The sequence below is a fragment of the Halomonas sp. M1 genome (assembly GCF_029581375.1).
Lineage (GTDB): Bacteria > Pseudomonadota > Gammaproteobacteria > Pseudomonadales > Halomonadaceae > Vreelandella.
Map to the genome: position 1 here is coordinate 3,622,026 of NZ_CP121119.1, position 57,671 is coordinate 3,679,696.

General features: G+C 54.0%; 50 protein-coding genes (2 of these 50 cut by a window edge). 41 read left to right on the forward strand and 9 right to left on the reverse strand.

The annotated features are described in order from the left end of the window. Positions 1-2,962, forward strand: partial view of an Ig-like domain-containing protein gene (locus P8S54_RS16605; RefSeq protein ID WP_281442616.1) — the 3' end only. It extends 5,039 nt beyond the left edge of the window; 2,962 of the gene's 8,001 nt are visible here — the last part of the coding sequence; its start codon lies off the left edge, out of view; the stop codon is at positions 2,960-2,962. A gap of 101 nt (positions 2,963-3,063) precedes the next feature. Next, positions 3,064-3,387 (forward strand): tryptophan synthase subunit beta like protein, encoded by a 324-nt coding sequence (locus tag P8S54_RS16610; RefSeq protein WP_281442617.1) that lies wholly within the window; start codon positions 3,064-3,066, stop codon positions 3,385-3,387. A gap of 54 nt (positions 3,388-3,441) precedes the next feature. Here the strand turns inward: P8S54_RS16610 and P8S54_RS16615 are convergent, their stop codons facing one another. From P8S54_RS16615 to P8S54_RS16625, 3 genes are all read right to left on the reverse strand, one after another. After that, on the reverse strand, positions 3,442-5,358 hold the full coding sequence (locus P8S54_RS16615; RefSeq protein WP_281442618.1) for an EAL domain-containing protein: 1,917 nt from the start codon (positions 5,356-5,358) through the stop codon (positions 3,442-3,444). 14 nt (positions 5,359-5,372) lie between these two features. Continuing rightward, positions 5,373-6,086, reverse strand: a complete 714-nt coding sequence (locus tag P8S54_RS16620) for a transglutaminase-like cysteine peptidase (protein ID WP_281442619.1) — start codon at positions 6,084-6,086, stop codon at positions 5,373-5,375. 105 nt (positions 6,087-6,191) lie between these two features. Further along, on the reverse strand, positions 6,192-7,028 hold the full coding sequence (locus P8S54_RS16625) for an arylesterase (RefSeq protein ID WP_348651271.1): 837 nt from the start codon (positions 7,026-7,028) through the stop codon (positions 6,192-6,194). Here P8S54_RS16625 and P8S54_RS16630 point away from each other — a divergent pair. The 3 genes from P8S54_RS16630 (at position 7,027) to glyA (ending at position 11,844) form a co-directional block, all read left to right on the forward strand. After that, positions 7,027-7,839 carry an ABC transporter ATP-binding protein gene (locus tag P8S54_RS16630; RefSeq protein ID WP_281442620.1) on the forward strand — a complete coding sequence of 271 codons (813 nt, stop codon included), beginning with the start codon at positions 7,027-7,029 and terminating at the stop codon, positions 7,837-7,839. The genes P8S54_RS16625 and P8S54_RS16630 overlap by 2 nt on opposite strands. Beyond that, on the forward strand, positions 7,832-10,396 hold the full coding sequence (locus tag P8S54_RS16635) for an FtsX-like permease family protein (protein WP_281442621.1): 2,565 nt from the start codon (positions 7,832-7,834) through the stop codon (positions 10,394-10,396). The genes P8S54_RS16630 and P8S54_RS16635 overlap by 8 nt, the downstream gene beginning before the upstream one ends. A gap of 182 nt (positions 10,397-10,578) precedes the next feature. Then, on the forward strand, positions 10,579-11,844 hold the full coding sequence (gene glyA / locus P8S54_RS16640; RefSeq protein ID WP_281442622.1) for a serine hydroxymethyltransferase: 1,266 nt from the start codon (positions 10,579-10,581) through the stop codon (positions 11,842-11,844). Positions 11,845-11,962: 118 nt separating this feature from the next. On the opposite strand, the gene P8S54_RS16645 is transcribed toward glyA, so the two are convergent. Beyond that, entirely contained in the window at positions 11,963-12,601 is a 639-nt protein-coding gene (locus P8S54_RS16645) for a FlgO family outer membrane protein (protein WP_281442623.1), read from the reverse strand. A gap of 4 nt (positions 12,602-12,605) precedes the next feature. Next, positions 12,606-13,343 (reverse strand): hypothetical protein, encoded by a 738-nt coding sequence (locus tag P8S54_RS16650; protein ID WP_281442624.1) that lies wholly within the window; start codon positions 13,341-13,343, stop codon positions 12,606-12,608. Between the two features lie 103 nt (positions 13,344-13,446). Between P8S54_RS16650 and P8S54_RS16655 the strand changes: the two genes are divergently transcribed. The 11 genes from P8S54_RS16655 (at position 13,447) to P8S54_RS16705 (ending at position 23,476) form a co-directional block, all read left to right on the forward strand. Then, positions 13,447-14,460, forward strand: coding sequence for an OmpA family protein (locus P8S54_RS16655; protein WP_281442625.1), 1,014 nt, complete (start codon positions 13,447-13,449; stop codon positions 14,458-14,460). Between the two features lie 514 nt (positions 14,461-14,974). Next, complete coding sequence (locus P8S54_RS16660) at positions 14,975-15,919, forward strand: HAD-IIB family hydrolase (RefSeq protein WP_281442626.1); 945 nt, start codon at positions 14,975-14,977, stop codon at positions 15,917-15,919. Positions 15,920-15,968: 49 nt separating this feature from the next. Then, positions 15,969-17,189: a glycosyl transferase gene (locus P8S54_RS16665; RefSeq protein ID WP_009098713.1), complete on the forward strand. Its 1,221-nt coding sequence runs from the start codon at positions 15,969-15,971 to the stop codon at positions 17,187-17,189. Positions 17,190-17,409: 220 nt separating this feature from the next. Next, entirely contained in the window at positions 17,410-18,276 is an 867-nt protein-coding gene (locus tag P8S54_RS16670) for an MBL fold metallo-hydrolase (RefSeq protein WP_281442627.1), read from the forward strand. Between the two features lie 30 nt (positions 18,277-18,306). Then, the gene (locus P8S54_RS16675) at positions 18,307-18,498 is read left to right on the forward strand and encodes a DUF2892 domain-containing protein (protein WP_281442628.1); all 192 of its coding nucleotides are present in this window, start codon (positions 18,307-18,309) and stop codon (positions 18,496-18,498) included. Positions 18,499-18,563: 65 nt separating this feature from the next. After that, complete coding sequence (locus P8S54_RS16680) at positions 18,564-19,025, forward strand: YeeE/YedE family protein (RefSeq protein WP_281442629.1); 462 nt, start codon at positions 18,564-18,566, stop codon at positions 19,023-19,025. Then, positions 19,022-19,450 carry a DUF6691 family protein gene (locus P8S54_RS16685; RefSeq protein WP_281442630.1) on the forward strand — a complete coding sequence of 143 codons (429 nt, stop codon included), beginning with the start codon at positions 19,022-19,024 and terminating at the stop codon, positions 19,448-19,450. Before P8S54_RS16680 ends, P8S54_RS16685 begins: the two co-directional genes overlap by 4 nt. Positions 19,451-19,662: 212 nt before the next feature. After that, positions 19,663-20,364: a response regulator transcription factor gene (locus tag P8S54_RS16690; RefSeq protein ID WP_009098705.1), complete on the forward strand. Its 702-nt coding sequence runs from the start codon at positions 19,663-19,665 to the stop codon at positions 20,362-20,364. Continuing rightward, positions 20,361-21,701 carry an ATP-binding protein gene (locus P8S54_RS16695; RefSeq protein ID WP_281442631.1) on the forward strand — a complete coding sequence of 447 codons (1,341 nt, stop codon included), beginning with the start codon at positions 20,361-20,363 and terminating at the stop codon, positions 21,699-21,701. Before P8S54_RS16690 ends, P8S54_RS16695 begins: the two co-directional genes overlap by 4 nt. Positions 21,702-21,737: 36 nt before the next feature. After that, positions 21,738-22,424: a c-type cytochrome gene (locus P8S54_RS16700; RefSeq protein WP_281442632.1), complete on the forward strand. Its 687-nt coding sequence runs from the start codon at positions 21,738-21,740 to the stop codon at positions 22,422-22,424. Continuing rightward, on the forward strand, positions 22,421-23,476 hold the full coding sequence (locus P8S54_RS16705; protein ID WP_281442633.1) for a c-type cytochrome: 1,056 nt from the start codon (positions 22,421-22,423) through the stop codon (positions 23,474-23,476). The genes P8S54_RS16700 and P8S54_RS16705 overlap by 4 nt, the downstream gene beginning before the upstream one ends. Before the next feature lie 95 nt (positions 23,477-23,571). Here P8S54_RS16705 and dsbG read toward each other — a convergent pair whose 3' ends face one another. The 3 genes from dsbG to P8S54_RS16720 form a co-directional block, all read right to left on the reverse strand. Continuing rightward, positions 23,572-24,312: a thiol:disulfide interchange protein DsbG gene (gene dsbG, locus P8S54_RS16710; RefSeq protein ID WP_105208940.1), complete on the reverse strand. Its 741-nt coding sequence runs from the start codon at positions 24,310-24,312 to the stop codon at positions 23,572-23,574. Positions 24,313-24,411: 99 nt separating this feature from the next. Then, the gene (locus P8S54_RS16715; RefSeq protein ID WP_281442634.1) at positions 24,412-25,227 is read right to left on the reverse strand and encodes a TlpA family protein disulfide reductase; all 816 of its coding nucleotides are present in this window, start codon (positions 25,225-25,227) and stop codon (positions 24,412-24,414) included. Between the two features lie 153 nt (positions 25,228-25,380). Next, positions 25,381-27,144: a sugar phosphorylase gene (locus P8S54_RS16720; protein ID WP_281442635.1), complete on the reverse strand. Its 1,764-nt coding sequence runs from the start codon at positions 27,142-27,144 to the stop codon at positions 25,381-25,383. 155 nt (positions 27,145-27,299) lie between these two features. Between P8S54_RS16720 and nrdR the strand changes: the two genes are divergently transcribed. The 13 genes from nrdR to P8S54_RS16785 all read left to right on the forward strand — a co-directional run bounded on the left by nrdR (position 27,300) and on the right by P8S54_RS16785 (position 44,573). Then, positions 27,300-27,800 (forward strand): transcriptional regulator NrdR, encoded by a 501-nt coding sequence (nrdR, locus tag P8S54_RS16725; RefSeq protein WP_281442636.1) that lies wholly within the window; start codon positions 27,300-27,302, stop codon positions 27,798-27,800. Continuing rightward, positions 27,800-28,969: a bifunctional diaminohydroxyphosphoribosylaminopyrimidine deaminase/5-amino-6-(5-phosphoribosylamino)uracil reductase RibD gene (gene ribD / locus P8S54_RS16730; protein ID WP_281442637.1), complete on the forward strand. Its 1,170-nt coding sequence runs from the start codon at positions 27,800-27,802 to the stop codon at positions 28,967-28,969. The genes nrdR and ribD overlap by 1 nt, the downstream gene beginning before the upstream one ends. A gap of 73 nt (positions 28,970-29,042) precedes the next feature. Next, positions 29,043-30,209 carry a bifunctional 3,4-dihydroxy-2-butanone-4-phosphate synthase/GTP cyclohydrolase II gene (gene ribBA / locus P8S54_RS16735; protein ID WP_281442638.1) on the forward strand — a complete coding sequence of 389 codons (1,167 nt, stop codon included), beginning with the start codon at positions 29,043-29,045 and terminating at the stop codon, positions 30,207-30,209. A gap of 4 nt (positions 30,210-30,213) precedes the next feature. Next, positions 30,214-30,702: a 6,7-dimethyl-8-ribityllumazine synthase gene (gene ribE / locus P8S54_RS16740; protein ID WP_009098693.1), complete on the forward strand. Its 489-nt coding sequence runs from the start codon at positions 30,214-30,216 to the stop codon at positions 30,700-30,702. Next, complete coding sequence (gene nusB / locus P8S54_RS16745; protein WP_263068120.1) at positions 30,699-31,202, forward strand: transcription antitermination factor NusB; 504 nt, start codon at positions 30,699-30,701, stop codon at positions 31,200-31,202. The genes ribE and nusB overlap by 4 nt, the downstream gene beginning before the upstream one ends. A gap of 34 nt (positions 31,203-31,236) precedes the next feature. Further along, a complete protein-coding gene (thiL, locus tag P8S54_RS16750) occupies positions 31,237-32,214 on the forward strand; it encodes a thiamine-phosphate kinase (protein WP_281442639.1) in 978 nt (325 codons plus the stop codon). Next, on the forward strand, positions 32,211-32,684 hold the full coding sequence (locus P8S54_RS16755) for a phosphatidylglycerophosphatase A (RefSeq protein WP_281442640.1): 474 nt from the start codon (positions 32,211-32,213) through the stop codon (positions 32,682-32,684). The genes thiL and P8S54_RS16755 overlap by 4 nt, the downstream gene beginning before the upstream one ends. Before the next feature lie 131 nt (positions 32,685-32,815). Continuing rightward, positions 32,816-34,069 carry a DUF945 family protein gene (locus P8S54_RS16760; protein ID WP_281442641.1) on the forward strand — a complete coding sequence of 418 codons (1,254 nt, stop codon included), beginning with the start codon at positions 32,816-32,818 and terminating at the stop codon, positions 34,067-34,069. A gap of 122 nt (positions 34,070-34,191) precedes the next feature. Continuing rightward, a complete protein-coding gene (gene lon / locus P8S54_RS16765; RefSeq protein ID WP_281442642.1) occupies positions 34,192-36,669 on the forward strand; it encodes an endopeptidase La in 2,478 nt (825 codons plus the stop codon). A 185-nt stretch (positions 36,670-36,854) separates the two neighbouring features. Then, a complete protein-coding gene (locus tag P8S54_RS16770; RefSeq protein WP_281442643.1) occupies positions 36,855-39,014 on the forward strand; it encodes a methyl-accepting chemotaxis protein in 2,160 nt (719 codons plus the stop codon). A 298-nt stretch (positions 39,015-39,312) separates the two neighbouring features. Continuing rightward, positions 39,313-41,466: a methyl-accepting chemotaxis protein gene (locus P8S54_RS16775; RefSeq protein WP_281442644.1), complete on the forward strand. Its 2,154-nt coding sequence runs from the start codon at positions 39,313-39,315 to the stop codon at positions 41,464-41,466. A 133-nt stretch (positions 41,467-41,599) separates the two neighbouring features. Beyond that, on the forward strand, positions 41,600-43,444 hold the full coding sequence (gene ilvD / locus P8S54_RS16780; RefSeq protein WP_281444125.1) for a dihydroxy-acid dehydratase: 1,845 nt from the start codon (positions 41,600-41,602) through the stop codon (positions 43,442-43,444). 76 nt (positions 43,445-43,520) lie between these two features. Continuing rightward, positions 43,521-44,573, forward strand: a complete 1,053-nt coding sequence (locus P8S54_RS16785; protein ID WP_281442645.1) for an oxidoreductase — start codon at positions 43,521-43,523, stop codon at positions 44,571-44,573. Positions 44,574-44,650: 77 nt separating this feature from the next. Here P8S54_RS16785 and nudE read toward each other — a convergent pair whose 3' ends face one another. Continuing rightward, on the reverse strand, positions 44,651-45,265 hold the full coding sequence (gene nudE / locus P8S54_RS16790; protein WP_281442646.1) for an ADP compounds hydrolase NudE: 615 nt from the start codon (positions 45,263-45,265) through the stop codon (positions 44,651-44,653). Between the two features lie 70 nt (positions 45,266-45,335). On the opposite strand from nudE, the gene yrfG reads away from it, so the two are divergent. The 12 genes from yrfG to trpC all read left to right on the forward strand — a co-directional run. After that, the gene (gene yrfG / locus P8S54_RS16795; RefSeq protein WP_009098681.1) at positions 45,336-45,998 is read left to right on the forward strand and encodes a GMP/IMP nucleotidase; all 663 of its coding nucleotides are present in this window, start codon (positions 45,336-45,338) and stop codon (positions 45,996-45,998) included. Positions 45,999-46,024: 26 nt separating this feature from the next. Then, complete coding sequence (gene hslR, locus P8S54_RS16800; RefSeq protein ID WP_009098680.1) at positions 46,025-46,414, forward strand: ribosome-associated heat shock protein Hsp15; 390 nt, start codon at positions 46,025-46,027, stop codon at positions 46,412-46,414. A 66-nt stretch (positions 46,415-46,480) separates the two neighbouring features. Beyond that, the gene (gene hslO / locus P8S54_RS16805) at positions 46,481-47,356 is read left to right on the forward strand and encodes an Hsp33 family molecular chaperone HslO (protein WP_281442647.1); all 876 of its coding nucleotides are present in this window, start codon (positions 46,481-46,483) and stop codon (positions 47,354-47,356) included. Positions 47,357-47,668: 312 nt separating this feature from the next. Further along, positions 47,669-49,225 (forward strand): phosphoenolpyruvate carboxykinase, encoded by a 1,557-nt coding sequence (locus P8S54_RS16810; protein ID WP_281442648.1) that lies wholly within the window; start codon positions 47,669-47,671, stop codon positions 49,223-49,225. Between the two features lie 125 nt (positions 49,226-49,350). Continuing rightward, the gene (gene msrB, locus P8S54_RS16815; protein WP_009098676.1) at positions 49,351-49,848 is read left to right on the forward strand and encodes a peptide-methionine (R)-S-oxide reductase MsrB; all 498 of its coding nucleotides are present in this window, start codon (positions 49,351-49,353) and stop codon (positions 49,846-49,848) included. Positions 49,849-49,961: 113 nt separating this feature from the next. Then, the gene (locus tag P8S54_RS16820; protein WP_281442649.1) at positions 49,962-52,328 is read left to right on the forward strand and encodes a Tex family protein; all 2,367 of its coding nucleotides are present in this window, start codon (positions 49,962-49,964) and stop codon (positions 52,326-52,328) included. A gap of 142 nt (positions 52,329-52,470) precedes the next feature. Further along, complete coding sequence (gshA, locus tag P8S54_RS16825) at positions 52,471-54,111, forward strand: glutamate--cysteine ligase (RefSeq protein WP_281442650.1); 1,641 nt, start codon at positions 52,471-52,473, stop codon at positions 54,109-54,111. Continuing rightward, positions 54,108-54,608, forward strand: coding sequence for a disulfide bond formation protein B (locus P8S54_RS16830; RefSeq protein ID WP_281442651.1), 501 nt, complete (start codon positions 54,108-54,110; stop codon positions 54,606-54,608). Before gshA ends, P8S54_RS16830 begins: the two co-directional genes overlap by 4 nt. Positions 54,609-54,747: 139 nt before the next feature. Beyond that, complete coding sequence (gene rsd / locus P8S54_RS16835; protein WP_281442652.1) at positions 54,748-55,236, forward strand: sigma D regulator; 489 nt, start codon at positions 54,748-54,750, stop codon at positions 55,234-55,236. 258 nt (positions 55,237-55,494) lie between these two features. Beyond that, a complete protein-coding gene (locus tag P8S54_RS16840) occupies positions 55,495-56,115 on the forward strand; it encodes an aminodeoxychorismate/anthranilate synthase component II (RefSeq protein ID WP_281442653.1) in 621 nt (206 codons plus the stop codon). Positions 56,116-56,151: 36 nt separating this feature from the next. Beyond that, entirely contained in the window at positions 56,152-57,171 is a 1,020-nt protein-coding gene (trpD, locus tag P8S54_RS16845) for an anthranilate phosphoribosyltransferase (RefSeq protein ID WP_281442654.1), read from the forward strand. Positions 57,172-57,179: 8 nt separating this feature from the next. Next, positions 57,180-57,671, forward strand: the 5' portion of a protein-coding gene (gene trpC / locus P8S54_RS16850) for an indole-3-glycerol phosphate synthase TrpC (protein ID WP_009098664.1). It continues 312 nt past the right edge of the window; 492 of the gene's 804 nt are visible here — the first part of the coding sequence; it begins with the start codon at positions 57,180-57,182; its stop codon lies off the right edge, out of view.

Sequence of the window (57,671 nt, forward strand, 5' to 3'; positions counted from 1 at the left end):
CGAGCTGGATGCGGTTGAGTCTGCGCTGAACGTGAATGCGAGCGTGGATAACGATGCTGCGACGCTGGACATCAGCGGTAGCACGACGGATGTCGCCGAAGGCACCGTGGTGGCGATCACCATCACCGACACCACCGGTGCCACGGTGACCGCAGAAGCCACGGTCCAAGCGGACGGCAGCTACAGCATCGACGGCGTAGACGTGAGCAGCCTGCAAGACGGCCTGCTGACCATCGAAGCGGTTGCGACGGATAACAATGGTAACGAAATCGAAGCGGATACCAGTACCGAGCTGGATGCGGTTGAGTCTGCACTGAGCGTGAATGCCAGCGTGGATAACGATGCCGCGACCCTGGACATCAGCGGCAGCACCACGGATGTCGCCGAAGGCCAGGTGGTTGCGCTCACCATCACCGACACCACCGGTGCCACGGTGACCGCAGAAGCCACAGTCCAAGCGGACGGCAGCTACAGCATCGACGGCGTAGACGTGAGCAGCCTGCAAGACGGCCTGCTGACCATCGAAGCGGTTGCGACGGATAACAATGGTAACGAAATCGAAGCGGATACCAGTACCGAGCTGGATGCGGTTGAGTCTGCACTGAGCGTGAATGCCAGCGTGGATAACGATGCCGCGACCCTGGACATCAGCGGCAGCACCACGGATGTCGCCGAAGGCCAGGTGGTTGCGCTCACCATCACCGACACCACCGGTGCCACGGTGACCGCAGAAGCCACAGTCCAAGCGGACGGCAGCTACAGCATCGACGGCGTAGACGTGAGCAGCCTGCAAGACGGCCTGCTGACCATCGAAGCGGTTGCGACGGATAACAATGGTAACGAAATCGAAGCGGATACCAGTACCGAGCTGGATGCGGTTGAGTCTGCACTGAGCGTCGTGGCCGCAGTAAACCACGCCGACGCGATTATAAATATTCGTGGTAGTAGCGAGGACGTTCCTGCAAACAGTGAAGTGACCATCACCATCACCGACCAGAATGGCAACACCGTGACGGCGACGGCAATAGTTAACATGCATGGTGATTACAGCGTTGCTAACGTTGACGTCAGTGGTTTAGTGGACGGTGAGCTGACCATTATTGCTACAGCCACGGATAATAATGGTAACCAAGTTGATGCTGATACTTATGTAGAACTCGACACGACTCCACCGACGCTGAGGGTGGATGCGCCGGACAGCAATGACACCACGCCGACCATTACCGGTACGTCCGATGAAATCGGCGCGATGGTGACCGTGGTGGTGACGGATGCCAATAATGTTGAGCAAACCCTGACTGCAGTAGTACTTGCTGACGGCACATGGAGTGCAGAAGTGACTACGCCACTTGCAGAGGGTGTCTACGACGTAGGTGCGAGCGTAAGTGATGTGGTAGGTAATGTTGCAACTGCAGAAACAACCGGCGAGATCGACTTAACACCACCGGTAATCGCGTTCGATGATTTACCAACGAACACCAACAATACCATGCCTGATATTACCGGAACGTCCGATGAAATCGGCGCGACGGTGACCGTGGTGGTGACTGATGCAAATGGTGTAGAGCAGACGGTTACAGGGGTGGTACAAACTGATGGCACGTGGTCAGTAAGCCTAGTTCGTCCATTGTCGGTTGGTGATTACACTGCTAAGGCCTCTGTTAGTGACGCTGTGGGCAACGAAGCCACTGCGGAGGCTGATGCGCCTGGCCTCATTTTGCCATCGGTCTCCATTACCGACTTTGCGCTGCGGGAAGAGGAGGGTGTGGAAGTCACCTCGTTGATTTGGGATGGAGAGCTTTCCAATAGTCAGTTTGGTGTTACCACAGAGCTGGCAAATACCAATAATGGCGTGACGGGTCGCTTGACTAATAATGATGTTGCTAGAACTATTAACTTGTCTATAACCAGTGTCGATGGCAGTAACTCAACTGCTTTAATGGCTGTGGGCGATACTTATTTGGTGTCTTGGCAAACAGTAAATAGGTCTGGTCAAATTAATGGAAACTTCGAAGAAGTAATGGCGGTTACTCGGTCTGATTACTTCTCTTTTACCGGTGAAGCGAGAGACATACTGGTATTGCAAGGAACTGTAAATGGCAATTTAGTTTCGGTCGTGATCGATTCTAACGGCGTCCAAACAGGCTCCTACGGATGGTTTGGCGGGTGGTCAGGTACTGAATATATTATCAACGATCTTTATGACACGGATGTCGGCTTCCGAGAGTTCAGTGTTAACGGCACTGGTATGCCGAACTCCAGTGTTGAGATCTTCCAGATTGATGAAAGTGGCAATGAGCAGGCGCTTGGCACTACGACAATTGATGCCAACGGTAACTGGAACTTTGACGTTGGCTCGCTGGTAGGCCGTACCGGGCAGCTTAAGGTGAATTCAGTAGATCAGTTTGGTAATGAGTCCACTGATATCAAAGACTTTATCTTTGGAGAAACCAATATTGCCAACACGCTGGAAGGCGGTGAGGGTGACGATCTTATTGTTGGCGGTTTGCAGGATGATACTCTGAGAGGTGGTGATGGTGACGATATCCTTTATGGAGAAGCTGGCAACGACATTCTAATCGGTGGTGCCGGCAACGACATCTTGATCGGTGGGGATGGCAACGACATCTTCCTCTGGGAAGCGGGAGATGAGGGGGAGATAGGTAATGCTGCCGTTGATGTGGTTAGAGATTTTGGTAATGGCGATAATGCCTTGGATATTCGTCAGCTGTTGGATTATAAGAGTGAAGACTCGCTAGCTGATTACATCGTCGCTGAGCAGGAAGGCGACGACACTGTGCTCTATCTCAACTCCGAGGGTAATTTGGGCAGCGATAAGAATAATGCAGATCAGGTGATTCGCTTGGAAGGTAAGAGTTTCGCTGACTTTGGTGGAGCGGATTCTTCTTCACAAGATGTAATTCAATACATGATCAATAACGGCAAGCTTGACATCGAGTAACCACCCACCCAACCAAAGGCCGCCTCCGGCGGCCTTGTTGTCTCTCACTCAGGTTTACGTTTCGCAACACGGCAGCGTGTTGACTAACAGAGGAAGCCGCCATGCTTTATATCAAACGCAATGCTCAAGGAGAGATTGTGATGCTCAGTAAGGAGCCATCGCCTGAGTGTGATGACACCATCGCGGCGGATTCGCCGGAGGTGTTTGCCTTTTTGGCTCAGCAAACCGGGCAGTCGGCGCAAATGATCGCGTCAGATCTCGCGTTCGTGCGGGTAGTGGAAGATATGCTGGAAGTGTTGCTAGAGAAAGGGGTGCTGAGCTTTACCGATTTGCCTGCTGCCGCTCAGAGTAAGATTATGGAGCGGAAATCACTGCGTTCTAAAAACGATGTCAATTTATTAGGTGATGGGGACGAGCTGATTTAAATAAGCGCGTCGTAAGACGCGCTGCTGTAGTGTATGCCATTGCTTATATTGTCGTTAGAGGCTGATGCCGGGCCCGGTTGCGCCATCCAGGCCAGCACGAAATAGGCTTTCCAGCTCCGCTTGCTCTGTTACCCCTTCTGCAATTACCTGAATACCCAGCGAATGGCACAGGGTTGCCATGCCACGCACAATGGTTTGCTGCTCGCTAGACGTATGAATGCCGCGAATCAAGCTGCTGTCCACTTTTAGGTAGGCAAGCCCCACGTCGTGAAGATCGGCAAGCTTTGTAAATTCAGCGCCTACGTGTTCGATACCGAACTGACATCCCAGCGGTCTAAGCGCTGTACACAAACCCCGTAAGCTGCCGATAGCGTGCGCGTTCAATACTGCTGGCACTTCAAAGCAGAGCTGTTTGGCGAGCTGCGGTTGTTTCTCCAACAGGGCTCTTAGCTCAATGACAAACTGCCCGTTGGTAATGGAGGCAAGCGAAAGGTTAATCCCTAATTTTTGCGTAGGATCAATCGTGAGCTGTTCCAAGGCTTTTTTAACGACGGCAATATCCAGTGCTGGCTCTAAGTCGAAGCGTGATATCCAGGGAATAAACACACCGGCTGTTTGCCATGCATTTGCAAGCTCTAAGCGGGCGGGGCACTCATAGTGGAGCACGTTGTTTTGTGCATCAGCGACAGGAAAGTAGGCCAGTTGTGGCCCTTGGTGAATAGCGGTATTAAGAGCTGTTCGCCACTCGGCATGCGTATTAAACAGTGAGCCTTGCTTACCTTCACGAACAACCACACCTCGGTGTGCACTGCTGCTTTCAGCCTCTGCCAGGGCATCGTCTAACGTGGCGAGAAGCGCGCCGCGATCATCGTGGGGTGAATAGGCAGCAATCGCCGCTGGCAGATGCAGTGTTGTATGAGAGGAGAGCAGGCCCACTGATTCAAGTGCCTGATCAAGCGCTTGGCGAACACGTGGCGCTAATGCACGGGTATCTTCTTCCAGTGGCAGCAATAGCATGAAGTCACTGCCGTTAAGGCGGCCTACCAGGGCCTCTTCTGAGGCATCGTCAAGCTTGGAAAGTTGTATGACCAGCTCACGCAATAAGCTATCCGTTGTCTGGTGGCCTAACTGCTCATTTAGCTGCTCCAGGGCTTGAACCCTTACCATGACCATTAGGCCCGTTGCGCGAGCCTCATCACTACTCAACAGTGATGCCAGCCTACCCATGAACACATCACGATTGAGTGCGCCAGTGACTCGGTCATGCTGAAGGTCGCGACGCAACTCATCCAGCTTATGGCTCTCTTGGCTGAGCATTTGATGGACGTTGGCCGAAAGCACATTCATCGCTTGAGCGACTTCTTTCAGCTCTAAGGTGCGGGGCTCTTTAATGGTGGTAAAGCGGCGGGCACTGATATCTTTTGCCTGGGCAACTACACGGGTTAACGGGTGCTTGATACCGCGTACCAGTACGGTGGCAATGGCTAAACTAATCGCCCCGGCCAGTAAGAACCAGCCTGCTAATTCCAACATGCTGCGCCATAAAGAGGCATAAGCAAAGCTATGCTGGCTCTCAAGTTCTAAGGTGCCGAACTGCCGCCAGCCATCCTGCACGGTGGCTCGTCCTGTAGGGACATCAAATTGAATGAGGTTACGGAACCAGGCAGGCACATCGCCGCGATACTCGCCAGCGGTGCGTTCAACCAGCACCTCGCCATCGGTGTCTTTTAATACAATTGAGCGGTAGTAGCCGGTATCAAACTGTGCAGCAATTAACAGCTCAAGAATCACGATATCTTTGTCAAGCTGGCTCATTGAAAGCGCTAGCGCGGTGGCGTTGTCTTCGTTTTTAATGCGGACTTCCTGCTCAATATAGTCACGGCTTGAGGCAATGCTGATGGCAAGGCTGCCGACAAACGAGAGTAGAAGAAGCGCAATAATGGCCAGCCAAAGCTGTTTAATCAGTGACATGGTGCCTTATCCTTTTAAATGAAGCCTTGTGATTGCATGCGTTCCACCACGCTGCGCCAGCGCGATAACCGGGCAAGCGGGTCGGCACGTGACTCTGATGAGCCGCCCGCCCATAGTCCTTCGCTGTTAAAGCTAAATACGGGGTCAAGGTCGGTGCGCTGTGAGGCGGGGCTAATGGAGGGTACAAGGTTGTCGAGTACCAATGGCTCGGCGTTTGGCGTTGTGTAGTAGCCAAGCACCATGTGGGCTTGGGTAATTTGGCTACGGCCAATACGCGCACGCACATAAATCATTCTCAGGCGTTCACCTGGGACGCCAAGCTGCTTAAGGGTAATATATTTGGCGATAGAGTAGTCTTCGCAGTCGCCTTGACCCTGCCCCATGGTTTCCAGCGGTGTGGCCCAAAAGTCTTCATGGCCCCAATTATGAATGTCGTCAACCCAGCGCACTTGTCGGTTGAAAAAATCATTGACCTCACGCAGCTGCGTCTGCAATTCCTGCCCACGTAGACGCTCTAGCAAGTCAAACCATGCCTCTAATACGACAAGGCCGCGCTGCCCATACTGCTGCTGCATAGTTTGACGCAAGCGCTGTGGGTTAAAAGCAGCCGCAGGCGCCGGAAATATCCCCACCCCTGCGCCCAACATAAGCGCGCCGGCAGTGGCTAAAAACTGCCGACGGGAAAGGGAGCAAAGCGTGGGGCGAGCAGAGTCAGGCATAAGCGCCATTAGCGTTCGTCAAATATTCATTAAGACTACAAGCTACGACACCTGAGCGCTATATCTGCCCAGTAGAAAGTATTAATTGAAAGTACGAAATCTCCCTTATGGGCTCTACTCAGCGTTGGCTTGTACTGCCCCTTTTTGGGTGTGTTCGGAAAGCAAGGGCTCAAGCGCTGGCCATACGTTATCTAGAATAATCGGCTGTGCCTCAGCGGTGGGGTGGATACCATCGCTTTGCATCAGTTGCCTATTCAGGGCAATGCCTTCCAGTAAGAAAGGCACCAGTGAAATATCGTATTCATCCGCTAGGGAGTGGAATACACCGGTGAAGGCGTCCCGGTAGGCTTGGCCATAGTTAGGTGGGATATCAATGCCCAGCAGTAATACGTCAGCGTCTACTTCCTGGCTTTGTTCAATCATGCGGGCAAGGTTGGCACGCATTTGATTAGGATCTAAACCGCGTAGTCCATCGTTACCCCCTAGCTCTAGCAGAACGATATCAGGCTGCCGCTGTCCGATAATGTCGGTAAAACGCTGCGCCCCGCCGGAAGTGGTTTCGCCGCTAATGCTGGCATTGACCACCGTTGCTTGGCCTTCAAGGCGCTCTTCCAGCAATGTTACCCAGCCCTCTTCCTGCTCAATGCCGTAAGCGGCACTTAAGCTGTCACCCATGACTAACAGAGTAGGGCCTTGGTCTGCGTTGATCGATGAAGTACCGAAGGTGACTACCAGTGCTAGCACCCCTCCGGTTACCATACGATTCAGTTTTTGATGATAGGGCTTTAGATAACACAGTTTTAGATGACTTGGTTTTTGAAAGCTTGGTTTTTGAAAACCCATTTTTTGAAAACTTAGTTTTTTACGAAATAGCTTTTGACGAAATAGCTTTTGACGAAATAGTTTCTGCCAATCCAGTTTTTGCCACGCTACAGGGATGCCACGCTTCATGCCTTACTCCTCTGACCCAATGTCTACGTTGCCAGCCGATGACGCGCCTGCAAACCAATCATCCACCGACACTACTTCTGCCTATAAGGTTCCTACTGTCGGGATGGGGACGCCTGTGCTACTGGCTGAAAAGCTTTCAAAACAGGTAACCAGCGGTGAGCGCTCATTGCATATCTTACACGACCTCTCCTTAAGCGTGGCTGCAGGGGAGAGCGTGGCCATTCTAGGTAAAAGTGGTGCCGGTAAATCGACCCTTTTAGGGCTTTTAGCAGGCTTAGACACCCCCAGCGATGGTGAATTAACCCTGTTTGGGCAGCCTTTGAGCCGTTTGGATGAAGATGGCAGGGCAGCGCTACGTGCGGGGCGGGTAGGGTTTGTGTTTCAAAATTTCCAACTGCTGCCCACCTTAAGTGCGCTTGAAAACGTACTCTTGCCCCTAGAACTTTCCCCGCGGGCTGGGGAAGACCATTCAGCTGCCCAATGGCTTGAGCGGGTGGGGCTTGGCGAGCGCACAGGCCACCTACCCAAACAGCTCTCTGGCGGCGAGCAGCAGCGGGTAGCCATTGCCCGGGCTTTCGTCACCGACCCAGAATTAGTATTTGCCGATGAGCCTACCGGCAACCTGGATCCTGACACCGGCGCACAAATTATTGACCTACTATTTACCCTGAATCGCGAGGCGGGCACCACGCTGATTCTGGTGACCCATGACCACGCCCTTGCCCGCCGCTGCGACCGTTGCCTGCGCCTTGCAAATGGCAAGCTAGAACCCTTTGAGCCGGTATCTATCAATGGGGGTAGTAATGAGTGATATTAACTGGCGCCTAGCCGCCCGCAGTTTAAAGCGTGACCTGCGAGCATCCGACGTGCGGGCGCTGTTTATTGCACTTATGCTGGCGGTGGCCGCCTCTACGATGATTGCTTTTTTTCTCGACCGGCTAGAGCGTGGTTTGGAGCGTCAGGCGGGCCAGATGCTGGGCGGCGATGTGGTGTTGGAACAGCGCGAGCCGTTTTCTGATGAGCTGCGCAGTACCTTAGAGCAGGCAGGGCTTGAGTTGAGTGATCAGGTTGAACTGGTCTCAATGATTAGTCGAGGCGAGCGTTTTCAGCCCGCTAGCCTGAAAGCGGTCGATGATGTTTACCCGCATTATGGCGAATCCCATGTTGATCTTGGCAGTGGCACGGAACAAATCGCCTCTGGCCCAGCGGCGGGGGAGGCATGGGCAGACCCAAGGCTTATCCAGCTGATTGAACTTGAGCTGGGCGACCGTGTGCAGGTGGGGCAAACCGAACTTACCATCAGCGGTATTATTGAGCGCGAAGCCGACCAATCTGGTGGCTTTGGCAACTTCAACCCTCGCTTGATGCTCAATACTGCCGACCTAGAGGCCACCGGCTTGGTGCAGCCAGGCTCGCGTATTGAGTTTAGTTTGTTGGCAGCAGGGCCGCCTGCAGCGTTAGACCAAGTGCAGGCGCTACTGGCTGAGCTAAGAAGAGACGGTGTGGATGTGCGTGACGTGCGGGTAGACCGTCCTCAGTTAGGTAATGCCCTAGAGCGTGCCGAAAGCTACCTGGGGCTTGCCGGGTTAGCCGCTGTGCTGCTGGCGGGTGTGGCCGTCGCTATGTCCACCCGCCGCTATGTGGAGCGACACCTTGATACTGCTGCACTATTGCGCTGTTTTGGTGCCAGCCAGTACCAACTAGTGACGATTTTTTCGCTACAGCTGCTGGGTTTAGCGCTGGCAGCATCGGTGGTAGGCGCGCTGCTTGGGCTGGTGGGGCAGGCGGTGCTTCTCTGGCTGCTCACCAGCTTTTTACCCATGACGCTGCCGCCCCCCGGCATCATGCCGCTTTGGCTGGGGATTTTTACTGCCTTAGCCGTGTTAGTGGGTTTTGCTGGGCCAACGCTACTGCGCATTAAGCAAGTGAGCGCACTGAAAGTACTGCGTCGCGAGCTGGACCCTCTTCCACCGTCTGCATGGGTGGTGGTTGGGGTAGCCAGTCTGGTGTTTGGCGGCCTGCTGTGGCTCTACTCGGGCAGTTTACCGTTGGCGATTGCGCTGCTGATTGGCGGCGCTGCGCTGTTGGGCGTGCTGTGGCTGTTGAGTTCAGTGCTCCTCAATGGCTTGCTAAAAGTCGTGCAGCGGCTGTCAGGGAATAGTGTATGGTCTCAGGCGTTTCGTTTGGGAGGGCGGCAGTTAGCGCGACGCAAGCAGGCGGGATTAGGGCAGCTGTTGGCCTTTTCGGTGACGTTCTTCGCCATGGCGATGATTGTGTTGGTGCGCGGCGATCTGCTGACTACCTGGCAAGACCAGTTGCCCGATGACACCCCCAACTACTTTGCTATCAACATACAGCCCGGCGAGCGCGATGCCTTTGAACAAGCCGTTGCGCCACGAGTAGACACCCAGAGCACACTTTACCCGATGGTGCGTGGGCGTATTACCGGCATTAATGGGCAATCGCCACGGGACGCTGTGCCGCCAGACGCCAGGGGGGACAACTCTCTGCGCCGCGAGCTAAACCTCACTTGGCAAGCTGAAGTGCCCCAAGGTAACCAAGTCGTCGCCGGGCAGTGGTTTACACCGGAGGCTGAGCCCCAAGGCTTTATGGATGAGGTAGACGCAACCCCCACTGAGAGCGGTGACATTACACCTATCTCCATGGAGGACGGGCTCGCTCAGCGGTTAGGGTTGGGTATTGGCGACGAGCTAACGTTCTCGGTGGGGGGCGATACCATTGCGACCCGTATCGAAAGCTTACGTAGCCTCAATTGGGATAGCTTTACGCCCAACTTCTTCATTATTTTCCCGCCGGGTGTGCTGGAGTCGTTTGGGCATAGTTATATCACCGCGTTTCACCTGCCCGATGCAGAGCAAGGGTTAGTTCGCCAGTTGGTAAGCGATTTTCCGGGCGTTTCGCTACTCAATGTAGATGCCATTTTAGGCCAGGTGCGCGAAGTACTAACGCAGGTTACTCGGGCAGTAGAACTGGTATTAGCCTTGGTGCTGCTAGCAGGCATTAGCGTGCTCTACGCAGCTCTGACTGCAAGTAGACCGGTACGTGCCCATGAAAGCGGCTTACTGCGCGTATTTGGGGCAGGCACCAAGATGATTTCCCGCGTGCAAGGCGCAGAGTATGCGCTACTTGGGTTTGCCAGTGGTTTGATGGGAGCAGCACTAGCGGAGCTAGCCACCGCCGCGCTGTACCTTTACTGGCTGGAGTTAACGCCACGCCTGCACGTGGGGCTTTGGTTTATATTGCCGCTAGGGGGCGCGCTGCTGATTGGTATTATCGGCCATGCGCTTTCTTATAGTTTAAGGCGCCAAGCCCCGGCCGCCAGCCTTGGGCTGTTGGGTGAGGCATAGCGAGGATGGACGCTTACCCGAATAGCGTGGCTGTCCACTTGGTCAGCCTTTGAAGGGTGCCAGCAACATGAAACATACTCATGCAACACCTGACGCGGATGCGATGAAAGTCGCGTCAGGCTGCGTTATGATAGCGCCCTCGCTTCTCCCATGATGATCGTTTCGTTACGAGGTTCTCGCCGATGTTCAGCCGCGACATGACAATTGCCGGATTCGATGACGCGCTTTTTGATGCGATGCAAAAAGAAGTTGCACGCCAAGAAGCCCATATCGAACTGATTGCTTCTGAAAACTACGCTAGCCCCCGCGTACTGGAAGCCCAGGGTAGCCAGCTGACCAACAAATACGCCGAAGGCTACCCCGGCAAGCGCTACTATGGCGGCTGTGAATTCGTCGATATCGCCGAAAACCTCGCCATCGACTACGCCAAAGAGTTGTTTGGTGCGACCTATGTTAACGTCCAGCCCCACTCTGGTTCCCAGGCAAACAGCGCGGTGTTCCAAGCGCTGGTAACGCCGGGCGACACCATCTTGGGCATGAGCCTTGACGCGGGTGGTCACCTAACCCACGGGGCCAAGCCTAACTTCTCTGGCAAGCACTACAACGCTATTCAGTATGGCCTGAACGAGCAAGGTCTGATCGACTATGACCAAGTGGCTGAGCTTGCCCGTGAGCACAAGCCAAAAATGATCATCGCCGGTTTCTCAGCTTATTCACAAATTGTCGATTGGGCCAAGTTCCGTGAAATCGCCGACGAAGTAGGCGCTTACTTACTGGTCGATATGGCCCACGTCTCTGGCTTGGTCGCGGCGGGTGTTTACCCAAGCCCGCTGCCCCATGCGCATGTGGTCACCTCCACGACCCACAAAACCCTGCGCGGCCCCCGTAGCGGCGTGATTCTGTCGGCGGAAAACAACGCTGACATCGAGAAAAAGCTCCAGTCAGCGGTATTCCCCGGTGGCCAGGGTGGCCCCTTGATGCACGTGATTGCGGCTAAAGCGATCTGCTTTAAAGAAGCCATGGAGCCAGGTTTCAAAACCTACCAGAAGCAGGTCGTTAAAAATGCCCAGGCAATGGCGAAGGTGTTCATTGACCGGGGTTACGACATCGTATCCGGTGGCACCGAAGACCACCTTTTCCTGCTCTCTCTCATCAAGCAGGGTGTGACCGGTAAAGATGCGGACGCCGCCTTAGGCCGTGCCCACATCACGGTGAATAAGAATGCCGTTCCTAACGACCCGCAAAGCCCGTTCGTAACCTCTGGCCTGCGTATTGGCACGCCCGCTGTCACTACCCGTGGTTTTGGTGAAGAAGAGTGTACCCAGCTGGCTGGCTGGATATGCGATATTCTGGACGTATTGGCGAAAGGCGAAGACACCAGCGACGTAGAAGCCCAGGTGCTGGATAAAGTCGCTGCCGTCTGTGGTCGCTATCCGGTTTATAAATAATGTAGGTCGTCTATCAGGTGGTTGTGCCTGATGGCCTTTAAAGAAAAAGCGCTAGCCCATTAGGCTAGCGCTTTTTTTAGTTTATGACATCAGTGTCCGTTACATAACTGCTCGCTGATTACCAGCCGCCTTGGCCTTCTAACAAGCTTCGTGTGTTGTTATTGAGGCGTACTCTGAAGTCGGCGCTACCCAGCACCATGGCATCACCCGTCCTAACTACCCGAGCACTGACGTAAAGGTAGTCTTGCCCTTGGGCATAGGTGCCCATCAAGATAGAGCGGGCATCGTGCTGGGCACTTAACCGCTGTACTTGGCGGGATAAAATTAGCTCGCCTACGCTCTCTTCGATGAACATGCTGTCGCGCATTTTTACTTCGCGTACCTGCATGCCTTCCCGTGCTAAGGCAGAGGCCATAAGCTCAGAGCTAATACGGCCAAACGTTGAGGATTGGCTAAGATTGTCGATGCTGACAAACGTAGCCGCTATCATCGGGCTATAACGTGTTATATCTGGGTTGTTTGCTACCATTTGACTGGCCGCCGCGTGGGCTAGCTCGGAAAGGTCGGGCTCAGGCTCCGCCGTTTGGGTGTTTGTATTGCCAAAGGTGCCGCATCCTGCCAGCGTCAGCGCCATTAACACCAGGGGTAAAAAGCAGGTTTTACGCACTAAAGAGCGACAGTAAACAGTAAAAGATAAAAATGTAGCGTTACTAGAAAACACGGTGTTGCTAGAAGACATAGCGTTACTAGAAGACATAGCGTTACCAGGTGTCAGTGATGGAAACAGTGGGCGTAGTAGGTGCTTGGGGAACGCGATGCGGGGCATAGTGGCGACGATCTCCCCCATTTATGTAATAAATGTTGGAAGATGAGTAAAGAATTCGATCGTCTTCAATTATTTGCGTGGTGACGATGATTTCCTCATTACCCGTATGCGTCCAGCTACCGGTTGTTGTGTCGGCCAGCATGGCGGCAGGAATTAATGCCAGAGCAGGTTCACTCCAGTTGCGGAGTGGAATAGTGGCGACCGCAATGCCGCTGGCAAGGGCTGTGTAAGTGCCAAAGGGCGGACGTATGTAACCGCGATCCCGGTGTTCAACGACTTCTACATCGATCTGAACCGTTGCGCCGCCTGAGCGAGGCTGGGTAGTGACGCTGCCTCCCCTAGAAACCAGTTCACTGGTTAGCAGGGTGCGGAAGCCGCGTTCAAATTCGCCACCGCTGTAGGCGCTGAGGTAGGCATGCTCTTCTGCCGGAATATGCAAATCCCTAAAGCGTACGCGTTCACTGCGTAAGATACCGGCAGCCTCATGCTTGGCCAGTACTTCCCAGTGCTGGGCAGCCTGCATCCGCTGCTGTTCTGTGTAAGGGTAGGTCGTTGCAACCGGTGCCTGTGAGGTATTGGCATAAAAGCAACCACTTAGCATTAGGCTTGCGAGCCCTAAGCTAACAGGGCGTAAAAAACGAACTTTAGAGGATGAAATAAAACGAATACGCACCTGATAGTTCCTTCTCGCTACAAAACGGCTTTTGATAGACTAGTTTGCCACGCTTAGCTTATATCGGCCATGAGGTTAAAAACTTGAATGAGTAATTGCTCCCATGCTTGAAGATCACCGCGCTGGGCCGCGTCATGATTCGCTGCTGACTGCCTATTCAGATGATGATAGCAATAGCGGTTGGATGATTAGCTATATCGATATTATGACGCTCTTAGTGGCGCTTTTTGTGATTATTATTGCCGCCGCTGGGGTCACAAGCCCAACGTGGAAGCCCCAAGAAGCAGAGCCAGAGACCCGTTATGATGTCTTGTCCACGCTCGACATCCCTTTGCCTATAGAGCTTGCCAGCGTGCGTAAGCAGCGTGAGGGGTATTTTTTGCCTCCCACTATCCCCGGTGAGCTAAGCCAGATGGCTATAAGTGCCGCGTTAGGTGTGGCTGGGTTACCCCAGCGCCGTCCAATCGTAAGCGTCCCGCCGTTATTGGCACGGGTGGAGGAGGAACCATCTACCCCTGAAGCGCTCACTTTCGATGTGGTGCTGCCACGGCCGCTGCTGCCGACCAGTGAACGTCAGTTGGTGTCGCCGCTGGCTGACTACATGGTGCTGCTGACTGACCGTCCACCCGTTAATGTGCAAGAGGTGGAGGATGAAGCTGTCGATAGCACTTTGGCGCTTGATGAAACGCTGCTAGAGCGTGTTGAAGCATCACCTTACCTACCCAATCTTGAGGGGGTTGAGGTGTCGCGGGTTGCCGAAGGCATTAGCCTGCGTGTGCAGGATCAGTTGCTGTTCCCATCAGCGGCGGCTGACCTTTCAGAGGGTGGCTCTTCGCTTGTCAGTAGTTTGATGGAAACAATTCAGCGCTACGAGGGCGAGGTGTGGGTAGAAGGGCACTCAGACAGTCAGTCGATTAACACCCCCGAGTTTTCATCCAACTGGGCACTCTCCAGCGCACGCGCTATTGCCATTGTTGAAGCACTTGAAGCGGCAGGCGTAGAACCGCAGCGTTTGCGCGCCGTAGGGCTGGCGGCTACTCGACCATTAGAAGATAACAGCACTGAGGAGGGGCGAGCGCGCAATCGGCGCGTTGAGGTGGTTATTCACGTTGAGTAACTGAGATTGAGCCGAGCCGTTGCAAGCCGTGTACAACAGTGACGTTTGCAGAAGTCGCGATTGAGAAAACCGACATCGCAAAAAAAAAGCCCGCCGGGGGAGGCGGGCATTAAAGGGCTTGGCTCACTGCAGCTCACTGGCATCAGGTGAGGGGGTGTACAAGGCTGCCAGTGAGTACAATGTCAGTATAGCTATTTGAGAGGATTTTCCAAGGGTTTGTGCAAATATTTTAGCCCTGTGCCCGTAATCGATGACTCATTCAGTCCGGGGCGCCCCTGGTCAGCGCTCTGCTTCACTGATTTTTTTGCACTTTTTGGGTGCGTATCCTTTGCTCTTTTTTGGTGCTAAAAATAATCACGCGTCATTTATGTTCATATCTCTTTGTTATCGTTAGTCTATTTTTCATTGGCATATAACCTGCTTGTTTGCTTATCTGTGTATGAAGACGACGTGTTGAGTAAGGTCTTAATACAAAAGTGTACAAACGCTTTTAAGATGGTAAATAGGTGATGCTATGTCTGAACATGCCAACGCTCTTCCAATATCGAAGGCATTGCCCCAACAAGTGGCAGCAAGCGCGATTGATCCTGCTTTGCAGCCGCGCTTGGTGGTGACGGATCTTGATGGTTCGTTGCTTGATCACCATACCTACGATTTTGCCCCCGCAGCCCCCTGGCTCGCGCGCTTAAAAAAACTTGGCGTGCCGGTTATTCCTGTGACCAGTAAAACCCGTGCTGAGCTGATCCCGCTTCGCGAATCACTTGGCCTCACCGCGACGCCTTTTGTTGCCGAAAACGGCGCCGTGATTGGTTTGCCGCCCGGTTGGTGCCACGCCCGTTTAGACCGTCCAGGCAGTGCCCGGGATGGGGTTGTTGTTAAACACACAGGGGTTGATGTGGGGTTTATTCGTGCTCGGCTAAAAATATGGCGAGAACGACTTGGACTTCGGTTTACCCGCATGGGAGAGCTGAACACCCCGCAAATTATGGAGCTCACCGGATTAGACGAGGCACGTGCAAGGGCTGCTCGGCAGCGAGAGGGGAGCGAGCCGCTCATTTGGCACGATGATGAAAAAGCGCTTGAGGCGTTTCGCCTTGCGTTAGCAGGGGATGGCCTTGAGCTGACCCAAGGAGGGCGTTTTTGGCACGTTATGGGGCGCGCCTCGGATAAAGGCAGTGCCGTAGAGTGGCTAATTAAGCGCTTTAGCGCCCTTAGGGGAAGCCCGCCTATTTCATTGGGGTTAGGCGATGGCCCTAACGATATCACCATGCTGGAAGCAGTGGACCAAGCCGTGGTCATCAAGGGGTGTCATGGGCTGGAAATAGCGCCACGTAGTGCTGCTTTATACCGTACCGAGGCAACCGGGCCATTAGGTTGGGCTGAGGGGATGGCCCATTGGTGGGGGCGAGACGACCGCCGTTTAGCGGCGGCGCCAACTTGTCATGCTGCCGTTATGTGAGCATATCTATGTCAACGCGTATGGCTAGTGAGCCAAGGAGACATACTGCATGAGTGATTTCCATCAAAATGGCGTGATTACCGATTTTCACAACTTAACGCGCCGTTCAGTTGACGCACTTGAGCAAGAGCTTTGCCAATTCGCCAAGCGGCGCCCCATGGGGTTGATCTTACCCTCGCTGTTTTCAGAGCTGGAGGGGCCAGCGCTTTCTGCCATTGTCGATGAATTAGTTAAAGTGCCCTATCTCAATGAAGTGGTGATTGGGCTGGATCGCGCTGATCGCGACCAATTTTTATATGCCCGAGAGTTTTTTTCACGCTTACCACAACATACTCGTATTTTATGGAACGACGGCCCTCGATTAAAGGCGCTGGATGCCGAGTTGGAAAGCCATGGGCTAGGTGCGCTGGAGCCGGGTAAAGGGCGCAATGTATGGTACTGCGCAGGCTATATTCTCTCGTCTGGGCGTTCATCGGTGGTCGGTTTACATGACTGCGATATTCTCACCTACGAGCGTGGGTTATTGGCCCGCCTTATGTACCCCGTGGCTCATCCCCGGTTCAACTATAGTTTTTGTAAAGGCTATTACCCCCGCATTGCGGAGGGGAAGTTGAACGGACGTGTGTCACGGCTGATGGTAACGCCGCTCATACGCGCCCTTAAAACGGTGTGTGGGCCACTTCCCTACTTAGATTATTTGGATAGCTTTCGTTATCCGCTTTCCGGTGAGTTTGCGATGCGCAGTGAGGTACTGGAAGGCATACGTATACCGGCAGATTGGGGGCTGGAAATTGGTGTGCTTTCCGAGTTACAGCGCAACTACGCGCCAAGGCAGCTGTGCCAGGTCGATATTGCCGATGCCTATGATCACAAGCACCAGCCGGTGAGTGAAGATGACCCTAATGGCGGCCTTAATCGTATGAGCCTGGATATCGCCAAGGCGCTGTATCGCAAGCTCGCTACCCAAGGCGTGAGCTTTAGCAGCGAGGATTTCCGTACGCTAAAAGCGACCTATTACCGCTACGCCTTAGACCTTATTGAAGCCTACGATCACGATGCCACCATGAACGGGCTCAGCTTGGACCGCCATTGCGAAGAGCAGGCAGTAGAGCTGTTTGCCAGCAACCTTTTAGAGGCAGGCAACCTGTTTTTGGATAACCCACGCGAGCGTCCGTTTATCCCCAGCTGGAACCGAGTTCAAGCCGCTGTGCCCGATTTGCTGGCCCGCATGCATGACGCGGTGGAGCTAGATAACCAAGGAAAGGTGTAGCCCAATCGCTTTTTTGAACCCTGCTCCTGGCAGGGTTTTTTTATGCTTGTCTTTGTCTCGTGCCTTAAATGCTGCCAATACTGGTTCAGCTAAATGCTTTATCAGTTAAATAATCTCTTTAATAAATGGCTTTAAATTCCATAAAGGTATAAACATATAACCATATATGGTTTATAGTGGGTGCATAGTAACGCTAAAAGCCACCTAGTGGAGGCACTGTATGCAACGCCCAATCGTCACCCCTTTTTTCGATGAGCCCACCAATACGTTTAGCTATGTGGTGCAAGACCCCGATAGCCATGCCTGCGCTATTGTCGATTCAGTACTGGATTTTGATTATGCCGCTGGGCAAACGGATGTGCGCTCCGCTAATGCAATCATTAGCTTTATTCGTGATAACGACTTAGCCGTGGAGTGGATTCTGGAAACCCACGTACATGCAGACCATCTTTCCGCAGCGCCTTATTTACATCAGCAGCTAGGCGGCAAAACGGGTATTGGCGCGCATATCGTCGACGTACAGGAAATTTTTGGTAAGGCGTTTAATGCGGGGACCGAATTTGCTCGGGATGGCAGCCAGTTTGATGCGCTGTTCAATGAAGATGACACTTTTACGATTGGTAAACTGCAAGGGCGTGTAGTGCACACCCCTGGGCATACGCCTGCTTGTCTAACGTATGTCGTCGGCGATGCTGCCTTTGTGGGCGATACGCTTTTTATGCCGGATTACGGCACCGCGCGGTGCGACTTTCCTGGTGGAGATGCCCGCACGTTGTACCGTTCAATACAAAAAGTGCTGGCTCTACCAGAGCAAACGCGGCTGTTTTTATGTCACGACTATAAAGCCCCAGGGCGTGAGACTTACCAACATGAAACCAGCGTGGCGGAGCAGCGCACCGCCAACGTCCACGTGCACGAAGGTATTAGCGAAGATGAGTTTGTGAAAATGCGCTCCGAGCGCGACGCCACGCTGGGCATGCCAAAGCTAATTATACCGTCGGTACAGGTCAATATGCGGGCCGGGGAGATGCCTCCCGCTGAAGATAATGGACAAGTGTATCTAAAAGTACCGATTAATCGTTTTTAACCGATTGTTATCTAAATTAAGGAGCACCGTATGAAAACTAACGTAGGTGGTATCGATAAAGTAGCGCGCATTGTGGTGGGTGCGGTGCTGATTGGGTTGGCGTTGACCGGAACAATAGGTGCCTGGGGGTGGATAGGGATTGTGCCTTTGGCAACCGGTCTTTTTAACTTTTGCCCGCTTTACCCGCTGCTGGGTATTTCAACGTGTAAAACCAAGCGTTAAAACGATCACTAGCCTCGTACGCTAGTTGAGTAAACAACGTTAAAAGCACTTTTCAGGAGCACACCGTGGACTGGACAGCGAGTCTGCAAGGATTGGTGGGGGGCGTATTGATCGGGCTCTCTGCTGTGTGGCTAATGGGGTCACTTGGGCGCATTGCTGGCATTAGCGGCATTGTTGGCACGTTAATTACTCAGCGCCCCAAGGGGGATAGCGCCTGGCGGCTGGCATTTCTGGCGGGGTTGGTAAGTGGCCCGTTAGTCGTGATGGCATTAGGCGGTGGGTTGGGCAATGTGGCGGATGCCCCCGGTGCGGTCATTGGCGAGCCAGCGGGCGGTATACTGTTAATGCTGCTGGCTGGGCTGTTAGTGGGGCTAGGAACCGGCATTGGCAGCGGCTGTACCAGCGGGCACGGCGTATGCGGTTTAGCGCGCTTGGCGCCGCGCTCGATGGCGGCGACGGCAATGTTTCTAGTCGCCGCTATTGTGACCGTGTACGTGGTACGCCACGTGTTAGGAGGCAGTGCATGAGCCGTCTTAGTCATTCAAACACGCTTAAAACAGCGGCTGGCTATCTGGCAGGCCTGCTTTTCGGTCTTGGGCTGGCGGTCTCGGGAATGACCGACCCAGCACGGGTATTGGGCTTTTTGGACATCGCGGGCGCCTGGGACCCTACCTTAATGTTTGTGTTAGGCGGTGCGGTAGTCACGACTTTCATCGGCTATCGGCTTGTTTATGCCCGAGGAACTCCGCTGTTTGGTAGCGGCTTCCAGCTACCTAGTAAAGAGGATTTAGACGCTAAGCTGTTAGGCGGCGCGGCGCTATTTGGTATTGGTTGGGGGCTTTCTGGCTACTGCCCTGGTCCGGCTATTGCCTCTGTTGGTGGCTTATCGTTACCGCTGTTAGCCATGTTAGTGGCGATGGTGGTGGGATGGTTCTTGGCTAAACGAGTTTAGCGCACTGCTTTAACTTAACCCAGCTTACCCCGCTTGCTTGATGACGACTATCACCCTTGCTGAGATCAGCAGGGGTGTTTTTGTTGATAGGGAGAGATTGATAGAGGCGAGATGGAGAGAGGGAATTAATTGGACGATGGACATCGCTTGGATGCTTAACGCTAGGTTAATACGCGTTTGCCATGCTGGACAGACTATAGAAGGAAACCGCTATGCACGTCTTACTCATTGAAGATGACCCGCTGGTGGCCTCGGGGATTCGCTCAGGCCTGATGATGTACGATTTTGTCGTCGATCACGTCTCTTCGATTAAGGCTGCGCGGCAAGCCATGCAGTCAGTGGCGAGCGATGTGGTGATACTCGACCGCGGGTTGCCTGATGGGGATGGCTTACAACTACTTCAGTCATGGCGTGAGCAAGGGATCGCCACGCCGGTACTGATGCTAACCGCCCGAGACGCGGTTCGTGATCGAGTGGATGGGCTTCAATGCGGTGCTGACGACTATCTGATAAAGCCGTTTGATCTTGATGAGCTGGTGGCGCGCTTACATGCGCTGCTGCGTCGCGTGTCGGGCCGTAGCCAGGGGCTTACGGTGCATGGGGCGCTGACCTTAGACCCAGCCTCACGAGAGGTAAACGTTGCTGGGCACTTAGTGGCGTTGTCACGGCGCGAGCTGGTGCTATTGGAAGCGTTTTTACACGCGCCGCGCAGCGTGCTGTCGGCGGATCAGTTGAAGGATAGCCTGTACGGCTTAAATGACGAAGTAGAGAGTAATGCGCTAAATGTGCATATCCACCATCTTCGCCGCAAACTCGGCAGCGGGGTGATCGAGACGGTACGTGGCCTTGGGTACCGGCTTGGTAAGCCCGAAGCAGTGCATTTGCCTGGCACACCCTACAAAGGTCAGCAATGAGCTTGCGTGCCCGCCTACTGCTAACGCTAGGCTTAACCCTGGTGGTGTTATGGGGTGTGGCAGCGGCGTGGTTACTAAATGACCTAGAAAAAAAGTTTGTAGAAACCCTCGATCAGCGCTTAGCCCAGTCGGCGCGTATGGTCGCTGGGCTAGTGCTTCAGCTACCCGAAGAGGTTTGGGCGCAGAGCGCAACAGCGGCGCTCTCAATTCCCCCGATTGAAGGCTTGGCCTGCCAAGTTCACTCGCCACAAGGCAACATCATTGCCCGCACCCATGCCAACCTTGAAGCAGTACTCTCCCCGGGTGCTAGGGGGCACACCTACCGCCAAGAGGGCGATACTACCTGGCGCGTGTTTACCTATGAGCGTGGTGATTTGGTGATCACCACCGCCGACCGTATGGATGAGCGCGACAAGCTACTTAGCGATGTCGTTCGCGTGGCCGTGGTGCCTTTTATTGTCGCGCTGATCGGCAGCTTCATCGCCCTGTGGGTGGGGGTATGGCGTGGATTATTGCCTTTAGCGCGCCTGCGAGCGGCATTGGCTAGCCGCCATCCTGAAGCGTTAGCGCCAGTGTCTACTTATGGCGTGCCTAAAGAGATCAAACCGCTTATTGAGACCCTCAATGGGTTGCTCACCCGCGTGCAGCACACGCTCGTTCGTGAGCAGCGCTTCACGAATGACGCCGCCCATGAACTGCGTACCCCGCTAACGGCGATTAAAACTCACCTGCAAGTCGCCCAGCGTGCCCAAGGGGCCGCGGCTGAAGCGTCGCTGCACCATGCCGAAGCAGGGGTTGTGCGGCTAGCACATACCCTAGATCAGTTGCTCACATTGGCCCGGGTGGAAGGACGAATGCGCTTTGACGATGGCGAGCCGAGCCAGGTGGCAGAAATTGTTGAGTATGCGATAGCCGACAGCGTGGCGGCGCCGGGGCAGTGCCTGTCGCCAGAGATGCTTCCCAATGTATGCCTTGCTATGCCCAGAGAGCTTGCGATCACAGCGCTGCGAAACTTGCTGGATAACGCGTTGCATCACGGCCCACGTGGCGCTTCGGTCTCCTTGGTTGTGCAGTGCGTGGATGGTCAAGCGACCTTCAGTGTGCATGACCAAGGCCCCGGGGTAGATGAGGCAACGCTGAAGCAGCTCACCCAGCGTTTTTGGCGAGCCAGCAAGCAGCAGGGAAGTGGCTTAGGGCTTGCCATTGTGGAAGCCATTGCGGAGCGCTTTGGCGGCAGTGTGGCGTTTGAAAATGCTGAAGCAGGCGGTTTTAGCGCGCACTTAACGGTGCCTACGGTAACGCTAAACACGCAGAAAGATGGAAGGCGAGACCCTTAATAAAAGAGTGATAACGACCAAGCGATCGGGGGAGTCATGAATAAAAAACAGTGGGGCAAGGTGAGTGTGCTGATCAGCGCTTGCCTAGCAGCAGGGGCCGCGTTTGCCGAGGTACAAGAGGGCGATGCGCAGCGTGGCCAGGCCGCAGCGGCAACCTGTACCGCATGCCACCAGGCAAATGGTGGTGGCATGAATATCCCCGGCGGTGAGTCCTGGCCACGTTTGGCAGGGTTAGATGCGGGCTATATCGTCAAGCAGCTGCACGATTTTAAAGAGGGGCGCCGACAAAACGCCTCGATGATGCCGTTTGCCAATATGCTCAGTGACGAGCAGATTGCCGATGTGGCGGCTTACTACAGCCAAATGCCTATTACGCCTGCCCAGGGTGGCGAGAGCGCTAGCGAAGCGGTGCTAGCCCGTGGCCAGCAATTGGCCGAGCGCGGCGATTGGGATGCGTATATCGTGTCGTGTAAAAGTTGCCATGGCCCAGGGGGAAATGGCGCAGGAAGTGATTTTCCAGCTATTACCAGCCAGCATGCGGGTTACATCAGTAGTCAGCTGCTTGCTTGGAAGAATGATGAGCGCAGCAACGACCCGCAAAACTTAATGGGCGCCATTGCCAAGCGCATGAGCGAGGAGGATATCCAGGCGGTATCCGCATGGTACGCCACGCAAACGGTCAGTGAGCAACCGGTTAATTCAGCAGGGGAGGCAGCGCAATGATGTTTCATAAAAAGCGTCTCGTGTTAGCGCTAGTCGGTAGTTCGTTAGCGACAGGGTTAGTCATTAACGCTTTTGCTGATAGTGGTGCCACCCAGGCAGATGAAGCGCCTTACCAAGGTTTGGTTGAGCTTGGCTTTCCAGCCCCTCAAGAAGGGGAGCTTGTGCATGTGCCGCCTACCATGGAAGACCTTGACGCTGCGGATATTCATCCCGAGCTGAAAAAAGTCATTCGCTACGGCTACGAGCTATTTACCGATACCCAGCAGCTGCGTGATGAGTATGTTTATAACGACATGAACTGTTCTAGCTGCCACTTAGGTGAAGGTCGCCAGCCATTTAGTGCCCCCGTGTGGGCCGCTGCCATCACCTTGCCGGATTTTCGAGGTAAAAATCAGCACGTCAACAACCTTGAAGAGCGTATTGCAGGCTGCTTTGCTTACTCGATGAATGGCACACCGCCTGAATACGGTAGTGATGAGATGCTGGCGCTAAGTGCTTACCACCAGTGGTTAGCGAAAGGGGCGCCCATGTACCCCAGCCAGCCAATTTATGGGCGCGGTTTCCCTGCGCCGGATGAGCCGGAACAGGAGCCCGATTACGCCCGGGGCGAAGCGGCCTATCAGGAGCAGTGTGCCATTTGCCACCGCGACGATGGTTCGGGGCATTATGAGAACGGTGAGTACGTATTCCCCGCGCCGTGGGGCGATGGCTCGAACAACTGGGGGGCAGGCTTGGTGCGGGTCGATACGGCCGCAGGCTTTATCTACAACAATATGCCGCTTGGGCAGCCTCGCTCGCTTAATGAGCAAGACGCATGGGACATCGCGTACTACATGAGCAGCCAAGAGCGGCCCCAAGACCCGCGCTATACGGGCGATGTGGCCGAAACATTAGAGCGCTTTGGCCCCACCTTCCATAATAGCTCGCTTTATGGGCAAACCCGCGAGCACGACGGCCATGTATTGGGCGATCACGGGAATATGGGCGAGAAAGGCGACGTTATCCCTTGGAATGTAGGTATGCCTCGCTTTGAGCAGCTTGCCGACGAGTAAGCCATCAAGCACAGTGATCATCCTAGTAATACGCATCGCAGTAACATGCATTGTAAGTAGGGGCAGCCAAGTAGCTGCCCCTACTTGTTCATCTGTTAGGGGGCTTCGCTGCCCATCATCTCAATCAGGCGTTCTTCGCTAGGCATTCCTTGAATGCGGTCAATACGAATGCTGCCGCTCTCTGTTTCGCGCTGAAAAGCGCTGGTAGGCGTGGCGTACAAGCCTAGCTCTTCAAACAGCTGATTATTGGCATAGACCTGCTCTTCAATATCTCGTGGCTGAGCGCTGGCGCTGACGCGCGTACCTTTACTGTGCGCATTAAGCGCGGCGCTGGGGTCGTCTGCGCCTAGCATTGTGGCCGCTAATGCAGGGCTGTTGGTGGCTAAAATGCCGACCATAATATGGCGCAGTTGGACTTTACCTGCCTCTACCCACGGGCGTGCTTGCTCCCAAAGCTGATGGCAGTACGGGCAGTTGGCATCTGTAAACGTGTAAATAATGCGTGGTGCTGCGGTGTCGCCATCCTGTATCCAGTGGCTCTCTTCCAGCAGTTGCCACGTTTCAGCTTCCAAAGGAACACGGACGTGCTCATCAAGCTGGGCTTCGGTGAGGTCGTTACCGTCGCTATCCATTAACGTACCGACAATCGCGTGCTCACCATCGGGTGTTAAGTAGATCGCCATGTCCTGGCCCTGTACGCTGGCGCCATAGCCTCGAATTCCGCCGGGTGCCTCGAACTGACCGTGAATCGTTAACCCCTGATTGCTCAACGCCTGAACCGGCGCGGGAAGGTCTTCGGCATAGCTTAGCGGGGCAGCGCCAAGGCCCGCTAACATCACAAAGCGGCCTAGGGAGGGAAGCCTTAAATGGGAAAGAGTAAAACGTTGCATAACCGTATCCTTAATTAATGTTCAGCATCGTGGCGCTGAAAAACGCTATCTTAAACGCTCTAACCCTTGTTCTAGGGTGGCGCGGGAAAGCTCACCGAAGTGGGTGTTCACCAGTTGGCCTTCGGCATTGTAGTAAAGCGTGGTGGGCATGGCATGGGCGCCAGTAGCTTGACCCAGAGCATTGGCTGGATCTTGCCAAACATTTTCCAACGAAAACGCATGTTGGTTCATAAATGACGCTATTTGCTGGGCGCTTTCCCCTTGGTTTACAAACACAAAGGTAATGTCCTGTTCAGCTTGTTGGGCTTGCTCAAACACGGGCATTTCACGGATGCAGGGAGGGCACCAACTTGCCCAGAGATTCACCACCATTGGCTGCTGCTCTTGCTGTGCAAAGTGGGGAAGACTGGTCGTGATGCCTTCCTGAGTGGTTAAAGCAATGTCAGGTAAAGGACGGGACTGCTGCTCAATCAGGGTCGACCCTCCAACAATTAGGCCCCAGGTGAGACCGCCCACCATTAACGCACCGCTAAGCGGGATGCGCTGGCGGGGGGAGCGCCACAGCGCCCAGCCCGCGTAGCCTAGCGCAGCAACGAGCCCTCCCAAAATATCAAAGCCACCGTCGCGAATGTCCAGGCGGGCTAGAAGACTGTCGTACTCTCCCCAATAGCGAATAACAAAAACGCCCCGTGCGGCAATAATCGCGACAAACAGCACGGTAAATAGCGTATCGCTCACTGCGACGCGGTGTCGCTGGCCGATGAGTGCCCCCGCCAGAAGCGCGAGCAAAAAGGCTAACCCAATGACGAGTTGATGAAGGCTAAACCCCATAGGGCCAATCGCAATGCTTTGCTGCAGCATAATTAACTACAATCCTTAGTAATGATCCGTGCCACAGTGTGTCACTGCGTGATTATTTGGCGATTATGTTTTTCTGCACTGAGACGTTATGCCGCAATGCAAGCTTGAAGATTTCTATCCAAGTGCTGGTTGTGTTTTATCAATTGGCCTTGGTCAGTTAATAGCCGCCAGCCAGCGTACCGCATAAGGGGATAAAGCGGCTTTTTCCTCTCCTTGGCTATTGGGATTCAAGTCTTGCCAATCATGTAGGCTGAGCGCCTGGTTAACCGCTTCACCCGCGCGCTCTAGTGGAAGCTGTGTGTCGGTAACGTTGAAGAGTGCTAGCAAACGACGGCCGTCGCTAAGCGGGCCACGCTCAACCGCTAATAAGTCAGGCGGGCTTGGCAGCACACGCTGAGCAGCATGCGGATGGAAGCAGGGCTCGCTGCGGCGCAGTTCCAGCAAGTGGTTAAGCGTATTGAAAACTTTATGGGTGGGTGTAGAGGGGTTTTCAAGCAGCAGTGCCAGCTCATCACGCTTCCAGCGCCGCCGATTAATTGAGCGAAGACGCCCGCTGCGTTCCACGCCTTCTACGTCATTCAGCGTGCCGGTCAGCGTATGCAGGTAGAGCGCAGGAATGCCCTGTAGGCTCAGCATAATGGCTTGGCTACATATAAAACGGGCAATTTGCCATGGATCTGGCCCCCGCCGCGTGCCACGCATGGCTTCAAACCAGGTAATGTTAATTTCATAGGGGGTATCGCTGCCGTCGGGGTTGCTGCGCATGCTGACGAAGCCGCCAAAGCGGTGCATTAGTTCCAATAGGGCATCTCGCTCATGGTCACGCAGCAGACCTTCCAGCGGGCGTACGCCAATACCATCATGGCTGGCAGTAAAGTTTAAGTAGGTGCACTGCTTGGGCAGCACTGGCAGGTTGGCGAGCCAGTGTTGGAGAGTGGATGCTTCACCTCGGGTTAATGTGTGCAACAGCAGTGGCGGCAGGGCGAACTGATACACCATATGGGCTTCGTCGGGTGCCCCCTCGGGCAAACGCTCTAAGCCAAAATAGCTGATATTTTCTGCATGAGGCACGTTGGTTTCGGTAATCAGCAGGGTGCCGGGGGCTATTTCGTCCACAATGGCTCGCAACAAGCGCACTACCGTATGGGTTTCCGGTAGGTGAATGCAGGACGTGCCCAGACGCTTCCATAAAAATGCCACTGCATCTAAGCGAATAATGCGCACGCCTTGCTGAAGATAAAAAAGCAGGATACCGACAAACTCGAGTAATACATCGGGATTCTCAAAATTTAAGTCGATTTGATCTTCCGAGAAAGTTGCCCACAGGTGGCGGGTTCCCCGCCGCGTAGAAACGGGCACTAAAAGCGGGCTGCTGCGTGGACGTGTCACTTGGGTAACATCGGTTTCCGGGTCTACTTCAATAAAGTAGTCCCGCCCGGGTAGGCTGCCGGCTAAGTAGTCCACAAACCAGAGCGATTCCCGTGAAACATGGTTAAGCACCAAATCTGCCATCAGGTCATAGTGGCTGGCCAGCTCGCGAATATGTGTCCAGTCGCCCAGCGTCGGCTCTACTTCCCGGTAATGGATCACTGAGAAGCCGTCATCGCTGCTCCAGGGGAAAAAGGGCAATACGTGCACCCCGCTAATCCGCTCGCCCAGGTAGCGTTGGAGAAATTCACTCAGCACCGCAAGGGGAGGGGCGTCTTCAGCGACAATTGTGTCGCCGTAACTGATCACCCACTGGTCTTTCTCGCTCCATGTTGGTGCGTCGGGGGCGGCTGTTGCTGTCTGCAGCGCCGCTGGTAGCCTAGGTCGAAAATGCGCAAGATGCTGCTCTAAGCGCCGCTGAACCTCGCCTGCCCGCGGGCCGTAAAGGTGCGTTAAATAGTGATGTACCGTCTGCTCGAAAGGGGTCATGCGGGCGCTCTCCTAAACAACGTGCGACAAACGCTGCAGCTTGTGTGCCAAATCGTTACAATGCTAGGTTAACGCCGCGTTGAATAAATATGCTTTTTTGTGCTGTTAGCTGCACGTACTGATAATCTGCACGTACTGATAATAGGTTGACTGCCATGCATTGCCCTTTTTGTGGTGCTAATGATACTCGAGTGTCCGATTCTCGGCTGGTAGCAGAGGGTGACCAGGTGCGTCGGCGTCGCCAGTGTGCCAGCTGCCATGAGCGCTTTACGACGTATGAAACCGCCGAGCTCATCATGCCCCGAGTGGTGAAGTCTGACGGATCTCGGGAGAGTTTTAACGAAGCCAAATTACGGGCAGGAATGCTGCGCGCGCTGGAGAAACGTCCCGTAAGTGCCGAAGCGATTGAGGCGGCGGTTGAGCGTATTCGTCAATCGCTGCGCGCCAAAGGGGACCGAGAAGTTAACGCCCGAGAGATTGGCGAGGCTGTTATGCAGGCGTTAAGCAATTTAGACCAAGTTGCCTATATTCGTTTTGCCTCGGTGTACCGTAAATTTCAGGATTTAGACGAATTTCGCGCTGAAATAGACCGGCTTTCCCAGGAGCCTGATCAAGAGCGATCGGTGGCCACTCACCCTAATGGCGGTAAGCAGTAATGGGCGCTGAGCCACGCCACGCTGCGTTCTCTTTACAAGATCATAAGTACATGGCGCGGGCGCTTCAGCTCGCCAAGCAAGGGCTTTATACCACCGACCCAAACCCCCGCGTGGGCTGCGTTATCGTCCGCTATGATGAAAGCGATGAGGGGCGAGTGGTCGGCGAAGGCTTTCACATCAGCGCCGGCGGCCCTCACGCTGAAATACACGCACTAAACGCAGCGGCTGGCTTAGCCCGCGGGGCAACCGCATACGTTACGCTGGAACCTTGCTCCCATACCGGCCGCACTGGGCCATGCGCGGTGGCGTTGGCAGAGGCCAAGGTCTCCCGTGTGGTTGTCGCGATGGTCGACCCCAATCCACAGGTAAGTGGGCAAGGTATTAAGCGGCTACAAGCCGATGGGGTGACCGTTGATGTAGGCCTTTTGGAAGCGGATGCACGGGCGCTAAACCCTGGTTTTATTTCCCGTATGCAGCATAAGCGGCCTTTTGTGCGGCTTAAAATGGCGATGAGCCTTGATGGGCGTACGGCGATGGGGTCAGGTGAGTCCCAATGGATTACCGGCCCCGAAGCGCGTAGTCAGGTACAGCGGTTGCGGGCGCGTTCCAGCGCTATTTTAAGTGGCGTTGAGTCGTTGATTATGGACGATTCACGGCTAACCTTGCGGGCCGACCAGCTGGCGCTGGCGAATGCCGATGAGGTGGTTAAACGCCAACCGCTGCGCGTTATTTTAGACTCCCGGCTCCGCTTGCCGCTGGCCGCCGCTTGTTTGCGCGAGCCAGGACGCACGCTGTTGATTACCACCGAGCAGCACAGTGAAGCGAAACGCCAAAAGTTAGAAGCGGCGGGCGCGGAAATAGTGGTGTTTCCTGCCGACCAAGGGGGGCGCATTGCCCTGGCTGACATGCTGCACTGGCTAGCCGATAATGAGCAGGTTAATGAGCTGCTGGTGGAAACAGGCGCAACGCTGGCTGGCGCGCTGTTAGATGCCAATTTAGTTAACGAACTGCAGTTATTTGTCGCCCCCACGCTGCTCGGTGGTGAAGCCAGGCCGCTGTTTGCCCTGCCGGGGTTAACCCGCATGGCAGACCAAAAGCGGCTGACGATTAAAGAGATACGCGCGGTTGGGCGTGACTGGCACATTATTGCCGAACCTGATACTGACTAGCGCAAGAATGCATAGCAAGGTACCCTGACGCGCGAAATCGCATGCAATGCGACCACTTTATTTTGGAGATTCCATGGCGCACTTCTCTTCTGAGGGGCTATCCCCTATCGCTGAGCTGGTGGAAGACATTCGCCAGGGCAAAATGGTGATTCTCATGGATGATGAGGATCGCGAAAACGAAGGTGATATCATCATGGCGGCCGAAAAAGTCCAGGCCGAGCATATCAACTTCATGGCGCGTTATGCGTGTGGCCTTATCTGCATGCCCATGACCCGCGAGCGTTGCGAGCAGCTTAATCTGCCGCTCATGGTGCGGGACAATGGTTCCGGTTTCGGGACTAAATTTACGCTCTCTATCGAGGCAACAGAAGGCGTCACAACGGGCATCTCTGCGGCAGATCGTGCTCGCACCGTGCAAGCGGCTGCAGCCCCCCACGCCAAGCCGACCGATATCGTACAGCCAGGACATATTTTTCCGCTGATGGCCGAACCGGGTGGGGTTTTACGTCGTGCTGGTCATACTGAAGCGGCCTGTGATCTTGCGGCTTTGGCAGGCTGTGACCCCAGTGGGGTTATCTGCGAAATCATGAATGATGATGGCAGTATGGCGCGTCGCCCCGAGTTAGAAGTGTTTGCCAAGAAGCACGGTATTAAAATCGGCACGATTGCTGATTTAATTCACTACCGTATCGTCAATGAGCAAACCATTGACCTGATCGAAACCTCAAGCGTTAATACTGCCCATGGCAAGCTGGCGCTGCATGTATTCCGCGACCGTATACAAGGCGCGCACCACTTAGCACTGGTGAAAGGGCAGCCCACCCCAGAGCAAGCTACCACGGTTCGCGTGCATTTGGCCGATACGCTGCGGGATGTGCTCGGCTTACTGAAGGGCGAGCAGTGCCGCTGGGACGCTCAGCGTGCGATTAGCGAAATTGCCCAGGCACCCGCTGGGGTGTTCGTTCTGATCGATGATGGACGCCCGCATCAGGATTTTAAAAATCAGCTGGATATTTTCCTCGACCGCGTGCGTCAACCGCGCACCAGCGATTCAGACGGTTCCGGCAACTACTTAACGATTGGTACCGGCTCGCAAATTCTGCGCCATTTGGGCGTGGGTAAAATGCGGCTACTTAGCTCCCCGTGGAAGTTCTCGGCCCTCTCCGGGTTTGATCTCGAAGTCGTCGAGCGCCTGGGGCCTAATGACACGGCGTATGAGCCAACTTCTCAGCAGGAATAAATTGATGCAATCCCTTTCGCAAGTTGAAGGCACTTTTGTAGATGTTGATGGCCGCTATGTCATCGTCGTTGGGCGGTTTAACCACCATGTGGTGGATAGCTTGGTGGAGGGTGCGGTCGATAGCCTGACCCGCCACGGTGTTGATGCTGAAAACATCCACATTGTTCACGTGCCCGGCGCCTGGGAACTGCCGCTGGCGGTAAAGCGCGTGCTTAAAGTCATGCAGCCTGATGCGGTGATTGCCTTGGGCGCGGTGATTCGTGGTGGAACGCCCCACTTTGAATACGTAGCGGGTGGCTGCAACACAGCCATGAACCATCTCCAGCTTGAGTTTGATACACCGGTGGCAAATGGTGTGTTGACGGTTGAGTCTATTGAGCAGGCCATCGAGCGTGCGGGTACCAAAGCCGGTAATAAAGGTACTGAAGCAGCCATGGCAGCGATGGAAATGGTCTCGCTGCTGCGTGCGCTGCCGTTAGGAGACAACCAATGAGCGAACGTCGTGAGCGTAAGCCCTCTGCTGCGCAGCAAGGGCGCCACGCCGCACGTGAGTTGGCGGTTCAAGGGCTTTACCAGTGGCAAATGACCGGTAAATCCATCACCACTATTGAAGCTGAGTTCCGTAGCCAAGTGGCTGATGACGATCTGGAAGATCACGAAAACTGGGTCAAGGTAATGGAAATTGCCGACAAAGCGCTTTTCCATGAGCTGTTGCACAATACGGTGCGTTTTAAGGCAGAACTCGATCGTGAAATATCCCCGTTGCTGGATCGCCGTTTAGAGGATCTGGACTCGGTGGAGCTAGCGATTCTACGCTTGGGTGCTTACGAGCTTTCCCGCCGAATGGAAGTGCCGTACCGTGTAGTGATCAACGAAGGCGTTGAGCTGGCTAAATCATTTGGCGCCACCGACGGCCATAAGTACGTGAATGGCATTCTCGATAAGCTGGCAAACCGCTTACGTAGTGCCGAAGTCAGCGCTCGCCGTTTATAAGCGAGCGGCCTGATCAAGCGTTTAAGGGGCCTTTGTGCTTGCCGAATTTGAATTGATTCGACGCTATTTTATGTCGCCGCAGGAGGCGCAAGCGACTGACGGCGTTGCTCTTGGAAATGGCGACGATGCCACGCTATTGGTGCCCAAGGCAGGGCAGCAACTGGCGGTCAGCGTCGATACGTCCGTTATCGATGTCCACTTTCCCAGCGATGCCCCCGCCTATGCGGTAGGGCACCGCGCTCTTGCCGTTGCGTTAAGCGATTTGGCCGCGATGGGGGCGACTTCGCGCTGGTGCTTAATGGCGCTAACCCTCGATCAGCGGGTATTTGCAGAGCATGCCGCCGCTGAACAGTGGCTAGCGGACTATGCAAAAGGATTTCATAACCTTTGTCATCAGCATGCTACAACGCTGGTGGGGGGCGATGTTACCTCTGGGGCGCTGACCATCGGCGTTACCGTGATGGGTGAAGTGCCCGCAGGTGAAGCGATGACCCGCGCCGGTGCTAAGCCGGGTGATGTGATTGCGGTAACCGGTGCGCTAGGCGGTGGGGCGGGTGGACTAGCACTCTGGAAGAAGGGGGAGCGTGATGTATCGCACCCACTGCTTAAACGCTATTTGCTGCCTGAGCCCCGGCTTGAGGCGGGTGTTGCGTTGCGTGGCATCGCCACTGCGGCAATGGATATCTCCGATGGGCTGCTGGCAGATCTCGCCCACCTGCGTATTGCCTCACAGGTGGGGGCGGTACTTGATTTAGAGGCGATTCCGTTAGCGGAAGGGTTGGTAGAGCAGCGTGGGCTTGATGCTGCTCGTCAAACGGCTCTTTCAGGCGGCGACGACTATGAACTGCTGGTAACGCTTGCCCCTGATGACGTAACGCGTGCCCAGGCATGCCTTGCCAGTATAGGCCTGCCGCTTACCGTGATAGGGCGCTGCTGTGAAACGCCGGGGGTGAGCGGAATTGATGCCACCGACTATGCAGGCTGGCAGCACTTTAGTGGGGGTGAGGTATGAACCGTGCGCCCGCCAGTGTTTGGCGAAGGCCAACCCACTTTTTTGCTTTCGGCCTGGGGAGTGGCGCCGCACCTTGGGCGCCCGGTACCTTTGGTACTCTAGCGGCAATTCCTTTTTATTGGATGATGGCCGACTTACCCCTGGTATGGTATCTAAGCCTGGTGATGGCCGCCTTTGTTGTAGGCGTTTGGCTCTGTGAGAAAACGTCGCAAGACTTAGGGGTACATGACCACTCGGGTATTGTGTGGGATGAGTTTGTTGGTTACTGGATTACCATGGCGGCGGTGCCTTTTTCCTGGGAAGCCGCACTATGGGGCTTTATCGTCTTTCGCATTTTTGATGTCTTTAAGCCTTGGCCTATCCGCTGGGCAGACCGACGAGTGGCGGGCGGTTTCGGCATTATGATTGATGACGTAATGGCAGGGATTTACGCCTGGAGTACCATGCACCTCTGGTTTTGGCTGCACTAGGTTTGGCTGCAAGAGGTTGGGTTGTACTAGGTTTACATGTACTTTTTGGGCTGATGGTTTTAACTGTGCTGGCCTGAACAGATAGGTAACGTTGGCTCTGCTCGCCATTTCGGGCTGTTAAAGGAGAGGGCATGCGCAAGGAACGTCTGATCGCTCCCGTTCTCGCCGTCATCGCCGTTGCATGGATGGTGGCGCAACTGCTGTCGAGCGTGCTGTTTGAGCGCAGCCTTCGCCAAGCGCTTGAAGACCTGGAGGCACGGGGGGAGTGGCGGGTGAGCCGTACGGAAAGCCGCCAAGGATGGTTAACATCACAGGGAAGTTTGCTGCTTTCGCCGCTGCTTGGGCGTCCTTGGCGACTAGAGCTAAGTTACCGTGCGCGCCACGGAATTTTAAGTACCGATGTGGAAGGCACAATACTGCCGCGCTTAGACAGCGTTCTGCAAAAAGCGGTGGGTGAAGTATCAGCGCCTTCAGTGCCTCGCTGGCAGGGCCGTTATCATACGCTCAGCGGTTATAGCGAGCTGCGGTTAGCACTGGCCCCGTTTGTTATTCAACAAAATGGCCGCGAGCTAGACGTGCGCGGTGCGCGCATACGTCTTGAAGGCGTATTTGGTGATTGGCATACCCGCGTGCTGCTGGATCAATTAACCTTAACGGATGGGCTGGCCCAACTAACCCTTGGCCCCAGCGTATTGGAAAGTCGCTATACCTACATTGAAGATGCCTACCATTTTGCCCAGCGCGACCATCTGCATATCGAAAACCTAGCGCTGCGTTATCCTGCTTATGATGTCCAGGTAGCGCCTCTGGATGTGCACAGCTATATGGTGCTTGATGAGAGTGAGCTGCGCCTTAAAGGCGAGCTTATTGTGGGTGAAGTGCGCGTGCCCAGTGAAGCCCCCGAAACACCCCTGTTTAGCGGCAGAGTGGAAGCAGAGCTCTCTCGCCTGAACGCGGATGCCGTGCGGCAAACCATTCGGCGTTTACGCCAAGAGGCTGCCTGGGGAGATACCAGCTTGCCGATGGCAGAAGGATTACTGGCCCGTTTGGAGCCAGATTTGCTGCAAGTATTAAGCGATTCGCCTCGCTTGGATGTGCCGGCTGTCACCATTGACAGCCCGTTACTGGGGCTGAGCGTTGAGGCGGATGGTGCACTGTTTTTTGATGCTCGCCACCTTAACGAGCTAAGTGTTGCGGCCCTAGAAAAGCCTGAAGAGCGAGCACGTTGGCTTGAGCGTATCGACGGCGATTTTATTTGGCATGATGCCCCTACCGTAGCTGCGCTATGGCTAGGGCTGCCGCTGGGTACCCGAGAGCTGCAGTTTGACGTGGTGCGCGGCGTGTGGCGGGTAAATGGTCGGCCAATGCCCGCTTTATGGCCGTAACTGTATTGCTTTAAGCCATCGTAAAGGGTTGAAGTTTTGGCTTTGTGCCCGCATTCCATGGGTTATACCAAGCAGCGACAGTTGCTAATGACTGTTGCTGGTTACTGTGGATTGGAGGGCGCATGAGCGACCAAGATTACGACCGCGATCACGAAGATCTTGATTGGCTAACCGATGGCGAGCCACAAGAGTCCCACCAAGAGCCCTCTGGAAGTGAAACGTTCTCTGAAAATAAAGAGCACCGTTCCGACGGCGAACGGGTAAATTCGCTGGTGCCTGCCAGCGAAATGTTGCCAGAGCGTATTTACCTGCTACCGATTCACAATCGTCCTTTCTTTCCTGCCCAAGTCCAGCCGTTGGTTATTAACCGTGAGCGCTGGGAAGAGACCATGCGTCGAGTGGGCAACACACCGCACCACACGATTGGGGTAGCGTTTGTCGGTGAGCAGGGCGTGCATTCGCTTGACCATGAAAGCTTCCCTGCGATTGGCACCGCCGTCAAAGTACATAAGCTCAAGAGTGAAGATCAGCAGATCCAGTTTATCGCCCAAGGGCTACAGCGTTTTAAAATTACCCGTTGGCTCTCTAAGGAACCGCCTTATTTAGTGGAGGTGACCTATCCTAAAGAGCCGGTTGACGCGGAGAATGAAGAGACCCGTGCTTATGCCATGGCGATTATCAACGGCATTAAAGAGCTGCTGCCGATTAACCCGCTCTATGGCGAAGAGTTAAAACACTATCTCAACCGCTTTAGCCCTCATCAACCGGGGCCATTGACCGATTTTGCCGCTGCCATTACCTCCGCTAAAGGCCCAGAGCTTCAGGATGTGCTGGCCACCCTGTCGGTGGAAGAGCGTATGCAGAAAGTGTTGCCGCTGCTGCGTAAAGAGATTGATGTGGCGCTGTTGCAGGGCGAGATCAGCGAGCAGGTGAATGCTCAGATGCAGGAGCGCCAGCGAGAGTTCTTCCTGCGTGAGCAGCTGAAGGTCATTCAGCGTGAGCTAGGCATTTCAAAAGACGACCGCGAAAACGATGTTGATACCTTCAAGCAGCGCCTGGAGTCGCTGGTCGTGCCTGAACGCGTCCAGAGCCGCATTGACGACGAGCTAAATAAGCTCAGCGTGCTGGAGACCGGCTCTCCAGAGTACGGCACGACACGTAACTATTTGGACTGGCTAACGTCACTACCTTGGGGTGTCACCAGCCAGGATAAGCTAGACCTTGCTACAGCCCGTGAGGTGCTAGACCGCGACCACGATGGTTTGAAAGACGTGAAAGAGCGAATTATCGAATTCCTCGCGGAAGGTACTTTTAAAGGCGATGTAGGTGGCTCTATTGTGCTGTTGGTTGGCCCGCCAGGGGTGGGTAAAACCTCAATAGGACGCTCGATTGCTGAAGCGCTGGGCCGTGAGTTTTATCGTTTTTCAGTGGGAGGTATGCGCGATGAAGCTGAAATTAAGGGCCACCGACGCACCTATGTAGGTGCCATGCCCGGCAAGCTGGTGCAGGCCTTTAAAGAAGTCGAAGTTGAAAACCCAGTGATTATGCTGGATGAGATCGACAAGCTCGGCCAATCGTTTCAGGGTGACCCTGCCTCTGCGTTGCTTGAAGTGCTAGACCCTGAGCAAAACGTCGACTTTCTTGATCACTATCTGGACGTGCGAATGGATCTTTCTAAGGTTCTGTTCGTGTGTACGGCCAACACCTTGGACTCTATCCCAGCCCCGTTGTTGGACCGGATGGAGCAGATACGCTTGTCAGGCTATATCGCTGAAGAGAAGCTGCAGATTGCTAAACACCACCTTTGGCCTAAGCTGCTTAAGCGCGACAATTTGCCGAAAAAGCGCATTAACTTAACCGACGCTGCGCTTAAACAGGTGATTGACGGCTACGCCCGGGAAGCGGGTGTTCGTCAGTTAGAAAAACAGCTACACCGTATTGTGCGTAAGGCGGCCGTTAAGCTGTTAGAAGAGAAGCTGGAGACGGTAAAAATTTCGGTTAAAAACCTGGAAGAATTTTTAGGTGCGCCGCTGTTCCGTAAAGAAAAAGTGCTTAAAGGTGAAGGGGTGGTCACCGGGCTTGCCTGGACCTCTATGGGAGGCGCCACATTGCCGATTGAAGCCGGTAAAGTGCACGCCCTAGACCGCGGGTTTAAACTCACCGGTAAGCTGGGCGATGTAATGAAAGAGTCCGCTAATATTGCTTACAGCTACACCCTGGGCCATTTGGCTGAGTATGGCGCGGATGCGGACTTTTTTGACTCCGCATTTGTGCACCTTCACGTACCTGAAGGCGCCACACCCAAAGACGGCCCCTCTGCCGGGGTAACGATGACGACTGCGCTGCTTTCGCTGGCCAAGCACCAAGCTATCGAACGGCCCTTAGCAATGACCGGAGAGCTGACACTAACTGGGCAGGTGCTACCCGTAGGGGGGATCCGTGAAAAAATCATTGCCGCACGGCGTAGCGATATTTTCGAGGTGATTTTGCCCGACGCTAACCGCCGGGACTATGAAGAGTTACCCGACTATTTAAAAGAGGGCATGACGGTGCATTTTGCTAACCGCTATCGCGACGTCGCCAATGTAGTGTTTAGCTAGCCCTGCGTGACCTTGTAATTTGTGTGTTTAATTAAAGCGTCGCTCTACAAAGAGCGGCGCTTTTTTATATCTTTTTACTGGTTAAGTTGAGTGATTAAACAGGATAATAGCTATAAATAGAAAAGAGCTCCAGATTAGCGATATAGCTATCAGCAGTCTCTAAATAACTACCCTGGGAACCCTAAATGCGCAATAACCAACCCATCACCCAACGTGAATATGCGCTGGATGACGAAACTGTTTTAATTTCTCGCTCAGATTTAAAAGGCAACGTGACCTACGCCAATGCTGCTTTTGTGAAAGTAAGCGGCTATACGCGGGATGAATTGATGGGCGCTCCCCACAGCCTAATTCGCCACCCTGATATGCCAGAAGCCGCTTATGCGGATTTTTGGAAAACCATACAGGCTGGTGGTACTTGGCAGGGGACTGTCAAAAATCGTCGCCAAGACGGCGATCATTACTGGGTAAATGCCACCGTCGCACCGCTGAGGGATGGGGATCGCATTGTTGGCTATACCTCTTTGCGGCGGAAGGCGTCGCCCAAGCGCGTTGCATTGGCTGAGAAGGTGTACACAGAAATTCGAGAAAAGGGTAAGTCTCGTCGCTATGTGCTTTCCGAAGGCCAGTTAAAACGCCGGGGTCTCAGCGGTTTCTTTGCGCGCTTTCAGTTAACTAGCCTAAAAGCCAAGCTGACGGGAATGGTAATCGCCTCGCTGGTGCTGCTCGCTTTGGCCGGAGGGTTGGGAGTTTATGGCTTGATTCAATCAGGTGAGCGCCTAGAAACGCTTAACCGCTCGGGGCTTGAGTCTGTTGCCAATCTGCAGCGCATTGAACGCCATATAGGGCAGGCAGTGGATGTCCTTGAACCTGCTGTGCGTAATCCGAGACGTGTTGACTTACAGGCGGTTAACGACTCAATTAGTGAGAATACCCGTGTTATTGACACGCTGTGGAGTGAATACCGTACCCAAAATGCATCAGAGGGAGAGCGTATACAAGCCTTTGATGCTGCTTTAGTCACCTGGAGCAGCGGTATCGAAAGTGCGCTCACCGCCATTATGGAGGCCAATGGATTCGCGGCATTTGAAGCGTTAAATGATAGCGTGCAACCCGCCACCGACGTGCTTCGTGAGACAAGCAGCCAGCTTGTGGATCAAGAGCGAGATAATGCGGAAGTTATGGTGGCGGAAGCGCAGCACGGGCGTCAGCAAATGCTGATTGCTCAGCTGGTGCTGATGGCGGTAGGGCTATTGGTGATGGTGGGGCTTAGTTTTGTCATTCTCAAATCGGTATTTCGCAGTTTAGCAGGCGCGCGGCACATGACGTTTCAAATTGCGGCGGGCAACCTTGCCGCGCGGGAGCGTCGTCAAACAAATGATGAGTTAGGCGAACTGCTCTATTCCCTGGATACCATGCGCTTCAGCTTAGCGAGCATTGTCGGCGATGTAGAAAACCGTGTTTCAGTGGTGACGCCAGCGGTTCAGCAAATTGCCGCTGAAAACGAAGAGCTTGCCTCGCGCACGGAACAGCAGGCGTCATCGCTTCAGCAAACCGCTTCAAGCATGGAGGAGATGACCTCAACGGTGCAGCAAAACACCGAAAATGCCCGTCAGGCTACCGAGCTTGCTGCGCAGAATGCTGTTAGTACCCGCGATACCCAAGCGCAAATGGAGCAGCTGGTTGAACGTATGCAGCGCATCGCACAGCGTGCCGAAAAAATGACCGAAATGATCGGAGTGATCGACGGTATTGCCTTCCAAACTAATATTTTGGCACTGAATGCGTCTGTTGAAGCGGCCCGTGCGGGTGAGCATGGCCGGGGGTTTGCGGTCGTTGCCAGCGAAGTACGTACGCTTGCTAGCCGCAGTGCGGACGCTTCACAAGAAATTCGTAAGATGATTGATAGCACCACTCAAGAGGTAAGTGGTGGCCGCAGCGCCGTTGAGCAGGCGGAAAAAGCGATCGAAAACGTTATGCAGCAGGTGAGTCGCGTAAGTGAGTTGATGGAGTCGATTAGCACCGCTTCTAGTGAACAGAGCAGCGGTATTGGTCAGATTAATACAGCAATTGCCGAAATGGACAACGTCACTCAGCAAAATGCGACGAAAGTACAGAGCATTGCCGCCTCCGCAGATAACTTGGCGATAGAAGCCTTCGAGTTGGCAAACGTTGTTGACGCGTTCCGGTTAGAAGGTGCCCAGGAAGAAAGCATTCAAGCCGCACGTGAAAAGCTTAACCAAGTTAACCAAGCGCTGCGTAAAGCATCGCTCAACTTGCCTGCCGCCAAATCCTCGTCTGCGCCCGCCCGCTCTCAAAGCACGCAGAACTGGGACGAGTTTTAATTAATGAATGTGCCGCTCAACGTCCGTAGAAGAAGCCTAAAGGAGTAACTTAGCGCTGGTACTTTTTGTTTAGAAGACCGACCACGTTCATGCCACCTTCGGGTGGCATGTTTTATGCAGGGTATTAGGCCGAAGGTGTGTAAAAGTGGCTGTGGGCTTTTGAAAAAGCTGTTTGTACAGGGTTTTTATGCAGGGTACGAACGAAACTCACATCGTTTTTACACCCAGTAGTGTGATAACGGGAAGCATCGCTAAGCGATGTATCGGCACCTGTCATAAAAAAGAGTAGGGGATTTAAATGAGCATAATGGCCCAGGCGACCTTTGAGCTTGCCGATGAAGACGTATTGATTTCCCGCTCTGACCGACAAGGTAAGATCACTTACATTAACCAAGCATTCGTTGATATTAGTGGCTACGCGTTAAGTGATGTTATGGGAGAACCCCATAGCCTGTTTCGTGCTCCGGATATACCTGCCCACGTTTTTGAAAATATGTGGCAAACCATTGAGCTAGGTAAAACGTGGCAGGGAGTGCTAAAAAATCGCTGTAAAAATGGTGATACCTATTGGGTGCACACTACGGTGGCACCCTTGTTAGATGGCGAGAGTGTGGTGGGTTACACCGCTATTCGCCGTAAAGCATCTGAGAAAGCCATTGAACGAGCAGCCCATATTTACGATGCAATGGGAAAGGGCAAAATGCGCAGTTTTAAGCTCCATTATGGTGCATTGCGCCGTAAAGGGGTTCTTGGCTGGGCGCAACGGTTTAGTTTTCGCAGTATGCAGGCAAAGCTAATAGGCATGGTGGTAACTTCTATAGCGCTGCTGCTTGTAGCAGGCGCTGCTGGGGTTTATGGGTTGACCAGCTCGTCAGAAAGACTACGCACGCTAAACCAAACAGGGCTTGAGGGCATCGCTGTCTTGCAGCAGCTTGAGCAGCGAACGGGGCAACTGCTGCAAACCTTGGAGCCTGCCGTTCGCAACCCGCGGCGTGTCGATTCAGCGTTGCTTGAAGAACAGGTCACTAGGCTAAGCGAAGAAATGAACCAAACGTGGCAAGCGTTTTCCCAGCAACGCAGCCAATCCAGCGGTTTTCAGGAAGGGCTTGCCGCGCATCTTGCCACTTTTTTAGAAGGTGCAGACGCTGCTTACATCGCTATTCGCGATGGCAATGGTTTCGCTGCTTTTGAGGCCTTCAATAATATTGTTCAACCGACTTCTGAAAGTATTAGCGCCACTATAAACATATTAGTGGAGCAAGAGCGCCTGGCTGCCCAAAACATGATGGAAAGTGCTGAGCGTCAGCAGCAGTTATTGCTGTGGGGACAATTAGGCGTGCTAATCATCGGTATTTTATTAATGGTGGGGTTGAGTAGTGCCGTGTTGAAATCGCTGATTAACTCCCTTAACCAAGCCCGTCGCGTTACGTTTCAGATTGCAGCCGGAAATCTTGCTAATCGTGTGACGCTCAAAAGGGATGATGAGCTAGGTGAGCTGCTCGCTTCTCTTGAAACCATGCGGGCCAGCCTTTCGGGGTTAATCAGCGAAGTGGGCAATAAAGTGGATATCGTGACGCCAGCTTCTGAGCATATCAAGCAGCAAAATGAAGACCTTGCCTCGCGCACTGAGCAGCAGGCGTCTTCCTTACAGCAAACCGCGTCCAGCATGGACCAAATGACCGCGACCGTTCAGCAAAATTCTGAAAATGCGCGTCAAGCTAACCAGCTCGCCATGCAAAATGCGGCGACTAGTCGAGAAACAGGCGAGCGTATGCAGGCGCTGGTCGAACGAATGGAACGTATTGCTGAAAGCGCTGGGAAGATGAACGACATCATTACTGTGATTGATGGTATTGCGTTTCAAACCAACATTCTGGCGCTGAATGCATCGGTAGAAGCTGCACGGGCCGGTGAGCAGGGCCGAGGATTTGCGGTGGTTGCCAACGAGGTTCGCAGCCTGGCTGGGCGGAGCGCCGCAGCCGCAGGAGAGATTCGCCGTTTAATTGATACGTCTTCACAAGAGATTGCTGGCGGCGCTGAAGCCGTAAAAGACGCTGAACGATCCATTGAGCAGGTGGTTAGCCAAGTGATGCGGGTTAGCGACATAATGGAAGAAATTAGTATTGCCTCTGACGAGCAAAGTAGCGGCATTGCGCAAATTAATACGGCGGTTTCTGAAATGGACCACGTTACCCAGCAAAATGCCAGTAAGGTGCAGTCAATTTCCAGTGCTGCGCAGCGCTTAACCTATGAGGCACTGTCGCTTGCTAATGTAATAGCTGCGTTTCGTCTAGAAGGGGCAGAAGAGGAGAGTAGTGAGGCCGCGCGGGCGCGTTTGCAGTCCCAACTGTTAGGCCAACCGCTGCTCGCCTCGCTAGAACAAGACGTCAAGCAGCCCGTGTCAAAACGCTCAGCATCTTCATCAAACGAGCAGGCTTGGGAAGCCTTTTAAAGGCCGATAATGGGTGTTGGTTGCCCTCACCATCTAGTCTCTACGGTTCGCTCATGCCACAATTCAAAGCCGCTGGATTCATTTGCCTGCTGCCACGAATGTGGCAGGCCACGATAAAGATGTAGAGGACACCATGCCCGAGTATCGCTCCCGTACTACCACTGCTGGCCGTAATATGGCCGGTGCCCGTGCCCTTTGGCGTGCCACGGGTATGAAGGATGACGATTTCCATAAGCCCATTATTGCAGTGGCTAACTCGTTTACTCAGTTTGTACCGGGCCATGTTCACTTAAAAGACATGGGGCAGTTAGTTGCCCGTGAGATAGAAAAAGCGGGTGGTGTTGCCAAAGAGTTCAACACCATTGCGGTGGATGACGGCATTGCCATGGGCCACGATGGCATGCTCTATTCGCTGCCAAGCCGAGATATTATTGCCGACAGCGTTGAGTACATGTGCAACGCACACTGTGCTGATGCCTTGGTGTGTATTTCCAACTGCGACAAAATCACCCCCGGAATGCTGATGGCAGCGATGCGCCTGAACATTCCGGTCATTTTTGTTTCCGGTGGCCCCATGGAGGCGGGTAAAACAAAGCTGTTAGATCACGGCCTTGACCTGGTTGATGCGATGGTAATGGCGGCCGATGACAGCGTGGATGATGAAACCCTCGCCGAAGTAGAGCGCAGCGCATGCCCCACGTGTGGCAGTTGCTCCGGTATGTTTACTGCTAACTCCATGAACTGCTTAATGGAGGCGCTGGGCTTAGCGCTGCCCGGCAATGGCACGGTGCTGGCCACTCACTCAGACCGCCGTCGACTGTTTGAAAATGCCGGACACCGGATTGTCGAACTCGCTAAACGTTTCTACGAAGGTGAAGAAGCCCACCTGCTGCCCCGTGCCATAGGTAACAAAGCCGCCTTTAAAAATGCCATGACGCTGGATATCGCCATGGGTGGCTCCACGAACACTATTCTGCATCTTCTGGCCGCCGCCCAAGAAGCAGAGGTGGACTTCTCCATGGCGGATATCGACCGTCTTTCTCGCGAAGTGCCGCAGTTGTGTAAAGTGGCGCCCAATACCCAGAAGTATCATATTGAAGATGTTCACCGCGCCGGGGGCATCATGGCGATTCTGGGCGAGCTCGACCGTGCGGGGGTATTGGATACCTCGGTTCCTACCGTTTACGGCGACAGTCTGAAAGCAGCATTGGATGAGTGGGATATCATGCGCTCACCAAGCGCAGAGGTCGTGGAGTTCTTCAAAGCAGGCCCCGGAGGTGTGCCCACACAAACCGCCTTTTCGCAAAGCACCCGCTGGCCAAGCCTGGACGGTGACCGTGCCACTGGCTGTATCCGTGACCTTGAGCATGCGTTTTCTAAAGAGGGCGGCTTGGCTGTGCTCTACGGCAACATCGCGCTCAATGGCTGCGTGGTAAAAACCGCTGGCGTTGATGACTCGATTCTGGTGTTCGAGGGCAAAGCCCATGTGGTTGAGTCTCAAGACCAAGCGGTCGCGAATGTGTTGGATGGCAAGGTCAAAGAGGGCGATGTCGTGGTGATCCGCTACGAAGGCCCCAAAGGCGGCCCGGGCATGCAAGAGATGCTCTATCCGACCTCTTACCTTAAATCAAAAGGGCTGGGGAAAGCCTGTGCACTGCTCACTGATGGCCGCTTCTCTGGCGGAACCTCTGGGCTCTCCATTGGTCACGTTTCTCCCGAAGCCGCCGCGGGTGGCGCTATTGGCTTGGTGGAGCAAGGCGATACCATTTTGATCGATATCCCCAACCGATCGATTAACGTCAAACTGACTGAGGCCGAACTTACCAAGCGTCGTGAAGCTATGGAAGCCAAAGGTAAAGACGCCTGGAAGCCTGTGGAGCAGCGCCCGCGTAAAGTAACCCCTGCGCTTAAAGCCTATGCACTATTGGCTACCTCTGCGGATAAAGGTGCCGTGCGCGATCTCTCTAAACTTGACTAACTCGTGTGTAACTCAGCCCGCTGATGCGGGCTGTTTTTTTGCTCTACGTGAACCGTCCAATTGACTAAGGATTGTAATGAAGGCGCCTATCAACGTTGGCCTAGTGGGTTACGGTTATGCGAGTAAAACGTTTCATGCACCGCTTATTCAGGCGACGGAGGGGCTGGATCTGGTCGCAGTTTCCACAAGTCATGCCGCCAAAGTGCTCGCTGATTTAGAGGTTGACGTCGAGAGCCAAGCGCTTTCCCTGTGCCAACGTAAAGATATTGACCTTATCGTTATTTCCACGCCCAGCGATACGCACTTTCCGCTTGCCAAGGCAGCACTGATGGCGGGCAAACACGTGGTGGTCGATACGCCTTTTACGGTGACGCACTTTGAGGCAAAGCAGCTCAAAGCGCTGGCGCTGGATAAAGAGCGGCTAATCTCGGTATTTCATAACCGCCGTTGGGATGGCGATTTTTTAACCGTTAAAGCCTTGCTAAAGGCTGGCACGTTAGGGCGGATTGCCGGTTTTGAATCGCGCTTTGATCGTTTCCAGCCAGATGTGCGCGATGGTTGGCAGGAAAAAGCGACGCCCGGAAGCGGTATTTGGTATGGCGTAGGGCCACACTTGCTTGATCAAGCAAGTGTGCTGTTTGGCATACCTAATGCAATACTGCTCGACCTGGGTGTGCGACGAGAAGGGGCAAGCGCCGACGACGATTTTGTGGCGCTGTTGGAGTATGACGGTTTTCGTGTAAGTCTCAGTGCTGGCACGCTAATCGCTGAGCTAACCCCGCGTTTTCGCATCCATGGTGCCCTGGGAAGTTACCTTCAACTTGGCCTTGATCCTCAGGAGGCGCGCTTAAAAGCGGGCGAAAAACCGACCTCGCACTGGGGTGAGGCTGCTCCCGGCACGTTGACGCTTCACAAAAGCGAAGGTGCGTCTGCAACTATTCAGTACCGTGAACACCCCACGTTGGCGGGTAATTATCTTGCTTACTACGAAGGCATTGCTGCAGCCCTACGCGATAACGTCCCGCTGCCGGTAAATATCGACGATGCCCTGCGCACTATGATGCTTCTGGAGGCGGGCCTGGACAGCCATCGGCAGCGGCGTTGGATAGCACTTAAGCACCATTTGTAGAAAAACGTTTGTAAAAAAAGCGTTTGTGAAAAGCTAAGGGGTGCCGGTAGCACCCTTGTTTTAATCCCCTTTCCGCCTCAGAGTAAATCCATCGCGCTGTCGCGCTTCTCTTCGCGCAGTTTGTCTCTAGCGATGTACAGTGCAGCGATGGCACGGGCCTCGTGGAAATCCTCCCGGAGCAGCAGCGCGGGTAACTCTTCAAGGGCGTGGGTTTCGACAATTAGTGGCTCGGGTTCATCCCCCGGTAGTCGTTTAGGGTATAAGTCAGTGGCGAGCAGTACCTGCATGCGGTGACGCATATAATTAGGCGCTAAGGAAAGCTCTACCAACGGTTCAATGCAGTGGGCTCCGAACCCGCACTCTTCCATAAGTTCGCGGTTGGCCGCAGTGACGATATCTTCGCCAGGATCTACCAACCCCTTAGGTAGCGTCAGTACATAATCTTCAAATCCGGCGGCGTATTCACGAATAAGCAGCACGTGCTCTGGGTCGGGCATGGCAATAATCATAACGGCGCCACGGTCAGCGCCGGTCAAGCGTTCAAACTGACGCTCTTCACCATTTGAGAAGCGTAAGTCGAGAGATTCAATATGAAATAAACGGCTTCTTGCCACGCTCTGGCGGGCCAAAATCTGTGGCTTGCGCGGGTAGCCGGTTTGGGTCTCGCCTGACGATTGATCGCTATTAGACATCGTGCCTCCGTGGCTGCAAAAAACGGGTTACGCTACAATAGCACGCTTACTCTTTAAGACTGGAGCGGCAATGATTGATTGGCGCGGGATCGATACCGTCCTACTCGATATGGACGGCACCCTGCTGGATCTGCATTTCGACAGCCATTTTTGGCTGGAGCATTTGCCCCGGCGCTATGTGGAGCTTCACCAGCTTGATATCGCCAGCCAAGAAGAGCTGCGGGCACGCATTATTGGTGAGCAGGGCACGCTCAATTGGTACAGCCTAGCGTATTGGAGTCGTGAACTAGGGGTAGATATTGTAGCGTTAAAGCAGGAAGTGCAGCATTTGATTGGCCTGCGCAGTGACGCGTTAGACTTTCTAAAATGGCTAAAGAACGCCCATCCACGCGTGGTGCTGGCCACCAACGCTGACCGTGCCAGCTTAGCCTTAAAGTTACCGCTCACAGGGTTGGAAAACTACTTAGATGCCATCATCTCCTCAGAAGATGTTGGGGCTGCCAAAGAAGAGCAGGCCTTTTGGTTTGCCCTTCAAGAGCGGGAGCCTTTTAACCCGTCGCGTACACTGTTTATCGATGACAATGCGAGCGTACTGGAAAGTGCCCGCGAGTTTGGTATTAAGCACCTGTTAGGTATCAAGCAGCCCGATAGCCGGCGGCCTGAAAAAGAACTACAGGAATTTATCGCCCTAGACCGGTTTGCCCAGCTACTGCCAAATAATTTGCCGGGGTAGGGCTCATAAACCTTAGGAGAGCGTTAATGAGTGATAGCGTTCGCTTGGATAAGTGGCTGTGGGCCGCCCGTTTTTTTAAAACCCGCGCCTTGGCTAAAAAAGCGATTGAAGGCGGTAAGGTGCATTATGACGGCGCACGGGTGAAAACCAGTAAAGCCGTAGAACTAGGTGCTTTAATACGCGTGCCGCAAGGGTGGGATATCTATGAGGTGGAAGTGACTTCGTTGTCCGACCAGCGTCGTGGTGCCCCCGAGGCGCGCAAGCTCTATGCAGAAACCGAAGAGAGTTCTCAGCGCCGGGCTAAAGAAGCCGAAGCGCGCCGCTTAACCAACGAAGCTATGCAGCACCCTCTTAAGCGCCCTGATAAAAAGCAGCGTCGTGATATTCAACGCTTTCAGCGTCACGGGAGTGACTGAGAGGTTCAGCCAATACGCTGATTTCCTCAGGCACGTTTATTCTTTTTCCCTTTCATACGGTTTTTTATGTCTGATCAAATCCAGCGTTTCCTGTTTGACCAAACCAACGTGCGCGGCGAAATTGTTACGCTTGCCGAGGCCTATCAAGAGGTGCTTGACCGCCACGCTTACCCTGCCGCTGTTAATGAGCTACTTGGCGAGCTGTTGGCTGCCGTGGCGCTGCTAACCGATACCATTAAACTAGATGGCACGCTAAGCATTGAAGTCCGCGGACAAGGGGCGTTGGCGTTGTTAATGGCAGAGTCTAACCCTGGTGGTGAACTGCGCGCCATTGCCCGCATTGCAGAAGATGCAGCGCTGCCGAGTGAGTACGCAAGCTTTCGTGAGCTGGTGGGTGAAGGCCAAATTGTGATTACCCTCGACCCACGAGAAGGGCATCGCTACCAGGGCATTGTCGCGTTAGATCACAATACTCTGGGCGGCTGTCTTGAGGCTTACTTTGGTCAGTCGGAGCAGCTGCCGACGCGGTTATGGCTTGCGGCGGACGGCAAGCGGGCTGGGGGGCTGTTACTGCAGCGCTTGCCCGATGCTTCGCAGAATCAAGACGTGGATGCTTGGGAGCGCAGTGTTGTGTTGGCCGACACGATTAAGTCCGATGAGCTGCTTGGCCTTGAGCAGCGTGAAGTGCTTTATCGGCTATATCATGAAGAGACCGTACGGGTCTTCGAGCCTAAAGCGCTACGCTTTGGGTGCACCTGCTCTCGAGAGCGGATGAGCCACGCGCTTTACACCTTAGGACAAGATGAGTTGCTTGATATTTTGCGCGAGCAGGGCGTCATTGATACCCAATGCCACTTTTGCCATACGAAATATCACTACACGGCAGCGGATATTGAAATTTTGTTAGATGACCCAGGTGCACCACCTCCGGTGATTCACTAGTTATGTAGTCGTCCCGGGAGATAGGTGCGCAAAAGATGTTTAACTGCCATGCTAGGCACAGCAATGGATATAGCAAGCCTGCTAAACGGTTGTTTGAATAAATATTGCGGCGCAACACACAATAGTACGCAAATGTAGTAGTTTAACTACAAGACATTTGCTCAAAACCCCCGTTTCCCGGGGGCTTTCTTTTTGCCATAATGCGCCGGACTTAAGCGCGTCCAGCCCCCTTTATCGTGGCTGGGCTGACCATTTAAGGCGTCGGTGACGCCCGGTAAACGAGAGAAACGGCCTTAAGGCCCAGGAATCGACATGACCACGACTCAAGCCGCTCCCCAAGCCCACGTCAATCTCAGCAGCGCCGAACTGATCGAGCGCGCCGTGGCCCGTGGTGAAGGCCGCCTGTCGGCTAACGGTGCCCTGGTGGTTAACACCGGCCTACGCACAGGGCGTTCACCGAAAGACCGCTTTATCGTCGATGAACCTTCTACCCGCGACAGCATTGACTGGGGTAGCGTTAACCGTCCGTTCGACGCTGAAAAATTCTCAACGCTGTGGGCACGCGTAGAAGACTACCTGGGTAGCCGTGAGCATTTCGTTGCTGAGCTACACGTTGGTAGTGACGCTACTCACTATCTGCCAGTGCGTGTTTCCACTGAGACCGCTTGGCAAAACCTGTTTGGTCGCACTATGTTTGTGCGTCCTCAGGCCTACAACCAAGCGGCCAAAGATGAGTGGACAATTCTTAACGCAGCTGGCTTTGAGTGTGACCCTAGCCGTGATGGTACTAACTCAGACGGCTGCGTAATTATCAATTTTGCCGAGCGCAAAGTGCTAATTGCCGGTATGCGTTACGCTGGCGAAATGAAAAAAGCCATGTTCTCGGTGCAGAACTTCCTGCTGCCTGCTGCTGACGTGCTGCCGATGCACTGCTCTGCCAACGTTGGGGAAGATGGCGAAACCTGCCTGTTCTTCGGCCTTTCTGGTACGGGTAAAACTACGCTGTCTGCCGACCAGGCTCGCTACCTGATTGGTGACGACGAACACGCTTGGGGCGATGGTATCGTCTTCAACATGGAAGGCGGTTGTTACGCTAAGTGTATCGACCTTTCCGAGAAGAACGAGCCGGTTATTTGGAACGCTATTAAGTTCGGCACCGTACTGGAAAACGTTGTACTCAACGACCGCCGTGAGCCGGCTTACGCTGACGACAGCCTGACCCAGAACTCCCGTGCCGCCTACCCGCTGGAGCACGTTGAAAAACGCGTACCGGAAAACCTGGCCGGCGAGCCGAACGCAATTGTTTTCCTAACGTGCGATATGTCGGGCGTGCTGCCACCGGTATCGATTCTTTCCAAAGAAGCAGCCGCGTACCACTTCCTTTCGGGCTACACCGCGAAGGTCGGTTCTACTGAAATGGGCTCTTCTGAGGGCTTAGCTGCCACATTCTCGACCTGCTTTGGTGCGCCTTTCTTCCCGCGTCCTGCGCGTGAATACGCTGATCTTTTGATCAAACGCGTTGAAAAGAAAGATGCTCAGGTCTATTTGGTTAATACCGGCTGGACTGGCGGTGCTTACGGAGAGGGCGGCTCACGCTTCTCGATTCCGACAACCCGCGCGATTATCAGCGCGATTCAGTCGGGTATCCTGCGCGATGTGGAAACCAAGCACATTGATGGTTTGAACCTGCAGGTACCGATTGCCGTTCCGGGCGTAGACTCTAGTCTGCTCGACCCCCGTGAAACCTGGGCCGACCGTGATGCGTATGATCGCCACCTGCGCGATTTGGCCACCAAATTCGTCGATAACTTCAAGAAATTTGAGGGCGTTAACGATGCGATTCTGAAGGCTGGCCCGCAGCTGACCTAAGGTTTGCATAAATATTTGGCTTGTCGAACGTTTGGATAACTAAGCGGTCGTAGAAGGGGTAGTGCTGAGGCACTGCCCCTTTTTTGTGGTCTATTCCTTTCATGTCTTCGATGGGAGCTGCGCTTATGAAACGGCGTCAATTTTTAGGTTTGGCTGGCCTAACCGGATTAGCGGGTGCACTTCCAGGTGTATCGTATGGTTTTCCACGTTTGAATCTTGAGGCAGCCCCCGGTATTGAAAAACTGACGCTGAGTGAAGAGGCGTGGCGAGAGCGTCTTTCCGACGATGCCTTTTATGTGCTTCGTAAAGAGGGCACTGAGCCCTCTTTCTCTAGTCCATTGGATAGCGAAGTGAGGGATGGGGAGTACCGCTGCGCTGGGTGTGATTTGCTGCTTTTTACCAGTGCCATGAAATATGATTCAGGCACGGGTTGGCCAAGCTTTTACACCCATATAGAAGGTCATCTTCTCTCTAAATTAGATTTCAAGATGATATGGCCCAGAACCGAATATCACTGCGCCCGCTGCGAAGGTCATCAGGGGCACGTGTTTAACGACGGACCAGAGCCTACAGGCCTACGCTGGTGTAACAACGGCGTAGCCCTGCGTTTTGTGCCTACTTAAAGGCTTGTTGCTTGCTTTAAAGTAGCGTCACTCGTGGCCAACCCATGCCAGCCGCTGTGGGTTTGTGATACCTTGTTGGCACTTAAAAATGCTGCATGAGTTAGTTGCAATTTATGGATGTCAATCAGCGTATTATTTCCCGCCTAGCGACTGAGCTAAGCGTACGTCTCGAGCAAGTATCCGCCACGGTCGCACTTTTAGATGGCGGCGCTACCGTGCCTTTCATTGCCCGCTACCGGAAAGAAGTCACCGGCGCATTAGACGATATCCAGCTTCGCCAACTCGATGAGCGTCTGCGCTATCTGCGCGAGCTTGAAGAGCGCCGCACGGCGGTACTCTCTGCCATTGATGAGCAGGGCAAGCTTGATGCCACGCTAAAAGCCAGCATTGACGCTGCTGAGACCAAACAGCGCCTTGAAGATCTATACCTACCGTTTAAGAAAAAGCGCCGCACCAAAGCGCAAATTGCTCGCGAAGCAGGCCTTCAGCCATTGGCGGATGCGCTACTTGCTAATCCATCCCTTAATCCAGAAAGCGAAGCAGCCCACTATCTGCGCCCCGCAGAGGGCGATATCCCCGCCATTGAGGATGCTAAAGCCGCGTTAGATGGTGCTAAACAGATTTTGATGGAGCGCTTTGCAGAAGACCCCGAGTTGATTGGTCAACTGCGCGAGCGCCTCTGGCAAGAGGGCGAGCTAAGTGCCCGCGTGTTAGATGGCAAGCAACAGGAAGGCGCCAAGTTCTCCGACTATTTCGAGCACGATGAAAAAATCGCCAAAGCGCCATCTCATCGCGCCTTGGCGATGTTCCGAGCGCGTAATGAAGGAGTGCTCAGCCTGTCGATACGGCTTCCCGGCGAAGAGGAAGCCCCGATACACCCTGCCCAGGTCGCCATTGCCAAACAGTTTGGTATTAGTGATCAAAGCCGCCCAGCGGATAAATGGTTAGCTGAAGTAGTGCGCTGGACCTGGCGAGTGAAGCTCTATACGGCGCTTGAGACAGAGCTGTTAGGGCGTCTGCGGGAACAGGCTGAGCTAACAGCGATTGAAGTATTTGCAGCTAACTTAAAAGACTTGCTGTTGGCAGCGCCAGCAGGTCAAAAAGTGACGCTTGCCATTGATCCAGGGTTAAGAACTGGTTGTAAAGTAGCGGTGGTCGATGCGACTGGGCAGTTCGTTGATCAAGCCACTATTTATCCCCATGCGCCGCAAAATCGCTGGGATGAGTCGTTGGGGGTTTTGGCGAAGCTTGTTAAACAGCACGATGTTCAGTTGATTGCCGTGGGTAACGGCACAGCAAGCCGCGAAACCGACAAACTGGCGGGCGAGCTACTGAAAGCATTAGCGCCGGCATATCGTTTGAGCAAAGTGATGGTGTCTGAAGCGGGTGCTTCGGTTTACTCTGCGTCTGAATATGCCTCCCGTGAGTTGCCGGATCTTGATGTGACCGTTCGGGGCGCTGTCTCTATTGCCCGCCGTTTGCAAGATCCACTCGCAGAGCTGGTTAAAATTGAGCCTAAATCCATTGGTGTAGGCCAATATCAACATGATGTTTCCCAGGTGCAGCTGTCACGTAGCCTGGAAGTTGTCATAGAAGACTGTGTTAACGCGGTTGGTGTGGATCTCAACACTGCGTCTAGCGCACTGCTTTCTCGCGTGGCAGGCCTGAGCGCGGCGATTGCCGAGAATATCGTGGCCCAGCGCAATGTCCAAGGCGCGTTCAAAAGCCGTAAAGAGCTGTTAGAGGTTAGCCGCCTGGGGCCAAAAACCTTTGAGCAGTGTGCCGGCTTCTTGCGCATCAGCAATGCCGAAAACCCATTGGATGCCAGCGCTGTTCACCCCGAGGCTTATACCCTGGTGGAGCGCATTGCCAAGCAGAATCGTCGGGATGTAAAGGGCTTGATTGGTGACAGCGCTACCTTAAAAGCGCTTAAGCCCGCTGATTTTGCCGACGAGCGTTTTGGCGTGCCCACGGTGAGCGATATTCTAAAAGAGCTGGATAAGCCGGGGCGCGACCCGCGCCCTGAGTTTAAAGCCGCTGAGTTCCGCGAAGGCGTTGAAACTCTGAAAGACTTAAAACTGGGAATGGTGTTAGAAGGCACTGTGACCAACGTGACGCACTTCGGCGCCTTTGTGGATGTGGGCGTTCACCAAGACGGACTCGTGCACATTTCAGCCCTTTCTGACCGCTTTATCGACGATCCGCGCAGCGTGGTTAAGGCGGGCGATATTGTCAGCGTCAAAGTAATGAGCGTGGATATTTCCCGCAAGCGGGTAGGGCTTTCCATGCGTTTGGACGATGAACCAGAACAGCAAGCCCAAGCTACGGCCAGCGGCACGGCTAGCCACGAACCACGCAAACCACCGCGCAGTAGTCGACAGGATAACCAGCAACAGGGCAGTAAGCCCAAGCCAAATGAGGCCCCCGCGGCCATGGGAGCATTAGGCGCAGCGCTGCTTAAAGCAAAGCAGGGCAAATAGTCGCGTGTCTTGAAAAAAACAGGATTGCCGCCATATCCTGCTTTCTGTTCTCGCTAGAAAGCATGAAAAACGACCATGGCAATGCCAGCTGATTTCACCAAGGCCTGCTTATGGCGGGCCTTACTGACAAGGAGTGTTCACCTTGCCTGAACCTCTCACTGTGCCATCCTCGCTAACTGCCCAAGTTGAGCGCTTGCTGCCTAGCGCTCGGCTAGGGCGGTTAGGTCGCCTGCGTCGCGGGCTGGAAAAAGAAGGGCTGCGGGTTGATGCCAATGGTCATATTGCCCAAACGCCGCATCCCCAGGCGTTAGGCTCTAAATTAACGCATCCGCATATCACTACCGACTACTCAGAAGCACTGCTTGAGTACATAACGCCGGTGTACTCAGAGCCACGTGAAGCGTTGGCGTTCTTATCAGACCTGCATACCTTTACTTATCATCACCTAGACAATGAGTGGATATGGCCCGGCAGTATGCCTTCGCGGCTGTCGGGCAATGAAAGCGTGCCGATAGCTGACTATGGCAGCTCTAATGTTGGCACCATGAAGCATGTCTATCGAAAAGGGTTGGATGTGCGCTACGGGCGCATAATGCAGGCAATTGCAGGTGTGCATTACAACGTCTCGCTGCCAGAAGATATGTGGCACGCTCTGCGTGAGATGGAAAAAGCCACGAACATTCCCTTTAACGATTATCGCTCCACCCGTTATTTCGGCATGATTCGGCATTTTCGGCGCCATAGCTGGCTGCTGCTTTATCTGTTTGGTGCCTCACCGGCCATCGATAAGAGCTTTTTACCTGAAGGTAAAGTGCCTGAAAAGCTACAGTCACTCAGCGACGATACCTACTTTGCGCCGTATGCGACGACCCTGCGGATGTCGGATTTGGGCTACCAGAACAAAGTACAATCGCAGCTAAAAATCTGCTTTAACTCGCTGTCTAACTACGTTAATACGCTGCGTCATGCGATCTCTTCTCCGTGGCCTGACTATGAAAAGCTAGGCGTAAAAACCGGCGAAGAGTGGCATCAGCTAAACGCCAATATTCTGCAAATTGAGAACGAATATTACAGCGATATTCGTCCCAAGCGGGTAGCCAAGCACAATGAAACGCCCAGCCAAGCACTTGAAGCGCGTGGGGTTGAGTACATTGAAGTGCGCTGCCTGGATTTAAACCCTTTCGACCCGCTAGGCGTTACCGAAACGCAGATGCGTTTTGTCGACACCTTTTTGATGTGGTGCCTGCTGAGCGATAGCCCCTGGATCTCTGATGAGGAGTGCGACCGCCTGGATGACAACCGCCGCTTGGTGGTAGAGCGTGGTCGCGACCCGGCGCTAACGCTAATACATAACTGTGAAACCACCACCGTGCGAGCGTGGGGCGAACAGATATTTGCAGAACTAGGCGAAGTCGCACGCCTGCTGGATGCAGTGGAAGAGGGCACCCCCCATGCCGCCGCGCTAGAAGCGTTAGCGCCACGACTGAAGGATCCATCATTGACGCCGTCAGCGCAGATGCTGGCTCGTCTACAAGAGGGTAATGGTTCGCTGAGTGATACGTTATTAAGCCTAGCGAAAGAGCAGGCGGATAAGCTTAAAGCTACGCCGATGCTGCGCTCCCGTGAGGCGCTGTTAGCACAGCTCATTGAAACCTCCCACCAGCAGCAGCGGGATATCGAAGCCGCTGATCAAGAAAGTTTTAGCGAGTTTCTAGGCAGCTATTTTGCCAAAGCGCGTGAGTCTCGTGCGCTTTCGGCTATCTCATCAGAGGATAGCCAATGAGCGCCGCTTCTATTCGCCCCGCTGCGCTAGTCGGTGTTGCATTCTGCGTTGTCATGATGGCGGTCGCCCTGGCCCTTGAGCATATTGCCGGGCTTGCCCCCTGCCCATTGTGTATTTTTCAGCGTGTAGCGGTGATAGCCGCTGGGCTAGTGTTGGCCGTCGCCGCGATGCATAACCCCCGTGGTCGTATAGGTAAGAGCGTTTATGGCGCGCTTGGGGTAATCGCGGTAGGTGTCGGCGCGTTTATTGCGGGTCGTCACGTTTGGTTGCAGAGCCTGCCCGCTGACCAAGTCCCCTCATGCGGTCCTGGCCTGGACTACATGATGGATATCCTGCCTATGCAGGAAGTAGTCGCTATGGTGCTCACTGGTTCTGGAGAGTGCGCCGAAATTGACTTTATGCTGTTAGGCCTTTCGCTACCCGCGTGGACTTTGGTGGGCTTTTTAATCTTAGCTATCGCACCGCTGCGTATTTTGTGGGTGGCCATCAAGCGCTAGTTAAGCATTCATACGCGGCCAGCCTATAGATAGATTGGCCTTTAGTATCATGGAAACCGTACCTGCTGGGATTGACAGGGTTAGATGGAAAGGCGAGTCTAGCCTTATCAAAGGTGGTTATCTGCAAGGAGAAAACCCCATGCTCGAAGATTGCAAAAATGCCCTGGAGCGCTGGGGGGGCGTGCACAGTTTGATTGACCGTTGGCTGGATCAACGTCGCGCGCTTTTGGTTAGCTTTATCGAACTGAAAGACGCCTGCGATGCTGAATTGGAAGCGGTTAGCAAAGCGCGTGTTGATGTCTTCAGTGAGCTGTTAATGGACTATATCAGCGCCGGGCATTTTGAAATTTACCCTCAGCTAGCGGAAGAGGCCAAAGCGTTCAACGACGAAAGCGCTTTGCTAATTGCCTCGAAGCTGCTGGAGCGGCTAGAAATGTCTACTGCTATGGTGCTGGAGTTTGACGAAGACTTTGCGTCGCCGGTGCGTTGCCAGCAAAACTTGGTGCGCTTACCTGCCTGGATTGACCGACTGGCAAAAGGCCTTACCGAGCGCTTTGCGCTAGAAGACCAGTTAATTGCCCGTCTGCACGCAGCCCATAGCCCTAAGCAAGCAAAATCTCCCGCCTAAGCTTATCGAAGCAAATCAAAGCATCGTACAGCACGTTGTTGTGCGGTGCTTTTACCGCTCTATCTATAGCCGTTACTACTAATAGCCGGTTAGCCTCTTGCCTGCTTAAGGTTGCCATCTGTTTTGTTTTTATAAGTACAGGACTAGGCTTCTGGCCTAGCGATAGCGCGTGGCGGATGCATAGGTAGGGCGGTACAATCCCTGATCGATGTTAAAGGATGAGCCTGGGTACTAGCCTTGGTAACTGCGAGTAGATAGATGGCTAATGTTGACGTTAATCAGTTGTTTAGCAAGCCTAAAGTTTTGATGATCGATAATTATGATAGCTTTACCTTCAATATCGTTCAGTACCTGAGTGAGCTTGGTGCGGAGGTAATGACCTACCGCAACGATGAGCTTACCCTTGAACAAATCGAGGCCATCGCGCCTACTCATTTGGTGATTTCACCGGGACCTTGTACGCCTAACGAAGCGGGTATTTCATTGGCGGCTATTACCCATTTTGCCGGTACACTGCCTATTTTGGGTGTCTGCCTTGGGCACCAGGCGATTGGTCAGGTATACGGTGGTAAGGTAGTGCGTGCGCCAGAGGTTATGCATGGCAAAACGTCTGCCGTAGTGCATTGGGGGCAAGGCGTATTTAATGGGCTTGAAAACCCGCTCGAGGTAACTCGCTACCATTCGCTCGTTGTGGATGAAGTAAGCTTACCCGACTGTTTAGAGGTCACCGCCTTGACGGCAAGCGATGACGTAACGCCTGGGTTGATAATGGGTTTTCGCCATCGTAACTTGGATATTGAAGGGGTACAGTTTCATCCTGAGTCGATACTCACGCGCCAAGGTCATGCGTTATTGGCCAATTTTTTACAACGCGGCTGATCGCCAAATTCATACGCTTTAGAGGCTTTCCTGTTCATGCAAATGCGAGATGCAATTAACGCGGTGATGCGCCGCGAAGACCTCTCTTTCGATGCGATGCACGCGCTGATGCGCCAGATCATGACCGGCGAAGCCTCTGATGCGCAAATTGGTGGCCTGCTGGTGGGACTGGCCATGAAAGGCGAAAGCGCCGTGGAAATTAGCGCAGCCGCCCAGGTAATGCGCGAGCTAATGAAGCGGGTGACGCTTAATACCGACAACGTGGTAGATATTGTGGGTACCGGTGGTGATGGCGCTAATCTGTTTAACGTCTCGACGGCAGCTAGCTTTGTGGCTGCTGCGGGTGGCGCTCATGTGGCTAAGCACGGTAACCGCAGCGTCTCTTCCTCGTCAGGTAGTGCAGATTTATTCGATATAGCCGGTATTTATCTTGACCTTAAACCGGAAGAGGTAACTCGCTGTATTGAGCAGGTGGGGGTTGGCTTTATGTTTGCTCCCAACCACCACCCCGCAATGCGTTACGCTATTGGCCCGCGCCGTGAAATGGGTGTGCGCACGCTATTTAACATTCTTGGCCCGCTGACTAACCCTGCCAGTGCACCAAACCAAGTGCTGGGGGTCTATGCTCCCGAGCTTGTGCCACTCATGGCTGAAGTGCTCAAAAAGCTTGGCAGCCGCCACGTAATGGTAGTGCATTCAGAAGATGGCCTAGATGAAATTTCCCTGGCGGCACCTACGCTGGTGGCGGAACTCAAAGAGGGCGACATTACCCAGTACACCATTACCCCGGAAGCGCTGGGTATTGAACGCCAAAGCTTAGCAACGCTGAAAGCGGCTAGCGCTGAAGACAGCTTGAGGCTGGTAAAAGCTGCGTTAAGTGGCGAAGGTGCGGCTGCGGATATGGTTGCCCTGAATGCGGGTGCAGCGCTTTACTGTGCGGGCGTTGCCGATAGCTTAAAAGAGGGCGTGATGGTGGCCCAGGATGCCCAAGCCTCCAAGCTGCCGCTTGAAAAGTTAAAAGAGCTTTCGCACTTCACCAGCGTTTTTAAAGGATAAATACTTCAATGAGCGACCAGGCAACACCGACAATTTTAACGCGTATTTTGGCCCGTAAAGACCAAGAGGTGGCTGAGCGCCGCCAAGCGGTCAGTGAAGCGGATTTGCTGGCGCTGGCTGAAAAGCAGAGCGCTCCCCGTGGCTTTATTGATGCGTTGAATGCCCGTATTGCTGCGGGTGATGCGGCGGTGATCGCCGAGGTAAAAAAAGCTTCGCCCTCTAAAGGGGTAATGCGCGAAGATTTTCACCCTGCGGATATTGCGCAAAGCTATGCCCAAGGAGGAGCTGCGTGTCTCTCGGTGCTGACCGATGCGGATTTTTTTCAAGGCCATGAAGATTACTTGATCGCCGCCCGTGACGCGTGCGAGCTGCCAGTGATTCGTAAAGACTTTATTACCTATGGTTACCAAGTGACCGAAGCCCGGGCCATTGGCGCAGACTGCATCTTGCTGATTGTCGCTGCCCTGGACGACTTTCAACTGCGCGATCTGCATCAGCAG

What these genes read in the sequence shown, in the direction of transcription:
- P8S54_RS16610 (WP_281442617.1), top strand. Translation starts at nt 3,064, where the DNA reads ATGCTTTATATCAAACGCAATGCTCAAGGAGAGATTGTGATGCTCAGT.
- lon (WP_281442642.1), top strand. Translation starts at nt 34,192, where the DNA reads ATGAGCGACCAAGATTACGACCGCGATCACGAAGATCTTGATTGGCTA.
- P8S54_RS16665 (WP_009098713.1), top strand. Translation starts at nt 15,969, where the DNA reads ATGAGTGATTTCCATCAAAATGGCGTGATTACCGATTTTCACAACTTA.
- P8S54_RS16705 (WP_281442633.1), top strand. Translation starts at nt 22,421, where the DNA reads ATGATGTTTCATAAAAAGCGTCTCGTGTTAGCGCTAGTCGGTAGTTCG.
- P8S54_RS16720 (WP_281442635.1), bottom strand. Translation starts at nt 27,144, where the DNA reads ATGACCCCTTTCGAGCAGACGGTACATCACTATTTAACGCACCTTTAC.
- P8S54_RS16715 (WP_281442634.1), bottom strand. Translation starts at nt 25,227, where the DNA reads ATGCTGCAGCAAAGCATTGCGATTGGCCCTATGGGGTTTAGCCTTCAT.
- P8S54_RS16840 (WP_281442653.1), top strand. Translation starts at nt 55,495, where the DNA reads ATGGCTAATGTTGACGTTAATCAGTTGTTTAGCAAGCCTAAAGTTTTG.
- P8S54_RS16685 (WP_281442630.1), top strand. Translation starts at nt 19,022, where the DNA reads ATGAGCCGTCTTAGTCATTCAAACACGCTTAAAACAGCGGCTGGCTAT.
- P8S54_RS16755 (WP_281442640.1), top strand. Translation starts at nt 32,211, where the DNA reads ATGAACCGTGCGCCCGCCAGTGTTTGGCGAAGGCCAACCCACTTTTTT.
- P8S54_RS16700 (WP_281442632.1), top strand. Translation starts at nt 21,738, where the DNA reads ATGAATAAAAAACAGTGGGGCAAGGTGAGTGTGCTGATCAGCGCTTGC.
- P8S54_RS16635 (WP_281442621.1), top strand. Translation starts at nt 7,832, where the DNA reads ATGAGTGATATTAACTGGCGCCTAGCCGCCCGCAGTTTAAAGCGTGAC.
- trpD (WP_281442654.1), top strand. Translation starts at nt 56,152, where the DNA reads ATGCAAATGCGAGATGCAATTAACGCGGTGATGCGCCGCGAAGACCTC.
- P8S54_RS16620 (WP_281442619.1), bottom strand. Translation starts at nt 6,086, where the DNA reads ATGGCGCTTATGCCTGACTCTGCTCGCCCCACGCTTTGCTCCCTTTCC.
- nrdR (WP_281442636.1), top strand. Translation starts at nt 27,300, where the DNA reads ATGCATTGCCCTTTTTGTGGTGCTAATGATACTCGAGTGTCCGATTCT.
- ilvD (WP_281444125.1), top strand. Translation starts at nt 41,600, where the DNA reads ATGCCCGAGTATCGCTCCCGTACTACCACTGCTGGCCGTAATATGGCC.
- P8S54_RS16695 (WP_281442631.1), top strand. Translation starts at nt 20,361, where the DNA reads ATGAGCTTGCGTGCCCGCCTACTGCTAACGCTAGGCTTAACCCTGGTG.
- P8S54_RS16775 (WP_281442644.1), top strand. Translation starts at nt 39,313, where the DNA reads ATGAGCATAATGGCCCAGGCGACCTTTGAGCTTGCCGATGAAGACGTA.
- nusB (WP_263068120.1), top strand. Translation starts at nt 30,699, where the DNA reads ATGAGCGAACGTCGTGAGCGTAAGCCCTCTGCTGCGCAGCAAGGGCGC.
- P8S54_RS16630 (WP_281442620.1), top strand. Translation starts at nt 7,027, where the DNA reads ATGCCTTACTCCTCTGACCCAATGTCTACGTTGCCAGCCGATGACGCG.
- P8S54_RS16625 (WP_348651271.1), bottom strand. Translation starts at nt 7,028, where the DNA reads ATGAAGCGTGGCATCCCTGTAGCGTGGCAAAAACTGGATTGGCAGAAA.
- rsd (WP_281442652.1), top strand. Translation starts at nt 54,748, where the DNA reads ATGCTCGAAGATTGCAAAAATGCCCTGGAGCGCTGGGGGGGCGTGCAC.
- P8S54_RS16830 (WP_281442651.1), top strand. Translation starts at nt 54,108, where the DNA reads ATGAGCGCCGCTTCTATTCGCCCCGCTGCGCTAGTCGGTGTTGCATTC.
- P8S54_RS16670 (WP_281442627.1), top strand. Translation starts at nt 17,410, where the DNA reads ATGCAACGCCCAATCGTCACCCCTTTTTTCGATGAGCCCACCAATACG.
- ribE (WP_009098693.1), top strand. Translation starts at nt 30,214, where the DNA reads ATGCAATCCCTTTCGCAAGTTGAAGGCACTTTTGTAGATGTTGATGGC.
- P8S54_RS16785 (WP_281442645.1), top strand. Translation starts at nt 43,521, where the DNA reads ATGAAGGCGCCTATCAACGTTGGCCTAGTGGGTTACGGTTATGCGAGT.
- ribD (WP_281442637.1), top strand. Translation starts at nt 27,800, where the DNA reads ATGGGCGCTGAGCCACGCCACGCTGCGTTCTCTTTACAAGATCATAAG.
- hslR (WP_009098680.1), top strand. Translation starts at nt 46,025, where the DNA reads ATGAGTGATAGCGTTCGCTTGGATAAGTGGCTGTGGGCCGCCCGTTTT.
- hslO (WP_281442647.1), top strand. Translation starts at nt 46,481, where the DNA reads ATGTCTGATCAAATCCAGCGTTTCCTGTTTGACCAAACCAACGTGCGC.
- P8S54_RS16770 (WP_281442643.1), top strand. Translation starts at nt 36,855, where the DNA reads ATGCGCAATAACCAACCCATCACCCAACGTGAATATGCGCTGGATGAC.
- msrB (WP_009098676.1), top strand. Translation starts at nt 49,351, where the DNA reads ATGAAACGGCGTCAATTTTTAGGTTTGGCTGGCCTAACCGGATTAGCG.
- P8S54_RS16690 (WP_009098705.1), top strand. Translation starts at nt 19,663, where the DNA reads ATGCACGTCTTACTCATTGAAGATGACCCGCTGGTGGCCTCGGGGATT.
- P8S54_RS16660 (WP_281442626.1), top strand. Translation starts at nt 14,975, where the DNA reads ATGTCTGAACATGCCAACGCTCTTCCAATATCGAAGGCATTGCCCCAA.
- yrfG (WP_009098681.1), top strand. Translation starts at nt 45,336, where the DNA reads ATGATTGATTGGCGCGGGATCGATACCGTCCTACTCGATATGGACGGC.
- ribBA (WP_281442638.1), top strand. Translation starts at nt 29,043, where the DNA reads ATGGCGCACTTCTCTTCTGAGGGGCTATCCCCTATCGCTGAGCTGGTG.
- P8S54_RS16615 (WP_281442618.1), bottom strand. Translation starts at nt 5,358, where the DNA reads ATGTCACTGATTAAACAGCTTTGGCTGGCCATTATTGCGCTTCTTCTA.
- nudE (WP_281442646.1), bottom strand. Translation starts at nt 45,265, where the DNA reads ATGTCTAATAGCGATCAATCGTCAGGCGAGACCCAAACCGGCTACCCG.
- P8S54_RS16655 (WP_281442625.1), top strand. Translation starts at nt 13,447, where the DNA reads ATGCTTGAAGATCACCGCGCTGGGCCGCGTCATGATTCGCTGCTGACT.
- glyA (WP_281442622.1), top strand. Translation starts at nt 10,579, where the DNA reads ATGTTCAGCCGCGACATGACAATTGCCGGATTCGATGACGCGCTTTTT.
- P8S54_RS16760 (WP_281442641.1), top strand. Translation starts at nt 32,816, where the DNA reads ATGCGCAAGGAACGTCTGATCGCTCCCGTTCTCGCCGTCATCGCCGTT.
- P8S54_RS16645 (WP_281442623.1), bottom strand. Translation starts at nt 12,601, where the DNA reads ATGTCTTCTAGTAACGCTATGTCTTCTAGCAACACCGTGTTTTCTAGT.
- P8S54_RS16810 (WP_281442648.1), top strand. Translation starts at nt 47,669, where the DNA reads ATGACCACGACTCAAGCCGCTCCCCAAGCCCACGTCAATCTCAGCAGC.
- dsbG (WP_105208940.1), bottom strand. Translation starts at nt 24,312, where the DNA reads ATGTTAGCGGGCCTTGGCGCTGCCCCGCTAAGCTATGCCGAAGACCTT.
- P8S54_RS16820 (WP_281442649.1), top strand. Translation starts at nt 49,962, where the DNA reads ATGGATGTCAATCAGCGTATTATTTCCCGCCTAGCGACTGAGCTAAGC.
- P8S54_RS16675 (WP_281442628.1), top strand. Translation starts at nt 18,307, where the DNA reads ATGAAAACTAACGTAGGTGGTATCGATAAAGTAGCGCGCATTGTGGTG.